The following is a 57,671-nucleotide window of genomic DNA, read 5'->3' on the forward strand; positions in this document are numbered from 1 at the left end:
TATCTACTAATGTAGCTACGTCGCCTGCCCAAGTCAAGGTCCGGCGGGGCACGCAATGCGGTGACATTGGGTTGGGCCAACCGGGATCTTCGCCGTCACGCCTTCGGTCGGGACGCGGCCGAACAAGACTCGAATGAGCGGCGCCGTTGGTCGCTAGCGCCACTTGCCGAAATTAACAATGGACTTCAATTCGTTGGTCCCTGGTTTTAATCCAGTACGCTACCAACAAAAATAAGGGTCAGCCGGCAAGTGCCTGCTACCCCTTTTTTTTCTTTTCTCAGGCGCCTTCGAACGGCACAGGTTCTTGATGCCGACTAAATTCGGAAAAGATTGAGACCCGATTGCGTTCAAGGTTCGACATGCCGTCCATCTCCAACATCAAATCCATCTCCTATCTGAAAAGCCGCGCCGCACAAGTTTCCGAGGACCTGGAGATGAACGGCGCACCCTTCTTCATCACCCAAGAATGGCGAGGTCAGGATGGTGATCGAAAGCGTCAAGCAATTTCAGGAAAAAGAAGCGCTGATACTTAAACACGCGATCGCGAACTCTGCCTAGACGGGATTGCGCCTGCCGCCGTGGCCGATTCAACCGTATGCCTGATCACCAGTGCACAGTTCGAGCGCTGTTGCCAAGGACCATTGGTCCCGAGCGATGAAGAAAGCCGAGGCTGCGGTGCATTGCGCCCGCAGGATGGAGCCCACGCGCTGGCTTACTGGCCCGTTGCGCCCGCTCGCGGCGTCCGCGGGCCCGGGAGAAACTGAGGCGTAGCCAAGCGGGGCCGTGCGCACCTGACGTTCGGCATGCCGAACATCGGGGCGCATGCGCCTTCGCCAGCGACTTGGGCGCCATTTCTTCCTGCGGGGGTGACCCGTTCGATGCGCGTCGACAACGCGCTGACCGGCGCTGCCGTGGCTTGATCGGCATGCGGTTGGCCTCTTCGTCTGCCCGGGCCAGGTGCAAGCCGCGGACTTTGTCCAAGATGGCCAGGGGGCGCATCTGCGATGAATCGCTTCGCGCTTCTCACCGACGACTTGCGCACCGACCGCGCCTTTGCCCTTTCCCCCGGAGCCTTGGCCAAGTCGCGGGCGAGCGCGACGGCTTCTTCGCGCGTGTCCGGAATGAACACGGACCTGATCACGTCGTTCACTCTGGTTTGCCAACCGCGACCGCCGGACTTCAGCGCGTCCAGAAGATCGGCATCGAACGGATCGTGGTCGATACCTTCGGTGTCTCCTTGACAGTGCCAACCGGCCGACCGCGCATTCGTGCCACGATCTGCTCGGCCGTGTGCACGGCGGCGTGTTCGCCGCGCTTCATCTCTCCGATGGAGTGGAGCAGATCCTTTTCGAATCGCGCCATTTCCTTGTCAATCTTTGGCATCAAGGGACTCCTTCAGTTTCACCAGGGTGGCGGCCGGTATGTTGCGAACTTAGCCTTCGCGTAGACCAGCAACAGCACCAGATCGCTCTGTTCGTTGCGGTTGAAATAGATCACTCGGACCCCGCCCCGCTTGCCCATACCGGCGCGAGCCCAACGAACCTTGCGCAGGCGCTGGCGCCCTTGATCACATCGCCGGCTTAGGTGTTCGCGGCGATCCAGGACACGAATTCCAAGCGCTCCTCTTCGAACCAGTTTCGGTCGCAAGGCGCTGGAAGGTTGGCGTTTCGATCACCGTGAACATTTCTGTTTGTTGTAGCAACGATAAATCTATCGTGCGAGATTGATTCGTCTCTACTAGAAATGACCGCCGCCTTCTGGAAAAACTAGGCGACGGCCGACCCACGCAGCAGCGCCGCCAGCGCCTTGCTGCCTGCGGCCGGCAGCCAAACAGCCGCGCATGCGGTTCAGTGGCAGCCCGAGGTCTTCGACTGCGGCGCCGTCGGCATGCCGCATCACGCCGCGCGTGCGGCACCCCTGCACACGACTTGAGTAGCCGCCGGGCAGAACGCGTGCCCCACTACCGTTGGGAGCTTGCTGCTATTCGAGACATCCGAAGAAAGAATCCGCCGAAGTGAATCAAGGAGGAAGTGCGCCCAGCGTTTGCGCGACAGCACGGATGTCGCAAGCCTACGGGCCGTCGTATGGCTCGCCGAGCGTGGCGCACGCCGTCCTGAAAGTTCGGCATGCCGAACAATGAAGGCGTGCGCGGACGCATGCACTGCGACCATGAGCGAGGGGAAGAGGAAGAGAGTAGGGGGAGGCAAGAGATGCGTAGATACAGGGAGCAAAGTCCTTGTGCGGCTATGAGGGCAGGATAGACTGACGTCAGACATTGTTTACTGCAACGGGGTTGCAATGACCAAGACCTCTCGATCGAGCCGCGTGATCGGCGCTCGTGTGTCGTCCGACACAAAGGCGCGCTTCGCCGCACTGGCGGCGCGGCATCATCTCAGTGCGTCGACTCTGCTCGCGAAGATGGTCGACGAGGTGCTCAAGACCAACGGCGAAACCTCGCTGGACTCGGGTGTCCAACGGTCCCTGCGCGAAACCGGAAGCGGCATTGGTGTGGAGGATCGCATCACGCTGCGGCTTCGCGAGGGCGATCGAGCGCTTGCGGCCGAACGAGCCCGTTCGCGTGGAATGAAGACATGCAGCTACCTGGCCCTGCTGATTCACAACCATGTGCGTGACGCCGCAGCGCTGCCCCCGAACGAACTGGATCAAATCAAAGTGACCAACGCCCAGCTGGCTGCGCTGGGACGGCAGCTTCGAACGTTCGGCATGCCGAACACGGACCTGGACGAAACCATCGCGTCGGTCCGGCAAGAAGTCGAGGAGGCGCGCAAAGCCACGGCAGCCGTCGTGCGCCGCGACCTCGTCAGCTGGGAGACCAGCGAAGGGAACCGCCATGCCTAAGCAGATGGTGCGCGTAGACAGAAGCGGCCGCGGCTCGGCCGGAGGGGCGCGCGACATGGCGCTGGACATCGTGAGCTACGGTCGGCGAGGGCCGGGTGGCACGCTGCGCCTCGGCGCCGACCAGATCGCGCAGATCCAGCGCACGGTGGGGCGCACGCCCGAGGTGATGGTGAAGGTCTCGGGCGGCGGACGGGACGTTGGCGGCGTCGAGGCCCATCTGCGCTACATCGGCCGGCACGGCAAGCTGCCGATCGAAACCGACGAGGGGCTGACGCAGCAGGGGCGAGGCGCTCCCAAGGAGATTACGGCCGACTGGCAGCTTGAGCTTTGCAGAAGCCAGTACAAGCCGAGACCCGATCCGGGGCAGAAAGACACGCGTGCGAAGTTGGTCCACAACATCGTCCTGTCCATGCCCGCCGGCACACCACCGGAAAAAGTACTGGCTGCGGCGCGCGTCTTCGCACGCGAGAACTTTGCCCTGCAATATCGCTATGCCATGGTGCTGCACACCGATCAGCCGCATCCGCATGTGCATCTGGTGGTCAAGTGCGAGCACGAGTTCGAGCCTGGCAAGCGCCTCTACATCCGCAAGGACACGCTGCGCCAGTGGCGCGAGCAATTCGCAGCGTTGATGCGCGAGCAGGGCGTGGCGGCCAATGCCACACCGCGCCAAGTGCGAGGGCAGACCCGCAAGCCGTACAGGGATGCGATCCATCATCGGCTCCGGGCGCTTCGGACATTCGGGCAACTGCCGCCCAGCGCTCGGGCCAAGCACCGGCCGCCGAAGACCTCGACCTTCATGCGCGCCAAGCTGGAGAGCGTGCTCAAGGCCTTACAGACAAAGCCAGGCACCCTGGAAGCCGGCAAAGAGACCATGCAGCACACGCGAAATGGGGTAGTGGCGGGCTGGCACGCAGTTACGGATGCGCTTCGAAGTCAGGGCCAGGCCGAGTTGGCCGAACGGGTGGAGCGTTTCCTCGCGCGCATGCCGGCTGTACAGACTGATGCGCAGCGAATCGCGGATCGATGGCGGGAGACAGAGAGAAGTCGAGCGCCGGAGCACGTGGATGCCAGGTCGTCTGGGCCACGTGTCCGATGATGGTGGAGTCCTCGAGGCATCGCGGGCGTGACCCAAGGCTCGAAGTAAAGGGAGAGAGAGGGCGACACCGCTGCTCGCTATCAACCGGATTCAAGGAGAATTCCATGCGTTCCATTGCGAAAATCACGAGCCAGCTTTTCAAGGTTCCCCTCGCTGAAGTCTTGACGGACGCCAAACACGGCGCGCACACCCACTTCGAACTGGTCACCGCAACGGTGGCGCTTGCCGATGGCAGCGAAGGCACGGGCTACACCTACACCGGCGGGAAGGGTGGCCATGCCATCAAGGCCATGATCGACCATGACCTGGTGCCCGCCCTGATCGGCATGGACGGCACGAATGTCGAAGCCATCCACGAGTTCAGCGAATGGCATGTGCACTATGTCGGGCGCGGCGGTATCGCCGCGTTCGCGATCTCGGCGATCGACATCGCGCTTTGGGACCTCCGCGGCAGGGCGGCCGGGGAACCGCTCTGGAAACTTGCCGGCGGCGTCGCGAACACCTGCAACGCGTACTGCGGCGGCATCGACCTGGCGTTCCCGCTCGACAAGCTGCTGGACAACGTGCGCGGCTATCTCGCCCGTGGCTTTGGCGGCGTCAAGATCAAGATCGGGCGCGAGAACCTCGAGGAGGACATCGAGCGTATCCGCGCAGTGCGGCAGCTGATCGGTGAGGGAATCACCTTGATGGTGGATGCCAACTATGCAATGAGCGTGGACCAAGCCATTGCCGCGGCCAAGCGCTTCAAGCCCTTCGATGTCTTCTGGTTCGAGGAGCCGACCATCCCGGACGACTACCAGGGCTATGCGCGCATTGCCGAGGCCACGGGCGTGCCGCTAGCGATGGGCGAAAACCTCCACACCATTCATGAGTTCGACCATGCGTTCGAGCAGGCGCGGCTGTCCTTCATCCAGCCGGACGCTTCCAACTGCGGCGGCATCACCGGCTGGCTGAAGGTGGCCGAGCGCTCGCGCCGCCACGGCATCCCGGTGTGCTCGCATGGCATGCAGGAGCTGCACGTGAGCCTGATGGCGGCGCAGCCGAACGCAGGCTGGCTGGAGGTCCACAGCTTCCCCATCGACGAATACACGGCGCGCCCCTTGGTCGTGAAAAATCGGCGCGCAGTGGCACCCGAGGAGCCTGGGACCGGAGTGAGTTTCGACTGGGCGAAACTCGCGCCATATCGGGTCTAGGCGCGAAGCTTCGATAGGTTAGCGGTACTTTCGGGACTGGAGGGCGCCACGGTCGAGCAGTTCATCAAAAAGTTGATTCCTACACGCGCTGGTACAACGAGAAGCGGACCAGGATTTTCCTTGGCGCTCTCAGCCCTATCGAACACCGACAAAGTCTCGGACTTGCGACATAAAACAGCCAAGTTTTTATCCGCACGGCTCCGCGGTCCCACGGCCCTGGGCGCAGGCCGGCCCGAGAATCCCCTGTGCTGCCTTCCGCAAGGCGGCAGGCCCATAGGTGATTTCAGCGCGCCTCGGGGGGCGCGCGAGATCGGTTTCAGTTCGCACTTTCAACAGTTATTCGGGAGGAAACACATCGTGCCATTCGTCTATACATCGTTCACCGACCACCTGGCGGCGCTGCCGGCTGACCACGCGCGCCATGGCGACGCGTTGCGCGCCCTCCTCGAACTGCAGGTGCGCAGGCCGTCCAACGCCGACCTCTCGGCATTCCTCTTTCTGCCCGACCAGGCGGACCATCCCGACCATGAGGACGCGGCCCAAGTGTTCGCGCAGGCCGTCGAGCAGATGTACGGCCTTAAGCCCTGGGTCGGCAACGAGATCCCGTTGCTGTTCGTCGGATACCACGCCATGAATCGGCTCAGCGGTCGACGCACGGCCCAAGGCCTGCTGCTGACCGACCAGGCGCTCTACGTGCAGGACGACTTCACCGTGTTGTCTGCCTCGCCGCCTCTGGCCCAGGGCCACGCCCTGCCCATGCGTGCCGATGATGCCGGCGCCTTCGTGTCGATGCTGCTGGGCCGATACAAGGCGTGGAAGGATTGGGCGGCTGTGGCAGACCGTCCGGAGTCCGCCCTGTCGAATCGACTCAACGTGTTGCTCGATACGATGGTGACGACCGTGCTGGATTACCACGCGCAACACGCCAGCCAGCGCCAGGCGCCTCAACGCACGTGGACCTTGACCGGCCTGATCGCCGACCATGCTGCAAGCGACAACCTGCTTGATCCGGCGAATCCCAAACTCGCCAAGAAGCTTGGCAAGATGATCGGAAAATTCCAGATTCCCCCCGACGAGCCATTGCAGTTCGCACTGGTCGACTTCCCGTTGTTTGGCGGGCCATACGGGCTCGCACTCACGGCGAAGGCGCTCTACAGCAAGGACCTGATGGAAGAGCCGGTTCGCGTCGCCCTGGAGAGGCTCGATGCGCTCTCGCTGCGGCTGGCGGAGAAGGGGGACGAGGTGCTGAACGACCAGGGCATTCCCCTGCAGTTGCCGAAGTACGCGAGCGCCGAGCTCAAAGTGTCTTTTATCGAGCTCCTCAAACAGGAAGTGCTGCGCCTGCAGGCCTCGCTCTGAGCGGCGCAGGCTCGAGCCGAGGTTCGAAGCTGACGCAAGGAGAAAAGCGCGAGGTGCCTGGTCACATGAGTCCTTTGGCAACGACTCAGCCTGTGACCGATCCGGCCGGCTGGTGACGGCGTCGACCTGTCTTACGTCGACGAGACGCTGCAACATGTGCGCGATGCGGGCGACGCCGAAGACCTCGACATGGTGATGCGCGCACCCTGCATGCGTGGCACAGCCAGTCGGACGTCAGCCGATTGGAAAAGCGTGACCGGGCCGCAACATTGCAAGAAGAAGTAAGGTGCAATCGCTGGCGAGACGACGCAAAATCCGCCGCGACCCGGCAATGCATCTGGCCGCACAAGCCGTGCGATCACCGGGAGGAGGCGCCATGAAATCAAGTAGACCCAAAGTAGCAACCTGGGCAGCTTCGCCGACAAAGGCAAGCCTCTCGTATCGCACGACGCGCAACGCGACGCGCCATCGCCAAACCTGATGCGTCTTCCGCAGTTGTCCCGCGCGCCGTGCGCGAGCTGGCCGGATCGCCGCCGGGGTGCGCCTGACGCTGCAGCCTGGCCCGAGCTGATCTCATCCATTTTTCGTCGCCCCGACAGCGGGCGCTCGTTCATCACTTCGCACAGAGGACCCCGCCCATGAATCGCACGTACAAGTCACTTTGGAACGCCGCAACCGGCGCATGGGTGGCGGTTTCGGAGAACGCCAGTGCCCGCGGAAAACGCAGCCGCTCCCGTGTGCATGCAGGCCATGCGGTCGCCGCGTTGCTGGCCGTGGGCGTCTTCGGCATGAGCGGCTCTGCGCAGGCGAACTGCGTCACGACGGGCGCCGTCATCGACTGCGGTGGCGTCTCGCCGACTCCGGTGTACATGGACAAAAATTCGGTGCTCAACAACACCGGCACGCTCGGACAGTCGACATTGGGAACGACCGGTGTCACCACGAATGCCACCATCTCCAGCACGATCAACAACACCGGCACCATCCTCGGCGAAGACGGGATCCTCCTGAACGGCGCCAGCGTCCTCAACAACGCGGGCGGCCACATCACGGCGTTGCGCACGGGCATCAACGGAGTCGGGGGCGCTGCGACACTGAGGAATACCGCGGGTGCAAGCATCGAGGGTACAAGCGGCTATGGCGTCGTGTTCTATGGTGGCGGTTCGGTGCTGAACGCGGGCAACAGTTCCATCGTCTCGAAAGCCGGCGCCGCAGTCGGATTCGATGCCACCGGCAAGGTCGTCAACGAAGCGGGCTCGACCATCACTGGCGTCGGCTTCGCGGTCTACTTCAGCGCGGGCGACGCGACGCTGAGCAACGCCGGCCAGATGAACGGCTCCGTCGACATGCAGGGTGCGGTGAACGATGTGACGTTGTCCACGGGCGGCCAGATCGACGGCTATCTGCAGATCGGTAAAGCAGGCAACGGCGCCTCCACACTGACACTGACGGGTGCCGGCGCTCAGCTCCACTCGCAGGCGGTGACCGGCGGCACGTTCTTCGGCGGCAAGCTCGTCAAGGACGGCCTCGGGACTTGGACACTGGACCGCGCCATCGGTGCGAACAGCGTTGCCATCCAGGCAGGCACGCTGGCCATGGGGTTGACCAATGTCTTCAACGCCAGCACGCCGGTGGGCGTCGGCACCGGCGCCACCCTTGACCTGAGGGGCTTCGACCAGACCTTCGGTTCGCTGGCGGGCTCCGGCAACGTCGCGCTTGGCAGTGCCGCGCTCTCGGTCGGCGGCCCCGGCGTGGACACGGTGTTCTCAGGTACCGTTTCGGGCAAGGGCAGTCTGGCCGTCACGGGCGGCACGCTCGCCTTGACGGGCAACAACACCTTCGAAGGCGGACTGACGGTGAGCAGAAGCACACTGCTCGCCGGCAGCGACGTCAATCTTGGCGCGGCAGGCAGCAAGGTCAGCCTGAACGATGGCACGCTGCGTGCCACCGGTGCGTTCACGGTGGCCCGCGATGTGTTCATAGGCGGCATCGCGACGATCGACACCAACGGCTTCGATCTCACGCTGACCGGTGCGCTGCGCTATCAGGGTGTCTATGGTCAGTTCGAAAAGGACGGCCTGGGCACGCTGACGCTGGAGAGCGCGGGCAGCGACTACGTGGACCCCACCATCGTCAACGCCGGAACGCTCGCGCTCAAGGGCGCGGGCATCGTCGGCCGGCAAGACGTTTCCGTGGCAGCCGGCGCGACGGTCGATATCTCGCAGACCACCAACGGCGCGTCGTTGAATTTCCTTCGTGGCGCCGGCACGGTGGCCATCGGCAGCAAGACCCTCACGACCAACAACATCTCGAGCACAACCCAGTTCGACGGTGTGATCCAGGACGGCGGCATCGGCGGCGGCAAGGGCGGGGCGTTGCATATCCGGAACGCCGGAAGCTGGACACTCACCCAGGCGCAGACTTACACCGGCGGTACCACCCTCGATACAGGGAATCTGTACCTCACGGGCAACGGCGCGCTCGCGGCGGGCACCGCCCTCACGCTGGGCAACGGCGCGTTGTTCGATGTGAGCGGTTCGAAGGCGGCAGCCCTCACGCTGGGCGACCTCAACGGCGGGACAAGCTCGATCGTGCTGGGCGACAAGGCCCTGACCCTGGGCACCGCCAACGACACGCTCTTTGCGGGCGGCATCGAGGGCGCAGGCGCCACGCTCGTCAAGCAGGGCACCGGCACGCTGGTGCTGGACGGCTTCAATACTTACACCGGACTCACGTCGGTGCAGGCCGGCAAGCTGGTGGTCGGCAGCGACAGTTCCACAGGCGCGCGCCTTAGCGGCGCGGTCGACGTTGCCTCGAGCGCGACATTGGGCGGCCACGGGCGCATAGGCGGCGACGTGGCCATTGCCTCGGGTGCGCACCTGGCGCCGGGCAACTCCATCGGCACCCTCACCATCGACGGCAGCCTGGACGTGGCTAAGGGCAGCGTGCTCGACTTCGAATTCGGCGCGCCGGGCGGCAGCTTCTCGGTGCCGGGGGCGGGCGACAGCGTTGCGGTCGGCGGCAATCTGACGCTCAGCGGTGCCACGCTCAATGTGACGGACACCGGCGGCATGGGGGCCGGTCTGTACCGGCTCTTCAGCTACGGCGGAACGCTCACCCAGAACAACGGCGGCATTGCACTGGGCAGCGTGCCGGCTGGCGGCGTTCTGTCGCTTCAGTACCTCGCGGCGAGCAAGCAGGTCAACCTGATCAACACGGCCGGCTTGACGCTGAACTACTGGAACGGCAACAGCCTGGCCAATGCGTCGCAGATGGGCGGCGGCGACGGCACCTGGAGCACCACGCAGCCAAACTGGACCGACGCGACCGGTTCCGTCACCTCGGTGATGCAACCTCAGCCTGCCTTCGCCATCTTCGGTGGCGCAGCCGGCAAGGTGGTGGTCGACAAGAGCGCTGGGGCCGTGTCGGCCACGGGCATGCAGTTCGCGAGCGACGGCTACCGGCTGTCCGGCGACACGATCACGCTGGTCGCCGACAAGGCCACGCCGGGCCCGGTCGAGGTCCGCGTCGGCGACGGCAGCGCGGGAAGCGCCGCCTGGAATGCGGCCATCACGAACGTCATCGCGGGCACCGACGGTGTCCTGAAAACCGGCGCCGGCACGCTGGCGCTCTCGGGCGCCAACACCTACACCGGCGGTACCACCGTGCGCGGGGGCGCGTTGCAGATCGGTGCCGACAACAACCTGGGCGCGGCCAGCGGCGGCCTCACGCTGGACGGCGGCACGCTGCGCGTCGCGGGTGCGGCGGGCCCCGTGGCCATCGACTCCAAACGCGAGATCACGCTCGGCGCGGCCGGCGGCACGCTGGACCTCGTGGGCGGCTCGTTCGGGGCGGCCGGCGGCATCACCGGTGGCGGCGGACTCACGGTCCAGGGCAACGGCGGCATCCTGAGCCTGACCACCGCCAACAGCTACGCCGGCAGCACTACGCTGCAGGGCGGCGCGAGCATCTTCGTCTATGGCGGCGCCACCCTCGGTCAGGGCCCGGTGCAGCAGCAAGGCAACGGCACCCAGCTTGCGTTCGGCGATGGCGCTGACGCCGGCACCAACAGCTACCGGGTCGGCCGCACCGGCAGCGGCGACAGCGGCAATGTGCTGTCGTTCGACGGCACTGCCACGGCCTCCACCGCCAAGCTCTCGCTCTACGGTGGCGGCTGGCAGACGCCGGGCGCGAACACGCTGGTCTTCGCCGGTGCCAGCACCGCGGCCAGCGCCACCATCACCAACCTGGGCGGCACGGTCGACTTCACGCAGACTGGCAACGCAGGCAGAGCCACCATCTTCAACGGCGACAAGAGCTTGGTGCGCTTTGTGAACGCCGCATCGGCAGGAAGCGCGAACATCGGCAACCTCGACGGCGGTACCGTGTACTTCGCGGACACCGCTTTGGCCGCGAACGCGCAAATCACAAACGCCAAGGGCGGAACCGTTGACGTGTCGGGCGTCACGTCCAAGACCGGCATCGCGATCGGCGCGCTCTCGGGCGCGGGCGGCGTGGTGCTGGGGGCCGCCCGACTTACGGTCGGCGGCCTCAACACCAGCGACGTCATCGCTGGCGTGATCAGCGACAAGGGCAGCCAGTTCGCGCAGCCGGGCACGGGCACGGGTGGCTCCGTCGTCAAGGTCGGCAGTGGCACGCTCACGCTCTCGGGCGCCAACACCTACACGGGCGGCACGGCGCTGCGCCAGGGCCGGTTGAATGTCGGCCACAGCCAGGCGCTGGGCACCGGCGCGCTGACAATGGACGACGACACCACGCTGGGCTTCGGTGCGAACAACCTGACGATCGCCAACGCGATCCGGCTCACGGGGCAGAACGATCCCATCATCGACACCGGCGTCTTCGACGGCACCCTGGGCGGTGCGATCAGCGGGGGCGGCTTCATCACCAAGCAAGGCACGGGCACACTGACGCTGTCGGGGGCCAACAGCTACACCGGCGCGACGAACGTGGCGCAGGGCTCACTGAAGGCGGGGGCGGCGAACACCTTCAGCGCGGCCTCGGCGCATAGCGTGGCGACAGGTGCGACGCTCGACCTCGCCGGCTTCAGCCAGACGGTGGCCTCGCTGGCCAACAGCGGCACCGTCTCGCTCGCCGGTGCAGTCGCGGGTACCACGCTCATGGTCAACGGCAACTACGTGGGCACCAACGGCGTGCTCAAGATCGGCACCGCGCTGAACGGCACTGGCCCGTCGGACCGGCTGGTGATCAACGGCGGCACCGCCACCGGCAAGACCAGGGTGCAGGTCACCAACCTCGGCGGCCTGGGCGCGTTCACCACGGGCAGCGGCATCGAGGTGATCACCGCGCAGAACGGCGCGACCACCACCGCGCAGACGACCAAGGACGCTTTCATGCTCGCGGGCGGCCATGTGGATGCCGGCGCCTACGAGTACCGTCTGAACGCGGGCGATGCCGCCGGGGCCGGCGAAAACTGGTACCTGCGTTCGGACCGGCCTGCGGTTACGCCGCCGTCGATGCCTGGCACACCCGTGCTTCCCGTGGTCACATACCGCGCCGAAGCCTCTCTTTACGCGGCCCTGCCTAGCCAACTGCGCCAGGGCAACCTCGCGATGCTGGGCGACCTGCGTAAGCGCGTGGGTGACGACGACGTGAAGGGCACCGCGGCCACGCCCGGCGGCGAAAACCGCCGCGTCTGGGCGCGGGTGCTCTCGACCGATATCGACATACGGCAAGGCGGTACGGTTTCGCCGACGAGCAAGGGCCGTCTCACGGGCTTCCAGGCTGGCACTGACTTGCTGACGACGCCGAACTGGCGCGCCGGTCTCTATGTCGGCCAGCTTGACGGCGATGCGCGAGTGAACGGCTTTGCCAGCGGCATCCAGAACCTGGGCGTGGGCCGCAACGACCTGCGCAGCCAGTACGTGGGCATCTACGGTACCTATACCGACGGCGGCTTCTATGCCGATGCGGTGGTGCAGTCGGGCCGCCACCGCTACACGGTGCAACCGAACGCCATGCTCGGCACCGAAGGCAAGGGCAACAGCCTGCTGGGTTCGATCGAGCTGGGCCAGGCCCTCGCGCTGGGCGGCAGCGGCTGGAGCATCGAGCCGCAGATGCAGCTGATCCATCAGCACATGGACCTGAACAACTCGGCCATCGCCGGCGCCATCGCCACGACGCAGGCCGACAGCGGCTGGATCGCGCGCGCCGGGGTGCGGGTCAAGGGCGAGATCGACACGGGTGCAGGCACGCTGCAGCCGTACGGCCGCTTCAACGTCTACAAGACGTCGAGCGGCGCGGACGTGGCGAGCTTCCTGAACGGCGCGACCTTGACCGACATCTCGGCGCCGACAGGCGGCAGGAGCACTGAGCTGGCCGGCGGCTTCACGCTGGCCCTGGGGCAGACAACCAGCCTGTATGGCGAGATCGGCAAGCTCTGGGCCAGCGGCGGCAATACCAAAGTGAAGAGTTCGGTGAATGGAACGCTGGGAGTGCGGGTGAAGTGGTAAACGATGGCTGAGTTTTTGTGCAAGTCGCCGGTGTGAGGCGGAGGGCGTCACGCGCCGCCGACCGCAGCTTGCGTGGGAAGACGCGCAGCTTCGGCGAGGCGCCGCGCCACTGCGTTCAATATGCGCCGGGAAAGCCACCAGGCGCGCGCTGGTCGCAACCCGAGTCCGCGCGCTTCAAGCCACATTGCACTTGGCATTGATCAGCGAATTCACCAAGGCGACATCCTCGCTGCATGCCAAATGCCTGGCTCTCCCGACCAGGCGGTAGGCCGAGACCCAGACAGCGAGGTTCGCGCCGTACACATGTCGATGCGATTCGATTTCGAAATAGGTCACCGTCATCCCGAGGAGACCTGCGATTCGACGACCCAGCAGACGGGACAGGTCACATCGGTTTCGGCGGCTTCGAGTGGATGCGCGAGGGCAACGGCGTGTGGCACGGTAAAGAGCTGTCCTGCGGGACGACTGCAAAAGCATAGGGATTTCAGCTCTGGATTGCGTTGCGTCCAGACCTTGAGCAAGAGGCCGTAGACAGCCTGTACGTTGAAGCCGAGCATGTGCCGACTGTTGGACCCGCGCACGTGATTCTCGGCAGCTACGAAAGCCGCGGCCCCATCCGGCGGGACGGGAAGGGCATTCATGTGCCTCCAGATTTTGGGAGCGAATGCGATTGCTCGAACCGGTAGAGCAAATACAAACGAATATTTCGCTCGGCCGGAAATCAAGAGGTCGGCTTTCTTTGCGGGTAATGATGCTGGCGTCGATGGCGAATCCCTCGCCTTGAACTAACCCTTCGGTCATATAGCGGTGAAGCATCGTCTCGAAGACGAATCGAAATGCATCGCTCTGACGGGATCCATCCTGGCCGCCGGAAGAACTCCCGAGGATTTTCAATTGGACTGACACGCGCCGCTGCGACCATGGACGCTGTGAATGTCCTTGATGTCTTGTCCTGGGAGTGGAAGATGGCCGCACGTTCAGCTCGTTGTCGCGCAGGTCGCCGCTTTTCTGGGCATCGCGGCTTCACTCTTATCGAACTGATGGTCGTGCTCGTCATCATCGGCGTGCTCGCCGCATTGATCGTGCCCAGCCTCATGGACCGCCCCGACCAGGCGCGCGCCACCGCGGCGCGGCAGGACGTGGCCGCGATCATGCAGGGGCTGAAGCTCTACCGGCTGGACAACGGCGCCTACCCCAGCTCGACGCAGGGCCTGCGCTCGTTGGTGGAAAAGCCGACTGCCGGCAAGGTGCCGACCAACTGGCGCACCTACCTAGAGCGCCTGCCACAGGACCCCTGGGGCAATGCCTACCAGTACCTGAACCCCGGCACGCACGGCGAGATCGATGTGTTCTCGCTGGGCGCTGACGGCGAGCCCGGCGGAGAAAAAGCCAACGCAGACGTCGGCTCCTGGTAGCGCACGGACCACGACCGTGCACGCACCGATGGGAATCAGGGCGGGCCAGCCCGTCCGCGCCACTCCTTCCATTCACGACATTCGTGCGCGCCAGCAGCGCGGCATGGCCGTGGTCAGCGCGCTCTTGATCGTTGCCGTCATCGCCGCGCTGGCCGCTGGCCTGCTGGGCCGCCAGTCGGCCTTCATCCGCACCACGCAGGGCGACCAGTCGCGCGTGCAGGCGCGCTGGTTGCTGCGCGGCGAGATCGGTGAGGCGCAGCGCGTGCTGCACGCCGAAGCGCTGCGCGATCCGACCACGCGGCTCGACGGCCTGTGGAGCCGCCCCTTCGCGCGGCCGGCCGCGGGCCAGATGGCCGCGGAGGGCGGGCGCCTCGTGAGCGAAATCACCGACGAGCAGGCCAAGTTCAACCTGCGCAACCTCGTGGGACCGACGGGCGTCGATCCCGCCGAGGCCGAGGTGTTCATGCGGCTGTGCGCGGCGGTGGGCGTGTCGCCGCCGCAGGCGCAGTCGCTCATGCGCCGCGTTGTCCTGAGCCTGGGCGATGCGCTGACGCAGGCGCGGGGCGCCGTGCCGGACGACGTCCGCGCCGAGAGCGCCAAGGCCGCCGCCCGGCTGGGCCTGCCGGCGGAGCTGCCGCCCGTGCCGCAGGCGCCGAGGCCGCGCGCGCTGGAAGACCTGATGGCCGTTCCCGGCGTGGATGGCGCCGTACTCGCGCGGCTCGCGCCTTTCGTGACCGTGCTGCCGCAGCGCACCTGGATCAACGCGAACACGGCGGGCGCGGAGCTCATCGCCGCCGGCGTGCCGGGCCTCTCGCTCGACCGCGCCCGCGCCTTGCTGGCCGCGCGCGACCGCGGGCAGTGGTTCGTCAACCGCGGCGACTTCACGAACCGCCTGCAGATGCCGGCGCTGAATGCGGACGAACTGCGCATGGGCATCACCAGCAACTGGTTCCGCGTGGCGAGCGTGCTCGACACTGCGCGGACGAAGTTCGTGCAGGTAGCCCTGCTGCACGACGACAAGTCCTCCATGCCGCAGGTGATGTGGTTGCGGGAGGGCGTATGAAGGTCGATCTGCTGCGCCTGCGTCTCGCGGCTCGGCGAATCGATGGCGCGCCCGATGCGGTGGCCTGCGGCTGGCGTGATCCCGATGGGACGTGGCGCGACGGCGGCACGCTGGCGCTGGACGAAATCGCCGCGCGCTTCCGCGCGAAGCGCATCGAGGCGTGCCTTCATCCCGGCGACGTGCCGACGGCCAGTTTTGCGCTGCCGCCGCTGTCCGGCCGGCGCATGCGTGCGGCGATGATGGGCGCCATCGAGCCTTGTGCGCTTCGCCCGCTCGAAACGCTCGTGACGGGCTTCGGCGTTCGCGCATCGGATGGCACCGTGCCCGCTGCATGGGTCGGGCGCGATGTGGTGGACGGCTGGTCGGCACTGCTGCGCCGACATGGCCTCGCGGTGCGCGAGCTGCATCTGCCAGCGGCCTTCCTGCCGCTTCCGAACGCTGGCTGGACGGCGTGCCAGATCGATCGATGGCTAGTCGTCCGCACCGGACGGGAGCAGGGCTTCACGCATTGGCTCCCGGAAGGCATGGACCGCGAAGCGGGCATCGCGGCGCATGCCAGCGGCGATGCGGGGCTGCCGGCCGTGCGATGGACCGAGCGCGACGGCGACGAAGCGGCGGCGCAATGGACCGGCGAAGGCTGGCGCTGGTCATTGCCGGTCGGCAGCACGGAAGCCGCCAGCAGCGGCATCGCCGCGTTGGCCGCGCCCGCCGTTGCATGGGGCGCCATCGCCGCAGCCGTGTGGCTGGTCGGGCTGAACGTCTACGCCAACCAGCTGGCCACGCAAGGCCATACGCTGAAGCGGCAGATGGCCGCGCGGGTCAAGGCTGCGTTTCCCGATGTGCCGGTAGTTGTCAACGCTGTGCAGCAGGCGCGACAGCAGAAAGAGGCGCTCGCGGCCGGCGCACCGCAAGCGGCCAAGGACGACTACGCGGGCCTCTCGCGCGCGGCAACACGCCTGCTCGCGCAGGCACCGGCCGGACAGGTGCAGGGCCTGCGCTATGCCGAGGGCGCACTGCACATCCGCTGGCGCGAAGGCGCGGCACCGGATGCCGAGGCGCTGCGCACGCTGCAGGTCCAGGCGCGCGAACAGGGCCTCGCCGTCGAAGGCGATGCAGCCGCGCTGCACATGAAGATCGCCAGCGACGCGCCGGCCACTGAAGGCACCGCGCAAAAAGGCCCGCCATGAACGCCGCAGAGCGCCTGCGGCCGCTGGCTCGCCTCTTGAACCCGATACGTCAACCGATGCGCGAAGGCACGACGCGCTGGCGCGCACTGCCCGCGCGCGACCGCTTCGCCGTGGGCGTCGCCGCGCTCGTGATGGCGCTCGCATTCCTGTGGCTTGCGCTGACCCGCCCCGCGCTGGACACCATCGCCCAGTGGCGCCGCGACCTGCCGAAGCTGCAGGCCCAGTCGGCCGAGCTCGACGGCATCCTCGCCGGCCTGCCCGCCGCGAACGGGCGGCTCGCAGCAGAGGCCGAGCCCTTGCACGCGGGGCTGGACCGCGCCGGCCTGCAGGGGTTCTACAAAGTCCACGACGTGGTGGCCGACGAACCGGCCGCCGCGGGCAGCAAGCCCTTGCCCGCGAAAGCGTGGCGCATCGAATTCACCGGACCTGCGCCCGCGGCCCGGGTCTTTTCATGGCTGCTGGCGGTGTCCGCCCGCAGCGACATCGAAGTCGTGCGCGCCGACCTGGTGCGGGCGGACGGCAAGGCCGAGGCCCAAGGCCCGGTGCGCGGCGCAGTGGACCTGCAGTCCGCGCAAATCAACAAGGATGGCCCGTGATACGAGAGCTGAAGGGCGCAGCAATGCGCCGATGGACCGTGGCCTGCTGCCTGGCGCTGGCTGGCAGTGCGAGCCTCGCGGCCGGTGCGGCGGCCCCAAGCGCGCCGCCCGGCCGCTCCGAGGCCGCAAGGAGCGGCAGGGACGAGAAGGTGGTGCTCAACTTCGTCGATGCCGACATCACCTCGGTGGTCTCGGCGCTGGCGCGATTTCTGGGGCGCAACTTTCTCTTCGATCCGCGCGTGAAGGGGCAGATCACTCTCGTCTCCGAAGGCGAGGTGCCCGCGGCTACGGCCTACGGCATGCTCTCGACGGCACTGCGCATGCGGGGTTTCGCGATCGTCGACGTGGGCGACGTGAGCCGCGTCGTGCCGGTGGCCGATGCCAAGTTGCAGGGCGGCGCGGTCAACACGCGCAACCCCGGCGGCGGCCTCGCCACCCGCACCTTTCGCCTGAACTACGAGAACGCCGAGGCGATGGTGCCGGTGCTCAAGCCGCTCATCGCGGCGGAGAACACCATCACCGCCTACCAGGCCAACAACACGCTGGTGGTGACCGACTACATCGACAACCTCGAGCGCCTGGCCCGCATCATCGAGAGCATCGACACGCCCACCTCGCTCGATGCCGAAGTGGTGAAGCTGCGCAACGGCATCGCGGTGGACATCGCGGGCCTGGCGAGCGAGCTGCTGGAGAACACCGGCGACAAGGGCAAGCGCGACATCGTCGTGCTGGCCGATCCACGCTCCAACAGCGTCATCATCCGTTCGAGCAGCCCGGGGCGGACCGCGCTCGCGCGCGAACTCATCGCCAAGCTCGAGAGCGCGCAGAGCGATCCCGGTAACCTGTACGTGGTGTACCTGCGCAATGCGCAGTCGGTGCCGCTGGCCCATGTGCTGCGCGGCCTGTTGACGGGGGAGTCGCAGGATGCATCGGCGACGGGCAACACTTCTGTTCGCGCGGCGCTCGGGGCAGGCGGCATGCTCGGCGGTGCGAGCGGAGCAGGCGCCATGGGCGCGAACGGCGGTACTGCTTCCACGACTGGCACGACGGGTACTTCGGGCACGACGAACCGCAGCACGACTGGCGGCATACAGCGCGGCGGCGCGGGCAGTTCCACGCCAGGCGCAGCGGGCGGCAACACCTCCACCGCCTTCTCCGCCAACGGCGTCACCGTGCAGGCCGACGCCGCCACCAACACGCTGATCATCGCGGCGCCCGAGCCGATGTACCGGAGCCTGCGCCGCGTGATCGACATGCTCGACCAGCGGCGCGCGCAGGTGCTGGTCGAGAGTCTGATCGTCGAGGTGACCGAGCGCGACGCTTCCGAGCTGGGCATCCAGTGGATGGCCGGCGGGCGCAACGGCCAGGTGCGCGGCGGCACGAACTTCGGTGGCGCGCAGCTCAACACAGCCGCGACCAACACCATCGACGTGATTCCGCGCGGCCTGAACATCGGCGTGATCGACGGCACCGTCAAGCTGCCGGGTGTGGGCGAGATCCTCAACCTCAAGGTGCTGGCGCGCGCGCTGCAAACCAGGGACGGCGCCAACATCCTCTCGGCGCCCAACATCCTCACGCTGGACAACGAACAGGCCTCCATCATGGTGGGCAAGACCGTGCCGTTCGTGAGCGGGCAGTACATCACCAACGGCAACAGCAGCAGCAACCCGTTCCAGACGATCCAGCGCGAGGACATCGGTCTGAAGCTGAACATCCGCCCGCAGATTTCCGAGGGCGGAACGGTCAAGCTCGACATCTACCAGGAGGTGTCGAGCATCGACGAGCAGAGCTCGGGCGCGGCCGGCATCGTGACCAACAAGCGCGCGCTGGACACCAGCATCCTGGTGGACGACGGACAGATCATGGTGTTGGGCGGGCTGATGGAAGACAGCGTCACCAACGGCACAGAGGCCGTGCCGGGGCTGGGCGCGCTGCCGGTGGTGGGCAACCTCTTTCGCTACGACAAGCGCCAGCGCGTCAAGACCAACCTGATGGTGTTCCTCAGGCCCTATGTGATCCGCGATGCGAACGCGAGCCGCGGCCTCACGCTCGACCGCTACAACTTCATGCGCATGCAGCAGGGGCGCTCGCGGCCGATGCCGCATGCCCTGCTGCCCGACGGCGGCCCGGCGCTGCCGCCGTCCGATGTGCCGAGGGTGGGGCGCGCACCGCAGGTCGATCTGCGTCCGCAGAATTGGGAGCAGACGCGCGACAAGGCGCCGCCGCCGACCGCTGTGGCCAGCGAGGTGCGCCAGGCCCCCGAGGCCGCCGCGCCGCCCCCACCGGTGCTGCGCTCGCAGTTGCCCGTCGGCGTGACGGTGGACTCCGACCCCGCTGTACTCTATGGCGGCGCCAACGACAAGCGCACCGTCGTGCAGATCGCCGACGTGAACGCCGAGCAGGACGCGGTGCGCATCGTCAAGCGGGTACGCATCAGCGGCATCGGCGCGTACATCGTGAGCGGACCGGGCGGAGAGGGGAACCTCGTGCGGGCGGACGTGCCGCGCGACCCGCAGGCGGTAGACAACACCATCGCGGTGCTGCGCGAGCTGGGCTATCGGCCGGAGCTGGTGGTGACGCCATGAGCGTTGCGGCCGCGCTGCCGCATGCGTGGGCACGCAGCCAGCGCATCGTCGTGCGCGAGGAGGTCGATGCACGATGCCTCGTGGTGTGCCCGCGCACGCCAGGCTGGGCCATCGTCGAGGCGCGCCGCCTGCTCGGCGAACTGCCGCTCCAGCAGGTCAGCGAAACCGAGATGGACGGCCTCCTCGCAGGCAGCTACGCCGAGACCGGCGACGCCGCCTCGGTGGTCGGTGCAGTGGAGCAGCAGGTCGATCTCGCGCGGCTCATGCAGGACATTCCCGTCGTGACCGACCTGCTCGATGCGCAGGACGACGCACCCGTCATCCGTATGATCAATGCGCTGCTCACGCAGGCCGCGCGCGACGGCGCGAGCGACGTGCACCTCGAATCCTTCGAGACCCATTCGGTGGTGCGCTTTCGCGTGGATGGCACGCTGCGCGACGTGGTGGCGCCGCGGCGCGCACTTCATGCGGCGCTCATCTCGCGCATCAAGATCATGTCGCAGCTCGACATCGCCGAGAAGCGCTTGCCGCAGGATGGGCGCATCACCCTGCGCGTGGGCGGGCGGCCCATCGACGTGCGCGTGTCCACCGTGCCGACCGCACACGGCGAACGTGCGGTGCTGCGGCTGCTCGAGAAAGACGCCGGCCGCCTGCAGCTCGAACGCCTGGGCATGGCGCCCGACACGCTGGCCGAACTCACGCGCCTGGTGCGCCAGCCGCACGGCATCGTGCTCGTCACCGGCCCCACCGGCAGCGGCAAGACCACTACGCTCTATGCGGCGCTCGGCCAGCTCGACCTGAGCGCCAGCAACATCCTCACCGTGGAAGACCCGGTGGAGTACGACCTGCCCGGCATCGGCCAGATCCCGGTGCACAGCAAGATTGGCATGACCTTCGGCGCCGCGTTGCGCGCGGCGCTGCGGCAAGACCCGGACAACATCATGATCGGCGAAATCCGCGATCTGGAAACCGCACAGATCGCGGTGCAGTCCTCGCTCACCGGCCACGGCGTGTTGGCCTCGCTGCACACCAACGATGCGGTCTCCGCCGTCACGCGCATGAGCGACATGGGCATCGAGCCCTTCCTCTTGTCGTCGTCGCTGCTGGGCGTTCTCGCGCAGCGGCTGGTGCGCCGGTTGTGTCCCGCATGCAAGGCTCCGCGCGAGCAGCCAGACGGCAGCGTGGTCTATGTGCCGGTGGGGTGCCCCGCGTGCGGCAACTCCGGCTTCAAGGGGCGCACCGGCATCCATGAACTGTTCGTGGTGCACGACGACATCCGCCGCCTCATCCACGAAGGGGGCGACGAGCAGGCGATGCGCGCCGCCGCCGTGCGCCACGGCATGCGCTCCATGCGCGAGGACGGCCAGCGCTGGGTGCGCGAAGGCGTGACCACCGCCGAGGAAATCATGCGCGTCACGCGCGACGCATAGGAAGGAGGCACGGCATGGCCCGTTTCGAATACGAGGCCGCGAACGGCGCCGGTGAAATCCAGCGCGGCACCACCGAAGGCGAGTCCGCGCGATCGGTGCGCACGCAGCTGCGCGAACGCGGCCTGACGCCGCTCGACATCCGCGAGAAGGCCGCGGGCGGCGGCGCGCTGGCATGGCTGAACCCGAAGCTCAGCGCCAGCGACCTGTGCTGGGCCACGCGTGAACTCGCGAGCCTCCTGGGCGCGCGCCTCACGCTCGAAGCCGCGCTCGTCGCCACCATCGAGCAGGCCGAACGCAAGCACGTGGCCGATGCCTTGAGCGCGGTGTGCGACGGCGTGCGTGCCGGCATGCGGCTGGCCGATGCGCTGGGCGAACGGCCGCGCGACTTTCCCTCGATCTACCGCGCGCTCGTGAGCGCGGGCGAAGACTCGGGCGACCTGGCGCGCGTGATGGAGCGGCTGGCCGACTACCTGGAGAACCGCGACAACCTGCGCAGCAAGGTGCTCACCGCGTTCATCTACCCGGCCATCGTCGGCTTCGTGTCGCTGTGCATCGTGGTCTTTCTTCTGGGGTACGTGGTGCCGCAGGTCATCGGCGCGTTCGCGCAGGCGCGGCAGGAGTTGCCGGCGATCACGCGCGCGATGCTGGCGGCGAGCGCCTTCGTGCGCGAATGGGGCTGGCTCACCGCAGGCCTCTTCGTTGGCGCCTGGGTGCTCGCCCGCGCTTCGCTGCGCGATGCGGGCAGGCGTTTGCGCTGGCACGCGATGGTGCTGCGCATGCCGATGGTGGGCCGCTACGCGCTTGGCGTGGAAACGGCGCGCTTCGCTTCCACGCTGTCAATCCTGATGGACGCGGGCGTGCCGCTGCTGCGCGCACTGGAAGCCGCGCGGCAGACGCTCGGCAACGAATGGATCAAGCGCTGCGTGCTCGAAGCCACCGGCCGCGTGAAAGAGGGCACGCCGCTCGCGGCGGCGTTGAAAGCGCAAAGGATTTTTCCCTCGAACCTCGTGCACCTCGTCGCGAGCGGCGAGAAGACGGGCGCGCTCGCCGCCATGTTCGAGCGTGCGGCGCAGAACCTCTCCCGAGATCTGGAGCGCCGCGCGATGCGCCTGACCACCGTGCTCGAGCCTTTGATGATCGTCGGCATGGGAGGCGTGGTGATGGTGATCGTGCTCGCAGTGCTCATGCCGATCATGGAAATCAACCAGATGGTGCGCTGAGTGTTCGGGAGCATGCAGCGCGAAACCGGCTGCGAATTCGGGAGTTTTCGCAGCTGTGTTCCCGAGTTTCTTTCGGGCTCCTGTCACCTGCAAAAAGCAAGATCAAAACGTCGCCGAGAAGGGTGACAGAGGCAGAGAAAAGACAGGCGATCGAACGAACGAGCGTCGCGTCTTCGGTAGTTCATTTTTATTTTGGTCCATTCAAAGGAGTTTCCATGAATGCAAAGTTCAAGTCGGCCGCACTGTCGGCCGTGACGATGGCTTGCCTGCTGGCCGCAGGCGCTGCGTCGGCCCAGATCGTGCGCGGTGGCGGTGCGACGCTGCCCGAGTCGCTGTATGACGCCATCCTGCCGAGCGGCATCGGCCAAACCAACTTCAGCTACACCGGCACCGGCAGCGGCGCCGGCAAGTCGGGCTTCTTCAATAACAACGCCACCGCCTTCAAGAACGAATCCGTGGCCGGCACGCCCAACTGGACCGCAACCGAGTCCGTGCACTTCGCCGGCAGCGACTCCGCTGTCAGCGTGGCCGAGCGCGATGCCTACAACACCGCCCACGTGACAGGCGTGACAGGCGCGGCCGCATGGAGCCGCCTGATCCAGATCCCCGCGGTGGCCACCTCGGTGATGGTTCCCTACAAGCGCGCCGGCGTGACCGCGCTTGACCTGACGGACGCCAAGGTCTGCGCGATCTTCGGCAACCGCACCGGCGCAGGCCGCACCTGGGGCCAGGTGCTCGGCACCACCGACGCGACGCAGGTCGCCGTGGTCTATCGCGGCGAAAGCAGCGGCACCACCGAACTGCTGGCCAACTACCTCGTTGCAGCCTGCAACCCGCTGGGCTACAACTTCGCAGTGAGCTCCACCTTCACCACCGTCGTTGCCGGTGAAGTGGGCACCGTGCCTGCTCATTGGGTCAGCGTCACCGGCAACCCCGGCATGGCTGCTTCCTTCGGCGTGGATGGCCGCATCGGCTATATGAGCCCGGATCCGGCTTTCAACCCGTCCAACAACACGCAAGTGTCGAAGGTCAACGGCAACCTGCCGGTCGAGGCTTCGATCCGCGCCGCGCTCGCACCGATCTCGCTGCCTGTGGGCGGCGCTTCGCAAGCCAGCGACCCGCGCGCCTGGGTGCCGGCCTACGCCAAGCCGGCCACCGGCTACCCGATCTTCGGCACGACCAACCTGCTGGTGAACCAGTGCTACAAGGACGCCTCGGTGCAAGCCAAGGTCAAGGCCTTCCTGACGGGCCTGCTGGGCACCACCTATGACGCCCAGATCGCTGCCCATAACTTCGTCACGCTGCCGAACGGCGCGCCGAGCGGCAACAACTGGAAGACGCAGATCAGCAACGTCTTCCTGAACGCCAACCACCCGCTGGGTATCGGCAACGTCAACGTCTGCAACGGCATCGGCCGTCCGCTGACGAACTGATCGGCGACGCGCCCGCGCACCGGCAACCGGCGATGCCGCCGGTTGCCGCTCCATTGCCCCGGAAACGAAGGCTGCGCCACAAGCGCGGCCGGAGTTCCCGGGGCTTTGCCGCATGTTGTTCGCCTTGTCTTTCCCTCTGTCTGGCCGGACGAAAAAACGATGCCGATGCGCACATTTCCGATGTCATGCGAGCGTCACCGCGGCGGGCTAACGTGGTTCCGGTATGACAGTGAATTCGGCATCGGTCAGTGTTCTGGCACTGGTCGGGTGCCTCGCCGGTGCGGCGATGGGGTTTGCCACGGGCGCCTCGCATGCGCAGCAGCCGGGGGCCGTCACGTTCGCCGCATCCGCATCCGCCGCCGCATCCGTGACACGCATGGAGTTCGATATCGCGCCGCAGCGCCTGGGCGATGCCATCCACGCCTACAGCCGGGCAACGGGGCTGGACGTGTTGATCGATGGCCGGCATGCACTGCGTCCATCGGCCGGCGTGCGCGGCACGCTGACGCTGCAGGAGGGAATGGAGGCCATGTTGGCGGGCACCGGCCTGGAGGCGCGTTTCACCAACGCGACGTCGGTGGTGATCCAGGCGTCCCGGTCGTCCGGCATCGGGGCAGCGCCCGCGATGCCCGAGGCCGCGGGCATGGAGGAGTCGGGGTTCAAAGAAGGGGAAGTCTTGCATCAGTCCTATGCCGCCCAGGTCCAGCAGGCCCTGCGCGGTTCCTTGTGCGGTTCGGCCGAGACGCGCCCGGGCAACTATCGCCTGGCGCTGCAGCTGCGCCTGGACGCGCGCGGCGCGGTGGAGCGATTCCGCCTGCTGAGTTCGACCGGCGAACCCGCGCGCGATGCCGCCGTGCAGCGCAAGGTGCGCACGCTGTCTATCGGCAGTCCGCCGCCGCCGACGCTGCCGCAGCCGCTGGTCGTGCTGCTGCTGCCGGAGGGGCCGGGCGCACAGGCCGATTGCGGGCTGGCGGCCTCCCGCACCGATGCGTCCGTGCCATGAGCGAGAGCGTCTCGTCCACGTTGCGGGCGCGCATGGTCGCGCGCTACGTCGAGCTGCGCGGCAAGCTCGAGCGCATCGTCGGTTCGCGCGACGACGCGGCCGATGCGATGCAGGAAACCTGGCTGCGCCTGGCCACGATGGGTGACACCGCCACCGTCAACAACGCCGATGCCTACCTGCTGCGCATGGCCGCCAACATTGCCACCGACCGCTACCGCCAGGACCGTGTGCTGCTGGTGCGCGGCGAGATCGACGCACTGGTGCATGTGGTGGACGAAGCCAACGACCCCGAGCGCATCGCCAGTGCGCGCAGCGATGTGCAGGCGCTCAGCCAGGTGCTCGCCCGCATGCCCGCGCGGCGCCGCGACATCCTCGTGGCGGCGCGGGTCGAGGGGCAGCTCAACAGCGAGATCGCCGAGCGCATGGGCCTGTCGGTGAGCACGGTCGAGAAGGAGCTGCGCGCGGCCCTCGAATATTGCAAGAAACGTCTGCCGGATGTGGAGGCTGCCCAGCGCGGCCACTTTGCCGGACCGAGAAAATACTGATGAGCGCCATGTCTTCCTCCGATCCCGAATCCCTGCTGCAACGCCAGGCCGAAGCCTGGTGGGTGCGCCTGCATTCGGGCCGGGCCACCCGTGCCGACGCCGATGCGTTCCGGCAATGGACGAGCCTGAGCGCCGCGCATGCACAGGCCTGGCGCGAGGTCATGCGCGTGTGGTCCGCACTCGATCCGCTGCTGGCCGAAGAGGCTGCGCGCCAGGTTTCGCGGGCCAGGCCCTTCTCGTGGCCGGCCCTGTCGGAGGCCTTGCGCTCGCCGGGGCGCCGGGCGTTCCTGGGCGGTGCGGTCGCGGCCTCGGTGGCCGCGGGCGTGCTGGCCATCGATCCGCCGCTGGGCCTGTGGCCCTCGGTCGGCGAACTGACGGCGGATTACCGCACCGCCACCGGCGAGCAGCGCCAGGTGGCGCTGGGCGAGGACGTCAGCCTGCGCATGAACACGCAGACGCTGGTCAACCGCATCGGCACCGGCGCAAACCTTCGCGGCGTGGAACTCCTGGCCGGCGAAGCGGAGATCGCGACGGCGGGCAACGCCGACTTCTTCGTGGAGACGGGCGGCGGCCGGCTGCAGGCGCGCGGCGCGCGCTTCAACATCCGCCACACCGGCCCGCAGGTCTGCGTGACCTGCCTGGACGGCCGGGTGCTGGTCTCGGTGGGCGGACAGCAGCGTTCGGTCGAAGCCGGGCGGCAGGTGGTGTTCGACCGCGCCGGCATCCAGGACGTGGTGCGGGCGGATGTGGACAACGTCAGCACCTGGCGCACCGGCGTGCTCTCTTTCGACAGCACGCCGCTCGCCGAAGTGATCGAGGAGATCAACCGCTATCGCCCGGGCAAGGTGATCCTGCGCAACGAGGCGCTGGGCCGCACGCTGGTGCGCATGCAGTTGTCGCTGCGCAGCATCGACAACGCGCTGGTGATGATCCGCGAGCTGTATGGGGCCAAGGTGCGCAGCCTGCCGGGCGGCATCGTGCTGCTGAGCTGAGGCGGTTTTTTCGCGGCGTCCCGAAAATAATTTACGGGTCGTCGCGCGCAGGCTCGTCATGGGGTATGCAACCGACGCCTCATGACGAACGGCCACGCAACGCCCGCGGCAAGGATGCCTGCCTCGGCGAAGCGTTGGACTGGATCGTGCGCCTGAACCGCCTTCGCGCAAGCGACAAGGAAGTCCGCGCGCTGGCGATCTGGTGCGCACGCAGCGCGGCGCATGCAGAGGCCTGGCGCGAGGCGATGGCGTTGTGGGGGCTGCTGCTGCCCGCCGCACGCGGCACCGTGCCGTCGCAAACACAAACGCAACAGACGCAGTCCCAATCACGGTCCGCGCGCCGCCCGGGCGCGGCGCACCAGCGGCAGATCGCCCGCACGCCGCGCGACATCCGCATCACCGATCGCAGCGCCGCATCCGGCGCTGCTTCTTCCGACACACCGTCCCCGCACTTTCGCTCCAGGCAATCATGGTCTTGAATCCGCACAGCACCCGTTCGCACCGGTCTTCCGTGGGGGAGCGCAGTTCTTCCGGCGAGGGCGAGTTTCGTTTGACGCCGCTCGCGCGCGCCATGGCGATGGCGCTCGCCGCGGCCGGTGCACTGGGTGCGGCGCATGCGGCACACGCGGGCCAGGCCTTCAGCCCCGCGTGGTTCGCGAGCAAAGGCGCCGCGCAGGCCGCGGCCGCGCAGACCGGTCGGCTGCCGAACGGCATGCCGGCATCGACCCTCACGAACCCCGCACAGCAGCAGCAACAGGCCGATGCGCAGCTGCAGCGTTCGATCGGCAACCTGAACCTGGCCGCGCAGTCCATCGCTGCACAGCAGGCCGCGCAGGCGGCGGCGCGCGAGGCGGCATTGCGCGATCCGTCGTCCGTTCCCGATGGCCTGGCCGACGGCGGCCTCCGGGTCGACACCCGCAGCCTCACCGCGGGCTGGCACAACGCGCAGGCGCCGGTGCAGTCGCAGCAGCCCGACGGCCGCACGAACGTGGCGATCCAGCAGACCGGCGACCGCGCCATCCTGAACTGGGAGACTTTCAACGTCGGGCGCAACACCACGGTGGAGTTCAGGCAGCAGGCCGACTGGGCGGCGCTCAACCGGGTGAACGACCCTCAGGCGCGGCCCTCGCAGATTCAGGGGCAGATCAAGGCCAACGGCACGGTGCTCATCGCCAACCGCAACGGCATCGTGTTCAGCGGCAGCAGCCAGACCGACACGCGCAACCTGGTCGCCGCCGCCGCGCGCATCAGCGACGAGCAGTTCAAGGCCAACGGGATCCACAGCGCGAAGACCGGCGACAGCTACGCGCCGAGCTTCACCGACGCGGGCGGCGCCGTGCGGGTGGAGGCGGGTGCGCGGATCACGACCAGCACGCCGGCCTCGGTCAAGCAGGGCGGCGGCTACGTGCTGCTGATGGGCCAGGAGGTGAGCAACGCCGGCACCATCACCACGCCGCGCGGGCAGGCGCAACTGGCCGCGGGCGACTTCTTCATCGTGCGGCCCGGCCAGGGCACGGCCGCCAACCAGGCGTCGACCACGCGCGGCAACGAGGTGTCGCCGCAGTTCAATGCCGACAGCATGGCCGGGCACGTGGTCAACACCGGCATGCTGCTGGCGCCCGAGGGCGACATCACGCTGGCCGGCCGCAAGGTGGTGCAGGACGGCGTGGCGCTCGCCACCACCACGGTGGATGCGCGCGGCACCATCCACCTGCTCAACTCGGCGGGCGACAAGCAGGGCAGCGTCACGGTCACGCAGCGTGCATTGAATGCAGTGCTGCTGGACGACAAGAACGGCCGCACTGCGCTCGACAGCCAGCGCGAGGCCGCGATCACGGAGTCGGCCAAGCAGAACATGCTGCGCGGCACGGCGGCCCAGGGCGCGTTCGACAACCTCTCGCTGCTGGACGACCGGCAGGACCTCTCGCGTATCGAGATCGTCTCGGGCGGCAGCGTGCTGTTCGAAGGCGGTTCGACCACGCTCGCGACCGGCGGTCAGCTCGCCGTGAGCGCGGGCAAGGTCGGTGGCCGCAGCACCGTGGCCGATGGCGCGCGGCTCGACGTGTCGGGCGCGGTGGGCGTGCAGGTGGCGATGTCCTCCAACAACGTGCAGATCAACATCCAGGGCAACGAGCAGCGAGATGCGCCGCTGAACCGCGACACCACGAAGCTGAACAACGCCAACGTGTGGATCGACCGGCGCAGGCTCTCCTACGTGGCCGCGGGCGTGGGCGGCAACGAGGGCGAGCGCTGGTACACCCCGGGCGGCCTGCTGGAAGTCGGCGGCTACCTGGGCCTGCAGGGCCACTCGATCGGCGAGTGGGCCGCGCAGGGCGGCAGCGTCGCCTTCTCGGGCGGCGAGGTCGTCACGCAGGCAGGCTCCAGCATCAACCTCTCGGGCGGCACGCTCGACGTGCAGACCGGCGTGATGCGCCAGAGTTGGCTCAAGGGGCCGGGAGGGCGGCTCTACGAGGTGTCGAACGCACCGGCCGACATCGCATATTCCGGCCTCTACAAGGGCTACGAAGACGAGCACAAGCGCTGGGGCGAGAAGACCACCGGCTACTACTACAACCCGCTCATCGGCCCGCAGAGCCGCCTGGAGAATGGCTACACCGTGGGACGCGACGCGGGCCGGCTGGTGGTAGCCACGGGCGCCGCGGTGCTCGAAGGCGACATCACTGCCACCGCCTACCAGGGGCCGCGCCAGGGCGAGAAGGGCAGTGCCGCGCTTGATGGCTATGCCCAGCCGCACAACGCGGCGGCGCAGGCCGCGCAACTGATCCTGGGCAGCTACACCACCGGCTACAACGGCGATGCCGAAGCCGGCCCGGTCGGCGCCTTCCACAAGCTCGCGCCGACGGTCCGGCGCATCGTGTTCGATGCCCCGGCCGGCGACGGCGTCCGCATCGGTGCGGCCGACGCCTTGCCGCAGGAACGCCTGGACACGCTGCACCTGGACAGCAACCTGCTCAACAGCTTCGGCCTCGGCGCGATCACCGCCGTGGCCGGCGACCAGGTGACGGTGGAGGCGCCGCTCGCCGTGGCCATGGGCGGCAGCATCGCCCTGCATGCGACGCAGGTCGCGGTCAATGCCGATCTCGGGGCGCGCGGCGGCAGCATCGCGCTCGGCAACGCGGCAACGCCGGCAATGCGTGGCGGCGAAGCGGTGACGCTCCAGCTCCCGGTCGATGCAAAGAATCCCGGCGGCGTGGTCGTCGCCAGAGATGTGACGCTCGATGCGCGCGGACTGTGGAGCAACCTGCAGCTGGACCCGGGCAACGCGGGCGGACTGGCCTACCTGAACGGCGGCACGGTGGACATCCGCAGCGCCGGCGCGGTAACGCTCGCGGCCGGCTCGCTGGTCGATGTGTCGTCGGGCGGCGCCGTGCTGGCCAACGGCAAGACGCGCGGCGGCCGCGGCGGCGACGTGACGCTGTGGGCGGATGCGCAGGCGGCGGGTGCGTCGACCTACGATCTCCTCGCCGTCGATGGCGACATCCGCGGCTACGGCGTCAACGGCGGCGGCACGCTGCGGATGGCCTCGGGCTCGGGCATCGCGATCGGCGGCAAGGTGCCGGGCGCGGGCGACCTGCTGGGCGCCGGCGAAGCGGCACCCCTGGACTTCATCCTGCTGCAGGACTACCGGGTCCAGGCCGGCGACATCCTGCCGACCGACTACAGCTACCAACGCTCGCGCGCGCTGCCGGGCGAAGCCGTGGGAACGGAGCCGCTCTTCGGTGCCGGCGAGCTTGCCGTCACGCTGGCGGCCGATTGGACGCCGCCCTATGCCACCGGGGTGGGCGGGCTGTACACGTTCTTCGGAACGCTGAACGGCGTGCAGACGAACTACGGCGTGGGCTCGTTCGGCGCGCGGCCGACGGTGCCGGCCGGCACTGTCATCTTCTCCATCAACACGGGGCAGAACCGTGGCTTCCCCAGCGACTACATCCTGCCGGCCGAGGTCTTTCCGACCGGCATCCCCATCGTCCCCGAAACCCGGACGGTGGCCGCCGGCAGCGCCGCCCCGTTCGACTTCACTATCGCAAGCGGCACCCGCGTTTCGGCCGGCGCGGTGTTCAAGCAGCCCGTGGCAGCGAGGCCCGGCATCTCCATCGATGCGGCGGTCCTGCAGTCGGGCTTCGCGCGCTACGAGATCAACGGCCACCTGGGCGTCGTCGTTGCCGACAACGCGCGGCTGGACGTGAAGATGCCCGTCTACCGGTTCTCCGACACCGCCAGGACCGTGGCCACCGGCAGCGATCCCGCGAGCGCGCTGGAAGCCTGGACGCCGCCGGTCTGGATGGAAGACGCCGTGGGCGGCGTGCTCACGCAACGCGGCGGCGCCAGCCTGGCGCTGCAATCGACCATCGGCTCGGGCGCCGCATCGGCGTCCAGCGGCCCGGTCGAGGTGCGGCCGGGCGCGACCGTCACCGTCGATCCGGGCCAGACGATCGGGCTGCAGGGCCGCAACGTCAGGGTCGACGGCACGCTCAGCGCGCCGGGCGGTGCGATCACGGTCGATGGCAGCGGCGTTCTCGGTCTGCCTGGCGTGATCTGGATCGGCGAGCGCGCGGTGCTCGACGTCGCGGCGCGCGCGGCCACGGCGCAGGATGTATTCGGCCGCACGTATGGCCGCGTGGCCGACGGCGGCGCGATCCGCATCGGCGGCACGCTCGACTGGGAGCAGACCGGCGCGGCCAACGCGCCCGAGTCCTTTGTCGTCGTGCGCCCCGGCGCCGTGCTCGATGCATCGGGAACCCAGGCGGTGCTCGAACCTGCGGGCCAGGCGCCGGTGACGGTGGCGAGCAACGGCGGCTCGATCGTCATCAAGTCCACGCAAGGCCTGTACCTGGACGGCACGCTGCGCGCGGCGGCCGGCGGTGCGGGTGCCGCGGGCGGCACGCTCGCGCTGGCGCTGGAGTCGATGGCCTACCCGACGGTGACCACGAGCGGCGAGGTGCTGCGGCATCGCGAACTGATGCTCGCAGAGGTGCAGGGCGACAGCCCGCTCGCGGCGGCGCAGACCCTCTCCGATGCGAAGGCGCTGCTGCGGACCGGCACGGCGCGCATCGGCGTCGACCGCATCGAGGCCGGCGGCTTCGACAGCCTCTCGTTGCTCGTCAACGGCCCGCTCGCCTTCGACGGCAACGTGGCGCTGCACATGGGCCAGAGCCTGCGCCTGTACGCGGGCACCTTCGCGCATGGCGAGCATGCCGCGCCCGAGGCGGCCGTGTCGCTGTCCGCGCCCTACGTGCGCCTGGCCGGCGCAACGCGCATCAGCCCGCCCAACGATTCCATGCTGCCGTCTGCCAGGTGGCGCGACGGGCCGTCGCGCCAGCAGAACGGCGGCACTTTCTCGGTGCTGGCGGACCTGATCGACCTGCGCGACGAGATCGGGTTCGGCACCCATGCGGAGGTCAACCTGCGCACCTCGCGTTACACGGTGGACCGGCGCGGCTTCGATGCCACCGAACTCACCAGCCGCGGCGACATCCGCCTGCTCGGCGGCGCCTTCGCGACCCCGGGCAACCTGGCGCTGACCGCCGAGCAGATCTATCCGGCGACGGGGGCGATCGCCTCGGTGCGCGCCGGCTATCGCATCGGCACCGAGGAGCCGAACGTCGGCGTGGTCGACTACCTGCCGGGCAGCGTGCTGACCATCCGCCGCCAGGGCGATGGCGATGTCGCCATGCCGTACTCGGCCTTCGGCAGCCTCAGCCTAGAGGCCGAAACCATCGAGCAGGGCGGCATCGTGCGCGCGCCGCTGGGCCGGTTGACGCTGGGAACCGGGGAGGGCAATCGCGCGGTGACCGAGCGCCTGACCCTGCTGCCGGGCAGCATCACCTCGGTGAGCGGCGCGGGCCTCGCGATGCCCTACGGCGGCACGGTCGACGGCCTGGGCTACTCGTACAACGGCCAGGCGGTGACGCCGGACAGCATCGGCGAACTGACGCGCGGCATCTCGCTCCTCGGCCGGCACGTGGACGCGCAGGGCAGCGCAGTGCTCGACCTGTCGGGCGGCGGCACGCTCGCGGGCGCCGGCTTCGTCAGCGGACGGGGCGGCTCGGTCGACATCCTGGCCACGCCGCTCGCGAATGCGAACCCGGCCAATCGCTTCAGCAGCGCCGGCAACGCGGTGTATGCGATCGTGCCCGGCAGCGCCGCGCGCTATGCGCCGGTGGCGCCCGAGGCGGGCTTCGGCACGCCGGGCATCGGCCAGCAGATCACCGTGCCGGCGGGCGTTCCGGGCCTCGCCGCGGGCACCTACACGCTGATGCCGTCGAACTATGCGTTGCTGCCAGGCGCGTTCCGGGTGGAAATCGGCGCGGCCGATCGCACAGCGCTCACTGGACCGGCCAGCGTCACCGGCACGGGCACCGGCTCCTATGTGACGGCAGGCTACCTGGGCGTGAGCGACACCGCGATCCGCAAGGCGCTGCCCAACCAGATCGTCGTCACCCCGGGCGCCGCGGTGCGCACGCACTCGGCCTACAACGAGACCGGCTACAACGCCTTCGTGGTGGCGGACGCCGCGCGGCGCGGCTTCCAGCGCGGCATGCTCACCTCGGATGCGAAGGCGCTGGACGTCTTCCTGAACACGCCGAGGGAAGACGATGCGGAACGCACGGGCCTCACCTTCACCGGCGAGCTGCGCCTGAACGCCGAGGCGGGTACCGAGGGCTTCGGCGGAACCGCGAGTGTCCGCAACGTTCGCGAGATCCTCGGTGCCGGCCAGACGGCGGCCACCGGGCTGGACGGCGCCTCCGTTCGCGATGAGGCCTTGAGCAGGCTCGACGCGCCGCGCCTCGTGGTCAACGGCCGCATCGAAACGGTTTACGGACAAGGCGGCCGCACCGCCGCGATCAACGGCGACGGCAGCCTCGTCGTGCGTAGCGGCGCCAGTCTGTCGGGCGCCGACATCATCCTGGCCAGCAGCCCGCCGCCCAGCGGCGAACAGGCCATCACGATCGAGGAGGGCGCCTCGATCAGCACTGTGGGCCGCAAGGCCACCAGCTACGACTCGAACGACGGCTACGTGTTCTCCGGCAACGGCGTGCTGGCGCTGTCCAACGGCTGGTTCAACATGTTGCTGGCACCGCCGCAGAGCGGGATGAACGGCACGGTCGCGGTCAACGTCGGCAGCTGCGTGAGCGCGGCCTGCAACGGCGCGACCCGGCTGGTGTCCGAAGGCACGATCGCGGTGGCCACCGACGGCGCCCTGACCCTGGCCGACAACGTCTCCTACGGCACGCGCAACCTCGTGCTGGCGCTCGCCGCGGTGAACCTGGGCGACGGCGCGCGCATTGCCGCCGCGAACGCCAACGGCCAATTGCCGCGCGGCCTGGTGCTCAACCAGGCACGGCTCGACCAGCTGCTGGCCGGCAACACGGCCACCGGCGCCCCGGCGCTGGAGGCGCTGGTGCTCAATGCGCGCGATGCGGTGAACATCTACGGCGCGGCGAGCTTCGATGCCTCGAGCCTGCAGCGGCTGGTGCTCGGCACGCCCGCCATCTACGGCTATGGCGCGGCGGGCGACGTGGCATCGATCCGCGCGGGCGAATTCATCTGGACCGGTTCCGAAAACGAACCCGGCGCGGCGATCCCGGGCCTGTTGGGCGACGGCACGCTCGACATCGCCGCCAGGTCGATCGTGCTGGGCCGCGGCCCCTATGCGCAACCGACCAACACGGCGACGGATGCGCGGTTCGCGCTGGGCTTTGCCGACGTGAAGCTCACCGCGGCCGAGCGCTTCACTTCGGACGGCAAGAGTTCGCTGTCGGTGTATCACCGGCAGGGCGACTACGTGCCCGGCGAGGGGCATGCGAACGAGGGCGGCAATCTCACGATCACGTCGCCGGTCGTCACCGGGCAGGCCGCCTCGACGACGCGAGTCACCGCAGGGGGCGCCATCCACATCGCCTCGCCCGCAAGCGGCGGCAATGTCGCGCAAGCGCAGGCCGATGCGCTGGGCGCCACGCTGGAACTGAGAGGGAAGAGCGTCGACCTGGAGGGCAGCATCGTGCTGCCCTCCGGGAGGCTGGTGCTCGCGGCGAGCGGCGATGTCGTGCTCGGCGCCGGCTCGCGCATTGACCTGGCCGGCCGCAAGACCGCGCTGTTCGATGTCGACAAGTACAGCTGGGGCGGTGACCTCGTGCTCGCCAGCGACGCGGGCAACATCGCGCAGGCGGCGGGCTCCGTCATCGACGTGTCGGCGCGCAACAACCGCGGCGGCACGGTCGAGGTCACCGCGCTCGGCGCCGGTGACGGCGTCGGCCGCATCGGCTTGGCGGGCACCATCCTGGGCAGCAGCAGCGGCACCTACGACGCGGGCGGCACGGTCGTGCCTTACGACGCGGCCGAACTCACGGTGCGCGCGCAGACGCTGGACGACTTCGCGGGCCTGAACCACCGCCTGAACGCGGGCGGCGTGTTCGGCGCGCGCCGCTTCCAGATCAAGCAGGGCGACCTCGCCGTGGGCGACGAGGTGAAGGCGCGCGAAGTGTCGATCGCGCTGGACGGCGGCAGCCTGCGCGTGGACGGCCGCATCGACGCAAGCGGCTACCAGGTCGGCTCGATCCATCTGACGGCCAGGGGCGACCTCACTGTCAACGGCCCGCTCGATGCGCACGGCACGGGCCTGCGCGTGGACAGCCGCGGCAAGATCATCGACAGCCCCAACCGGGCCATCGTCGACCTCACCAGCACCGAAGGCACGCTCACGCTGGGCAGCGGCGCACGCATCGACCTGCGCGCAGGCACCGAGGTGGCGGCAGGCACCGCGGCCGGCCAGAACGACGGCCGCGCGCGCGGCACGCTCGACCTCAATGCGCCGCGCGTGGGTGCGGACGACGTGGCGGTCACCGTCCACGGCACACCCACCATCCAGGGCGCGAAGACCGTCGCCGTCAACGCCTTCCGAAGCTACGACGACGCACCGCTGGCCGGCCAGCCGGACGTGTCAGGCTACCGGCCGCAGCTCATCACGCAGGGCTATCTCGACCGCATCGACGCGGACAGCCAGGCCTTCATCGATGCCGCGCTGGGCAACGGCGCGCTCGGCGGCCGCCTCGTGGGCTTGGGCAACTACCACCTGCGCCCTGGCGTGGAGATCGTCAGCGACCGCACGAACAACCCCCATGGCGACCTCACGGTGGACGGCGACCTGGACTTCTCGGGCTACCGCTACGGCCCCAACGCCAACCGCGGCGATCCGGCCCTGCGCGGCTTCGGCGAGCCGGGGCGGCTGGTGATCCGTGCAGCCGGCGGCCTGAACATCCACGGCAGCATCAACGACGGCTTTGCGCCGCCCGCGGCCACGCCCGACGACAGCGGCTGGGTGCTGACCGAGGCGCGCGGCGGCAGCAACAGCGCCGCCACGCCGTTCGGCGGCGACATCGTCGTGCCGATCGACGGCGTGGTGCTCGACACCGGCACGCGCTTCCCGGCCGGCGCAACCCTCAACTACAACGTGGCCGTCGCCGCGATGGCGCTGCCTGCGGGCACCGTGCTGCCGGTGGATGCGGTGCTCACGCGCGTGCTGACCTTGTCGGCGGGCACGGTGGTCGGCGCGAACATCTACAACCCCGACGGTTCCATCGCTTATGCGGCCGGCGCGGTGCTGCCGGGCGCGGTGACGCTGGATGCCGGCATGCGGCTGGGCGCCGGCACCGCGCTGCGCAGCGCGGCGGGAGTGGGCGCGCTCACCTGGCCCAAGGGCGTGGCGCTGCCGGTGGAGATGACCACCACCGGCCCGCTCAACCTCGCGCGCGGCTCGCTGATTCCCTCGATGACCTGGGTGGAGCTGCCCGGCGACCAGCCCGTCAACCTGCGGCCCACGGCCAACGGTGCGCAGGGCCGCAACTGGGCCGTCGCACCGATGCTCGGTGAGGGCGCCACCTCGTGGGACTTCCAGCTGGTGGCCGGTGCCGACCTCGGCTCGGCCGACCGGCGCGCGCTCAATCCGTCGTCGAAGGCTTCCATCAAGCTGGGCGACACGCACTATGTGATGGCCTACACCATAGGCCGGGCCAAGGCCTGGGCCGAAGGCAACTTCATGGGCTATCCAGCGGGCACGCCGGTGTCGGCCGACGAGCTGTTCTGGTGCGACATCGACCCGACCCAATGCTCGGACGATGGCCCGCCCTCCATCACCGGCAGTCAGCCCGCGTCGCCGGCCTTCAGCGTGGTGCGCACCGGCACCGGCGACCTGGACCTCGCGGCAGCCGGCGACATCCGCATGGGTTCGCTCTACGGCATCTACACCGCCGGCTCGACCACGGCCGCGGGCGCCGCCTTCGACCTCGCGCGCGGCAAGGGGAGCGACGGCACGGTGATCGGCGTGCAGTCCGAGTTGCTCGACTACGCCGGCAGCCTGGCGGCCTATCGCGCCTGGTATCCCGACCAGGGCGGCAACGTGCGCATTTCGGCGGGCGGCAATCTGGTGGGCGACATTACCGGCGCGGCCACGACCAGCGTGGTGCCGGGCAACTGGCTCTGGCGCCAGGGTTCGGGCACGGCAGCCGTCGACACGCCGATCGCGACCGCCTGGTGGATCAACTTCGGCACCTATGCGCGCAATGCCACCCCCGGCGCGGCGCCGAACCTGGTGGGCTTCACCGGCATCGGCACGCTCGGCGGCGGTGACGTGGACATCCGCGTGGGCGGCGAGGCCGGCACGATCGGCCTGCGCGGAGACCAAGCCGCGCAGGCGAGCGACTTCAAGCGCAGCGAAGGACTCGTGGTCGCGGTGGGCGGCACGGGCCGCGTCGGCGCGGATGGCACGCTCGCGCTCACGGGCGGCGGCGACATCGACATGCGCATCGCCGGCGCACTCAATCCGCTTCGCAACCTCAGCAAGGGCTCGGAGAAACTCGCGCTCACCGGCGTCATTGCCAACCTGCGCGGCGCGACCGAGGTCAGCGCTGCCTACATCGGCAGCGTGGGCCTGCAGTACCTGGCGCGCCGCATGCAGGACCCGACCGATCCGCGCGGCATCGATCCCTTCACCTCGACCTATGCCGATGCGCGCGGCGGCATCAACCTGGTGCCGGGCGACACGACCATCCAGCTGCAGACGAAGGGCGACCTCGTGCTCGGCGGCGTGGCCGACCCGGGCCGCAGCGACACGCCGGCAAATTCCGCCTTCTCGTCCGGCGGGCTGGCGTACCTGGGCGGTGGACAGAGCGCGTTCTCGCTCTGGTCCGGGCGCAGCGCGATCGATCTCGTGTCGGCCGGCGGCAACCTCACGCCGATCATGGCGACGGGCGACAAGGCCGAGCCGGTACAGACCACCTCGCGCGATGCCTGGATCGTCTATCCCTCCATCTTTCGGGCGGCGGCGCTGACGGGTAATCTCTATTACGGCTATGCGGCGCTCCCGCACACCGTGGGCAAACCCGAGACCTTGTCCTATGGCCTGGTGCTCGCGCCTTCGGCCACCGGTGCGCTGGAAATGCTGGCGGGGGGATCGATCTACGCGGGCCAGTATTCGGTCGGCATGTCCGGCGCGGGCACTGCGTTGCCCACGCCGTTCAACCCCGCATTCGTGGGCCAGAAGACGGACGACACCGGCGAGGTCGTGGTCACCAACCTCTCGGCAGACAGCCCGGCTTTTTCCACCAGCGGCTTCACGCCCACCACACTCTTCTCCTTCGGTGGGAACACGGCCGCAGCGAAGCTGGGTCGCGCCGCGGATGCGCCGCCCATCAGGTTCTACGCCGCCGACGGCGACATCATCGGGTTGAAGACGGGCGAAGTCGTGATGAAGAGCGGTGGCGCGACGACCTGGTACAACGCCGCCGCACCGGTGCGGGTCCAGGCGGGCCGCGACATCGTCAACACCGGCACCGCACCAGGCAGCACCACCGGCGGGTCTTCGGAACTCGACGCGGCCAGGCTGCGCGGCAACCTGATCGTTCACGAGAGCGCCAGCGATGTTTCCGTTGTCTCGGCCGGCCGCGACATCCTCTACGCGAACTTCGACGTCGCCGGCCCCGGCACGCTGGAAGTCACGGCGGGCCGCAACCTGCTGCAGGAAGACCGCGGCGGTATCGCATCCATCGGCCCGATCGTGCCGGGCGACACGCGCCCAGGCGCATCGATCGCGATGGCGGCGGGCGTGGGCAGGGCGGCCGGTATCTCGGGCCTGGACATGTCGGCGATCCGCACGCGCTACCTCGATCCGTCGAATCGCGCCGATGCGGCCACGTCCCTCGCGAGCCAGCCGGGCAAGGCCGTGAAGACCTACGAGGCGGAACTCGCCGCGTGGCTGAGCATGCGCTACGGCTTCAGCGGCGACACCGCACAGGCTCTCGTGTACTTCGACGGATTGGCGCCGGAGCAGCAGCGCGTCTTTTTGCGCGAGGTGTATTACGCCGAGCTGCGTGCAGGCGGCCGCGAGTACAACGATCCGCAGAGCAGCCGCTCGGGCTCGTACCTGCGCGGCCGCGAGATGATTTCGACGCTGTTCCCCGAGAAGGACGCGGCAGGCAACCCGGTCGCACGCGGCGGCGACATCACGATGTTCGGCGGCTCGGGCGTGCGCACCAATTTCGGCGGCGATATCGAGATGCTCGCGCCGGGCGGCCAGGTCATCCTGGGCGTGCAGGGCGCGGTGCCGCCGGCCACCTCCGGCGTGATGACGCAGGGCGAGGGCGACATCCGCCTCTTCAGCGACGGCAGCTTGCTCCTGGGTCTCTCGCGCATCATGACCACCTTTGGCGGCGACATCTTCGCGTGGTCGGCCAAGGGCGACATCAACGCGGGCCGCGGCTCCAAGACCACCGTGCTCTACACGCCGCCCAAGCGCGTGTACGACGCCGTGGGCAACGTGGAGGTTTCCCCGCAGGCGCCGAGCTCGGGCGCCGGCATCGCCACGCTGGCGCCGATTGCCGAAGTGCCGCCAGGCGATGTCGACCTGATCGCGCCGCTGGGCACCATCGATGCGGGCGAGGCCGGCATCCGCGTGTCGGGCAACGTCAACGTCGCGGCGCTGCAGGTGGTGAACGCAGCCAACATTCAGGTGAAGGGCGAGTCCTCCGGCCTGCCGGCGATCGCCTCGGTGAACGTGGGTGCCTTGACCAATGCCAGCGCGGCAGCCTCGCAGGCCAGCATGGCCGCGCAGGACGTGATGCAGCGCGAGCGCGCCGCGGCGCGGCAGGCCTTGCCCTCGGTGTTCACCGTGCGCGTGCTGGGCTTCGGCAACGAGCCGGCCGGCGGCGACAGCGGCAGCAACGGCGGCAACAAAGACAACGACGGCGCGCCCGCCGGCAAGGCATCGACGCCTGTGAGCTACAACCCGCGCAGCGTGATCCGCGTGCTGGGTGGCGGCGGCAACTTGCCGCCCGCGGCGAGCCGGCAACTGACGGACGAGGAGCGCGCCAACCTGCAACGTTGACCTGCGCCAGGCGCCCGCTTCGTCGGGCGCATTCGTTCTTCCTTGGTTTCAAGGCTTGGCCTTTCCCTCGGCCGGAGATCCCGGCCGGCGGCAAGCGCCCGGCGTTCAGCGGACACCCCACATGACTCCAGACTTCCAGGCCTTCGGCCATGCAGCGGACCGGTTCTCCTCGCTACCGCCTTCGTTCTGGCGCCTGCTCGACGAACACGTCGAGGCGCCCGTGCCCGAAGTGCGCGCGCCGAAACCCGTGGCACCCGCGGCGCCTGCGATGGTGGATCTGCAGGCTCATCTCACAGCCAACTACGGCCCACTGCACCGCCGCCTGGAGCGGCACCTGGGTTGCGCCGATTTCGCGAGGGAATGCCTGCACGACGCGTGGCTTCGCCTGGCCGAGCGCCCGCCGCAGGAGGCGCCCGCGAACCCCGATGCCTACGTGTACCGCGTGGCGTGCAACCTCGCGATGGACAGCCTGCGCGCACGCAAGCGCTGGCCCGCATCGAACGACGCGGGCGGGGACCTGGACGTCGTCGCCGACCTGCAGCCCGGCCCTGAGCTCGTCGCCGAGGCGCGCTCGGAAGTGGCCGCGGTGGACCGCGCAATGCAGCGCCTGCCGCGGCGCCACCAGTCGGTGCTGCTCGCGCTGCGCTGGCACGAGATGTCGCGCCAGGAGGTGGCACGGCGCCACGGCGTCTCGGTGCGCAAGGTGGACACCGCGCTCAGGCAGGCGCTTGGCGCGCTGCGCTGAAGCGGCAAACGGAAATGGCGCGGGACGCGAACCGGATGCGCCGCTTGTCCTCCCGTGCCACCGTCACGCATCCTGTTGCATAGTCGTTCGGGGAATGAAGGGAACAGAAGATGAAGTGGACGTCGCCCATGCGGGTCACCATGCAGGAGCTGGATGCCAAGCTGTCGAAGATCGTCGAGCGCGCGCGCGAAGGGCCGGTCGCGGTCAACCGCTACGGCTCGCCCTGGGTCTGGATCGTGAGCCACCAGGCCTGGGTGCAGGCCGACAACCTGCGCGCGCTGGTGCCGCAGGGCCACCCGCTGGTGGCGTTGCATGACCTGGTGGAAGACGCGCTGCGCTACGAGCGCACGCTCCTGGTCGACCTGCAGCGTCAGCATGCGTTCGGCATCGAGGCGGAGACGCTTTTCAAGTGCCTGATCCTGCAGATCATCTACTCGCTGGAGGACGGCGAGAAGGTGCACGAGAGCCTCACCTACAACATGCTCTTTCGCTGGTTCGCGGGCTTCGAGAAGTTTGCCGACGAGCTGCCCGGCCGCGGCGATTTCACGCGCGAACTGCAGGTGCTGGGCGCCGATCCGCGCGCGGTGCGCGTGGTGACGCGCTGCCTTTCGAATACGTACCTTCCGGAATCCGGCGAGGGCGACTTCCGCGTCAACCGCGGGCTGCTGCATGCGCTGTCGACCTGGGCCTCGGTGAGCTCCGCGCCAGACGCGAGGCCCCAAGACGCGCTGCGCTAGCGGGTTGTGCCGGTGATGGACGCCGCGCGCACGATGCCGGGGCTTGCGGGCTGCGGCAGCACGGGCGCCGCGATGCGCTCGGACACGCCGGCCTTATCGATCACCACCGCGCCGGACTCGATGGCCAAGAGCGTGACCGAGCGCGTCAACGCCTCGCCCACGCGGTACGGCCTGGGCGCGGCACCGTTGACGGCCAGCACGGCAACGCCGTGGTCCGCGCCCTTGATCAAACCCTTGACCGCGATGTTCGCGCGGACCTCGCCGGGGCCGAACCATGCGGCCTGCGCATCGGCGGTCGGGTCGGGCGCGGCCGCCTCTGCTTGCGTGGCATGCGGGGTCGGCGAGGGCTGCGACAGCAGATGGCTCCACGTTGCGATCCCCGCGACCACCAGCAGCAGGCCTGCTGCATGGACGATGTACCGGGCGGGTGGTTTGACGGGGTCGGTCATCGTGGCTTTCGTGATGCGGTTGCTTGCGGCCTGCATGTCTATCACAGGGTCGTTGGGGTTTCGTGTCACACGGCGCACCTAGCATGGGCGACCACGGCTTCGACAACCCACCCACCGACAACCAACCGGATGTGCGCGAGATGAAGGTGTGCCTGCCACCGCGAACCACCGCCACCGCCGCGCACGCGCGCGGCTTCTCGCTGATCGAACTGATGATCGTGATGGTCATCATCGGCATCGCGACAGCGGCGATCAGCCTGGCCATCGCACCCGACCCCGCGCATGAGCTGCGCCGCGATGCGAACGAACTGGTGCGCCGCTTCGTCATTGCGCAGAACGAGGTGCGCGCCGACGGCCGCGTCATCGCATGGCAGGCCGACGGCGACGGCTACCGCTTTTCGCGCGGCACCTGGCAGCCGGTGCCGGGCAGCGCGATACCGGTGGTGTCGACGCTCGGCGTGCTCGACACCTTCGCGCGCGACGACATGCTCGGTCCCACCGCGTGGCGCACAAGGCCGGTGGAGGTGACGCCCGCCGGGCCGGTGCTGCTCACGTCCGAGGCGATCGGCACGCGCTGGCAACTGGTGCTGCGCCATGGCGGCGCGACGGTGACCGTGCTGCGCGATGCGGCGGGCGGCTACGAGGTTCGATAGGCCATGCGCGCGCGCAAAATCAATGCCGCAGGCTTCACGCTGATCGAGGTGCTGATGGCGCTCACCATCGTCAGCATCGCGCTCGCGGCGATCTTGCGCGCCTCGAGCCTCACCATCACGAACCTCGGCCTGCTGGAGCAGCAGTCGCTCGCGATGCTGTCCGCGGAGAACAGCCTGGCGGAACTGCGCATCGGCCGGGGACCGACGGGGCCGGGCGTGGTGCGCGGCCCCTGTCCTCAAGGCGGCGTGCGGCTGGTATGCCGCCTCGAAGCCGGCGCCGCCGTCGATGGCCTGCGGCTGGTGACGGTGGATGTCTATCTTGCGGACGATGGCGACCGGCGCCTCGCGTCGCTGCAGACGCGCGTGCTGGAGGCCGCCAGATGAGGCGGGCGACGCGCCGGGTGCAGGCGGGCTTCACGCTGGTCGAGGTGATGATTGCCATCGCGCTCATGGCCGTGCTGAGCGTGATGGCGTGGCGCGGCCTGGACAGCGTGACCCGTGCCAACAGCATGCTCGAGGAGCGCACCGAAGGCATCGCCTTGCTGCTGCGCGCGCTCGATCAGCTGGACCGCGACCTCGCCTTGCGCGCCACCACCGAACTCTCGTCGCGCGAGATCGACTCCTTGCAGGCGGCGGCCGATGCGGGAACGAATGCGGCGGACGCGAAAGCCGCGGCGCCACCGCCGACCGCCGAACTGCTGCCGCCCGCGGTGCAGGTGCGTCGCCAGAACGGCCTGCCGTTCTTCATGGAAATCATCCGTGCCGCGCCGGCCGCACCCGGCCATTGGCAGCGGGTGCAATGGTGGCAGCGCGGCAACGTGCTGTATCGCGCGGCAGGCGCGGCGTCGGCGTCGTATCCCTTGCCCGCGCCGGACGAGGCTGCGCGCGTCGCGGTGCTGAACGATGTGGCCGCATCGCGGGTGCGTGCATGGGAGCCGGGGCAGGGATGGCGCAGCCTGCCGACGGGTGCATCCGCGCGCGCGAATGCGACAGGGCTGGAGTTGGCGTTCGATGTCCGGGCGGCCGGCAGCGGAAGCATCCAGACGTTCCGCCGCGTCATTCCCTTGGATTGAGACCGCTCGAATCCGTGGACATCAGCGCCCGTTGATCAGCGGCGAAGCCGGCGCCACCGGCGGCGGGCGCTGCGGGTAGACCGAGGTGCCGAAGGTGTTGCCCATGCGGTGCCCGGTCGCCGCGCGGTTGAAGAGGCCGAGCTGGTTCGACGGCCGCTGCGTGATCGCCTCCGACGCCATGCCGGGCTGCGCATCGTCGGGTCCGCGCGGCGCGGCCTTGGGCTGCAGCTTCTGCGTGAGGCAGTCGTAGGAGGGCGTGCGCTCGCCGTTGACGGTGACTTCCACGCAGCTGTCCGCGCCGGCGTCTTTCACGCTTGCCGCATCCGTTCCCTGTGCCTGCGCTGCGGCTTCACCGCAGAGGATGCACACCAACGCAGCGGCAATGCCGTACAGGAATTTCATGCGGATGCGCGCCTCTCGTCGATCGCTTGGAGGGCGGCAGTTTATGGCGCGTGCAAGTCAACGGGAAGACGAGAAGACGGGAGGTCGCGTGGCGTGAAAACCAAACGTCACATGTCGGTCATCGGCGCCGGATAGTCTCGCCGCTGTACTCGCCGGCCCGCATGGCGGGTGGCCGCACTTCCCAGGACTTTCTCTCTCTCGCTGTTGATCTCCGCCACATGACACGTACTTCCGCATCGGGCGGTGCCCTGACACTGTCCTGGTGTTTCGTCGTGGCGTTGATGATGGCCGCACGCATGGCCGCCGCACAGGCCGCGGCCGATGGCGAACCCCTTCGATTCGACCTGCCGGCCCAGCCGCTGGAAATTTCCCTCTCTGTCTTCGGCCGCCTCACCGGGCACTCGGTGCTGGTGGCCAGCAACCTCACGGCCGGACGCGAAGCGGCGGCCGTGCAGGGCGACTTCGCACCGCGCGAAGCGCTGCAGCGCATGCTCGCGGGCAGCGGCCTCGCGGCCCGCTACATCGGCGCCGATGCCTTCACGCTCGTGCCCGTTCCTTCAGTACCGCCGTCTGCGCACGAGAGGGTCGGCGAGAACGTGCCAAAGGCCGATGCCGCCACCGGCCAGGCCGGATATGCCGGCGTGTTGCAGGCGTCGATCACGCGCGTGCTCTGCATCGCCCAGCCCGATGCCTTCGGCCGCTACCGCCTCGGCCTGCAACTCTGGATCGATGCCGCCGGGCTGGTGAACGAGGCGCGCCTGATCGAAGGCAGCGGCCTAGCGCAGCGCGATGCGCTCGTGCTCGCCACCCTGGGTTCGCTGCGGATGGATGCGCCGCCCCCGCCGGGCGTGGCGCAGCCCGTGACCATTCTCCTGACCCCGCGTGCCGACCCCGCGCGAGACTGCCGGCCCTGGCGCGCCGCGCGTGCCGGCTGAGCAGGGAACGACAACCGCCATGTCCGATTCGATCAAGGCCTCGCTGCGCGCGCTGTTCCTCGCGCGCTACGCCCAGTTCAGGAAGCACCTGCAGATTCGCCTGGGCTCGGAAGACCTGGCCAACGACGCGCTGCAGGAAGCGTATCTGCGCGTGGAGAGCGCCAACGTGCGCAGCGCGGTGCGCTTTCCTTCGGCGTACCTTTTTCGCATCGCGCTCAACGTCGCCGAAGACCAGCGCAAGAGCAATTCGCGGCTGCTGAGCGTCGGCGAGGTCGAGGCGCTCTACGACATGGCCGACGAGATGGCAGACCCGGCGCGCGGCGCCGAGGCCCGCAGCGAGCTGGAGGCGCTGGAGCGCGCGCTGGCCGAGCTGCCGCGCCGCCGCCGCGCCATCGTACTGGCCGCGCGCGTCGACGAGATGCCGCACAAGGACATTGCCGCGCGCTACGGCGTTTCGGCGCGCACGGTCGAGAAGGAATTGCGCGCGGGCCTGGAGCATTGCTGCGACAGATTGGGAAGAGATTTCATCCAGCGCTTCGGTCCCGGCGCCGGAAAACAGTCTGAGCGTGATGACAGCTGAGAAATCCGATCAACCTGCGGACGGCGAAGCCATGAAGACCCTGCAACGCGAGGCCGGGGCCTGGGTCGTGCGGCTTGGTTCGCACCAGGCGACCGAAGACGATGCACAGGCGTTCAAGCGTTGGTGCGCGCAGAGCCGCGCCCATGCGGATGCCTTCGTTCGGGCGCGCGAGGTGTGGCAGGCAATGGCGCCCGCCGCGCTGCGTGTGCGGCAGGACGAGCGACGGCACAGTGAGCAAAAGAGGGATGCGCGCCCGTCGCTCGCGGGCCGCCGCGCGTTCCTGGGCGGTGCGGTGGCCGCGTCGGTCGCCTACCTCGCGGTGCGGCCGCCGCTGCAGCTGTGGCCCTCCGTCACCGAGTGGGGCGCGGACTACCGCACCGCCACCGGCGAGCAGCGCGAGGTCGCCATGGCCGATGGCGTGGTGCTGCAGATGAACACACAGACCCGCATCAACGTGCTGCCTGGCTCCGACAGCGGCGAAGGCATCGAACTCCTGGCTGGCGAGGCCGAGATCGCGGCGCAGTCCTCTGTCTCGGCGCGCGTCACTGTCTCGGCGGCCGATGGCGTGGTGTCGGCGGTGCGCGCGCGCTTCAACATCCGGCACACCGACGGCGAGGTCTGCGTCACCTGCCTGGCCGGCGAGGTCGAAGTGGCCCGCGGTGCGCAGCGCGTGGCGCTCGACGAGGGCCGGCAGCTGCGCTACGGCGCGGCGGGCATGGGCACCGCGGTGCCGGTCGACACCGGCCCAGTCACGGCCTGGCGCCGGCGGCTGCTGGTGTTCGAGCAGGTGCCGCTTGCCGAGGTGGTGGCCGAGGTCAACCGCTACCGGCATGGCCGGCTCATCCTCACCAGCGAGGCGCTGGGCCGCAGCCTTGTGCAGGCGAGCTTTTCCATCGACCGGCTCGACGACGTGGCTTCGCTCGTGCGCGAGGCCTACGGCGCGGAGGTCACGCAACTGCCCGGCGGCATCGTGCTGCTCGGGCGGGCGAAGGCCTGAGCACCGGGCTTTCGTGAAGATTTTGTGACATGGTGCAGTCGCCCCGCACCCCGGCTGTCATAGCTCGGTAGACCACGGGCCGCCCGACTTCCGGGCGCGCTCCGCGGCATCGACTCGAGCAATGACACACGAACCCATGGAAGTCCGCATGCAACGCAGCAGCAGCACGGTGGCCCGGCGCAACACGAACTCTTCTTCCTTCTTTCCGAAGGCCCGGCTCACGCCGCTGGTGCATGCCATCGTGGCGATGCTGGCCGCCGCCGCGACGGCGCAGGGCGCGCATGCGCAAAGAGCCTTCAGCAGCGCGTGGATGGCGCAGAAGAACATGGTGCAGAACACCGCCGTCGCCACCGGCCGGCTGCCCAACGGCATGCCGGCCTCGGCGCTCACCAGCCCGCAGGCCCAGCAGCAGCGCGCGAGCGAGCAACTGCAGCGCTCCATCGGCAACCTGAATCTCGCCGCGCGCGGTATCGCGGCGCAGCAGGCCGCGCAGGAAGCCGCACGGCGCGCGGCGCTTGCGAACGGCACGGACGTGCCCGACGGCCTCGCCGAAGGCGGGCTGCGCGTGGACACCGCCAGCCTCTCGGCCGGCTGGGCCAACGCCAACGCGCCGGTGCAGACGCAGGAAGGCGGTCGCACGCAGGTGAGCGTCACGCAGACCGGCGAGCGCGCGATCCTGAACTGGGAGACCTTCAACGTCGGCCGCAACACCACGCTGAAATTCGAGCAGCAGCCCGGCTGGGCGGTGCTCAACCGCGTGAACGATCCGCTCGCGCGCCCCTCGCAGATCCAGGGCCGCATCCAGGCCGACGGCACGGTGATGGTGGTCAACCGCAACGGCATCGTGTTCAGCGGCAGCAGCCAAGTCGACACGCGCAACCTGCTCGCGGCGGCCGCGAACATTTCCGATGCGCAGTTCAACACGCACGGCATCTACAGCAACGGAACCACCGCGAGCTTCACCGGCGCGGGCGGGCGGGTGGAGGTCCAGGCGGGCGCGCGCATCGCCACGCGCGCGCCCGGCGCCTCCACCGAAGGCGGCGGCTATGTGCTGCTGCTGGGCAAGGAGGTGCACAACGCGGGCGACATCGCCACGCCCAAGGGCCAGGCCGCACTCGCGGCCGGCGACAGCTTCATCATCAGGAAGGGCGTGGGCACCGGCGGCAACCAGGGCTCCACCACCCGCGGCAACGAAGTCACGCCGCAGTTCGACACCGACAGCCTCGCGGGCAAGGTCGTCAACACCGGGCTGATCGTCGCGCGCGAAGGCGATGTGACGATGGCCGGGCGCGACGTGCAGCAGCGCGGCGTGGCGCTCGCCACCACCACGGTCAACGTGCGCGGCACCGTGCACCTCGATGCAGTGGACGCCGAGGGCCGGGCGGTCCTGGGGCAGGGCGCGACCACCGCCGTGGTGATCGACGCGGACGACCGGAGCACCGCACTGGACAGCCAGCGCGACGGCCTGCGCAGCTCGCCGACGGCCACCGCCGAGCAGACGCTCGTCGCGGTGCCCGACCGCCGCGACCAGTCGCGCATCGAGATACGAAGCGGCGGCACGGTCGACTTCGAAGGCGAGTCGCTCACGCTCGCGACCGGCGGCCAGATCGCCGTGGACGCGGCCCGGCGCAGCCTCGTGCGCGATGGCGCCCGGCTCGACGTCTCGGGTGCCGTGGGCGTGCGCATCGCGATGGAATCGAACAACGTCAAGATCAACGTCCAGGGCAACGAGCAGCGCGACGCGCCCGTCAACCGCGACGGCAAGGGCCTGAACAACAACGACCTGTGGATCGACCGGCGCAGCCTGGTCTTCGTGCCCAAGGGCACCAACGGCTACGCGAGCGACCGGTGGTACACGGCCGGCGGCCTGCTGGAGGTCGGCGGCTACCTCGGTACCGAGGGCCACACGGCCGGCGAATGGATGGCCCAGGGCGGCACGCTGCGCTTCGGCGGCGAGGACGTCGTGACCCAGGCCGGCTCCAGCATCAATCTCTCGGGCGGCACGCTGGACGTGCAGACCGGCTTCATCCGCCAGACCTGGCTCAAGGGCGCGGACGGCCGCCTGTACGAAGCCTCCAAAGCGCCGGGCGACCAGCGCTACGACGGCATCTACAGGGGCTTCGAGGACGCGCACCAACGCTGGGGCGAAAAAACCAAGGGGTACTTCTACAACCCGCTGATCGGGCCGCAGCGGCGCCTGGAGAGCGGCTACACAGTCGGGCGCGACGCCGGCAAGCTGGTCGTTGCCACCCGCGCCGCGGTGCTCGAGGGCGACATCGTGAGCGAAGCCTTCCAGGGCCCGCGCCAGACACAGGCACCGCAGGCCGCGCTGGACGGCTACAACCAGTCGCACGACGCGGTGGCCCAGCGCGGCCAGCTCGTCGTCGGCGATTACATGCCGACGCTCGACCGGCGCACGGGCGCCCTCTACCACGTGCTGAGCGCGGTGACGGACCAAGTGGCGCTCAAGGAGACGGACGAACGCATCGCGGCATCGCTGGACCTGGACACGGCCTTGCCCGCCGAGCGGACCGGCCGCGTCGTGCTCGACACGGCGCAGCTCAATGGCTTTGCGCTCGGCGGCGTGCGCGTCGCCGCGCTGAAGGGCATCGAGGTCGAGGGCGACCTGCGGGTGGCCTCGGGCGGCAACATCACGCTCTATGGCGACGACGTCGCGGTGCGCGCCAACCTCACCGCGCATGCCGGCAGCATCGCGCTGGGCAACGTGCTCGCGCAGACGGCCAGCACCGGCGTGGGCGACACCGTGGTGAACCCGAAGGACGCCGTGGGCAAGGTGACGCTGGCCGAAGGCGTGACGCTGGACGCGAGCGGCCTCTGGAGCAACCTGGAGCGCGATGCGACGGCGGACAACCTCGCGCATGCGAACGGCGGCAGCGTGTCCATCCGCGGCACCGGCGATGTGACCTTGCACCGTGGCAGCCTCATCGACGTCTCGTCGGGCGCGGTGCTGCAGCGCAACGGCAAGACCCTCGGCGGCCGGGGCGGCAAGGTGACGCTGGCGACCACGCAGAGCAAGGGCGAACTCCGTCTGGACCCGGGTGCGCAGCTGCGCGGTCATGGCGTGGCGGGCGGCGGCACGCTGGCGCTGCAGGCTGGCAGGGTGCTGGTTTCCGATCGACCGACGGACACCGAAACCGGCAGCGGTGCGCTCGTGCTTGGCGGCAATTTCTTCGACAAGGGCTTCTCCGCGTACGAGGTCACCGGCAGCCAGGGCTTGTTGGTGGCCGACGGCACGCAGGTCGAGGTGACGATGCCGGTCTACCGCTTCAGGGACAACGCGCGCGATGTGGCGACCGGCGGCGCCCCGGTGCAGGCGCTCGAACTGTGGACGCCACCTCTCTACCAGGAAGACGCGGTGAATGCCGTGCTCCTGCAACGCAAGGGCGCAAGCCTGAGCCTGCAGGCCGGCCGCAGCCTGGCCGCCGAAGTGGACCCGCAGGCGAGCCCGCTGGTCATCGGGCGCGGCGCGCGCATCGAGGTCGATCCGGGGCAGGCGATCGCGCTGCGCGGCGCAGGGCAGATCACCATCGACGGCATGCTGCTCGCGCACGGCGGCAGCATCGACGTGCGCCAGCAGCAGTACGGTTCGCTCGACGTGGCCGAGGTCACGCCGGTGGCGGACGGCAAGGTGCACGAGCGCTCGATCTGGATCGGCGACACCGCGGTGCTCGACGTGTCGGGCACCGCGCACACAGCCACCGACCTGCACGGGCGCAGCTACGGGCGTGTGGACCGCGGCGGCAGCATCGTGCTGGGCGGCGCGATCGACCACGACCGCGCGACGGCCACCTCGGCCGATGCCTACGTGATCGTGCGTCCGGGCGCGAAGCTCGACGCCTCGGGCGCGCAGGCCGTGCTGCACGTGCCGGGCCAGGGCGCCACCACCGTCGCCACCGACGGCGGGCGCATCTCGCTGAGTTCGTACCTCGGCCTGCACATCGACGGCTCGCTGCGCGCGGCGGCCGGCGGCGCGGGCGCCGCGGGCGGTTCGCTGGACATCGCGCTGGAGTCTCCGATGTACGACAGCACCGGCCTGGACCGGGCGCAGGACGCGGCGCTCGCGCCGCGCGAAATCACGGTGTCGCAACACCATGAAGCGACGCTGCCCGACGACCTGGCGCCCGGCCAGGCGAGCGAGGGCCTGCGCTACGGCAAGACCCGCCTTTCGGCCGACCGCCTCGGCGCCGGCGGCTTCGACAACCTCGCGCTGCTGGCGAACGGACAGCTCTCGTTCGACGGCGACGTGGCGCTGCGCATGGGGCAGAGCCTCAAGCTCATCGCGACTTCGCTGTCGCTCGCCGAAGGCTCGTCCGCATCGGCGCATGTGCAGCTGGCGGCGCCCTACGTCACACTCTCGGGCACCGGCAAGTACTACGAGACCAACGGCATGCTGCGGCCCCGCGCGCTGCACGGCATCACCACGCTGGACTCCGAGGCCGTGCTCTCGGTGCATGCCGGGCGGCTGCTCGACCTGGGCAACAGCCTCTCGATCGGCACCAAGGGCGCCTATGCCGAGCGCACCGAGTTCGCGCCGGTGCACGTCGAGCGCCGCGGCTTCCAGAAGGTCGAGCTGGCGAGCGATGGGGACATGCGCTTCTTGCTGCCCACCGACAACGAGCCGCGCTCGCGTTTCTGGACGCCGGGCGACCTCACGCTGGCGGCCGCGCAGCTTTATCCGGAAACCGGCGCCACCGCGCAGATCAACGCGGGCTACCGCACCGACGCGGAGTCGGGCCGCTCGGTGTTCGACCCCGAGCGCGTGCTGCGCATCGAACGCCGAGGCGACACGCCTGCGGGCGTTCCGTACTCGGCCTTCGGCACGCTGGAGATCGGCGCCGCCGTGATCGAGCAGGGCGGCGTGCTCCGCGCGCCGCTGGGCAGCCTCAAGATCGGCAGCGGCGGGCTGCAGGGCACCTCGCGGCTGGACCTGCTGCCGGGCAGCATCACCTCGGTGAGCGGGGCCGGCCTCGTGATGCCCTACGGCGGAACGACCGACGGCATCGACTACCGGTACGACGGTCGCACCGTCTCGCTGGTGGGCGCTGGCGGCATGAACACCAACGGCTATATGGTCGCGGGCATCGACCTCGCGTCGCAGCGGGTCGACGTGCAATCCGGCGCGGTGCTCGATCTTTCGGGCGGCGGCGAACTCGCCGGCGCGGGCTTCGTCTCGGGCCGCGGCGGCTCGACCGATGCGCGCTTCCATCCGCTCATGCAGGTGGGCGCCGACGGCCGCTTCTCGCTGCCCTCGCTGTCCACCAACGCGGTGTACGCCATCGTGCCCGGCGCGCAGCCGCTGGCCGCGCCGGCGGGCGGACCGGCCGGCGCGTCGCAGGCGGCGGCCGGCCGGCAGATCACCATCGGCGCCGGTGTGCCGGGGCTGCCCGCGGGCACCTACACGCTGCTGCCCTCGACCTACGCGCTGCTGCCGGGCGCCTTCCGCGTCGAGCTCAACGGCGCGCCCGGCAGCGGCTCGGGCATCGCGGGGGCGCAGGCGATGCGCAACGGCTCGTGGTCGGGCGCGGGCGTGCTGTCGGTGGCCGGCACGGGCCAGCGCGAGAGCCTCGCGAGCCAAGTGATCGTGACGCCGGCCGACGTGCTGCGCACCTACGCGCAATACAACGAAACGAGCTACGCCGATTTCGTGCGTGCCGACGCGGCGCGCCTGGGCGTGCCGCGCGCGATGCTGCCGGCGGACGCACGTTCGCTGGCCTTCAGCCTCGTGGCCGGCCGCGACGAGGTGGGCCTGAACTTCGAGGGCCTGGCCCGCTTCCAGGCCGCCGCCGGCGGCCTGGGCGGCACGGCCATGGTGCTGGGCGGCGACATCGAGGTGCTGGGCGCGGGGCAGGCGCATACGGCCGGCCACGAAGGCGTTTCGGTCCGCTCGGACACGCTCAACGCGCTGGGCGCCGACCGGCTGGTGCTCGGCGCGGTGCCCACCGTGGTCTACGGGCAGCAGGGCCGCTATGTCAGCTTCAGCACGCCGGCCCGGCGCGTCGCCTTGCGCGCGGGCGCGTCGCTGCAGGCGCCCGAGGTCTTCCTCGCGGGCCGCGACCTCGCCGTCGAAGCCGGCGCCGGCATCTCCACGCTGGGCCGTGGCGCGGCGATCTACGACTCGTCCGCCGGCTACGTCTATCAGCCCGGCGAAGCCAGCCTGCTGGCCGTCTCGAACGGCCGGCTCGACGTGCTGGCGCCCGCGGCCGCGGGCGAGGGCTCCATCCTGCTGGGCGTGTGCACGGCGTCGCTGTGCCAGGGCAGCAGCACCTTCTATTCGGAAGGCACGCTCACGGCGGCCACCAACGGCGCGTTCGAGCTGAACGAAGCGGCGCGCTACGGCACGCGCCACCTCGCTCTCGCGGTGGGCGGCGTGAACGCGGGCTCGGCCGCATCGCTCGCCGACGCAAAGGCGCGCGGCGTGCTCGCGAGCGGCCTCACGCTCACGCAGGACGTGCTGCAGCGCCTTTTGAACGGCGACACCAGCACCGGCGCGCCGGCGCTCGAATCGCTCACGCTCACGGCGCGCGACGCCATCAACTTCTACGGCAGCGTCACGCTCGACACCATCGATCCGGCCACGGGAAAATCGAAGCTCGACACGCTGGTGCTCGGCACGCCCGCGATCTACGGCCACGGTGCGGCCGGCGACGTGGCGACCATCCGGACCCGCAACCTGCTCTGGAGCGGCGCGACCCAGGCGCCCGGCGCGGTGATCACCGGCGGCGCGGGCACCGGCAGCGGCACGCTGGACATCCAGGCCGCGCGCATCGAGCTGGGCGACGCGCCCCACACCATCAGCAACGGGCAGGACGACGATGCGCGCCTTGCGCTCGGCTTCGCCACCGTGAAGCTGGGCGCGAGCGAGCGCCTCACGGCCAGCCGCAGGGGCAGCCTCGCGGTCCACCAGAGCCAGGGCGCGTACGAGGACGGCAAGGGCTACGCCTACAGCGGCGGCAACCTGGAGATTTCGACGCCGCTCATCACCGGGGATGCCGGCGCGATCGCCCGCATCGTCGCCGGCGGCACCTTGCGCATCTGCGCGCCCGAGGGCCGCCGCTACGACGCGTCGGCCGCCCAGGGCCTCCAGGCCCTGGGCGCGGACCTGTCGTTCAGCGCCGGCAGCATCGTGCTGGACACGGCCGTCGTGCTGCCCAGCGGCAAGCTCACGATGACCGCGCAGGACGACATCGCACTGGCCGACGGCGCCTTCGTCGACGTCGGCGGCCGCAAGCTCGCCTTCAACGATGTCGACAAGTTCAGCTGGGGCGGCGACATCGGCCTGGAGAGCCACGCGGGCAGCATCCGCCAGGCGGCCGGCGCGACCATCGACCTCGCGGCCGAGGGCAACCGCGCGGGGACGCTCAAGGCGGTGGCGCTCGGCGCGTCGGCCGGCGTGGTCGACCTGCAGGGCCGCATCCTCGGCGCGAGCAGCGGCCGCTACGACGCGGGCGGCACGCTGGTGCCGTTCAAGGCGGGCAGCGTGGACATCCGCGCGCAGCGCCTGGGCGAGAGAGGCACACCGAGCGAGCAGTTCGCCGCGCTCAACCAGCGCCTGAACGAAGGCGCGGTGTTCGGCGCGCGCAGTTTCCAGCTCAAGCAGGGCGACCTCACCATCGGCGACGGCCTGAAGGCCGGAGAGATCAGCGTGTCGGTGGACCACGGCAGCCTCACGGTGCAAGGCACCATCGACGCGAGCGGCGAGCGCGTGGGCAGCATCCGCCTAGCAGGCCGGAACGGCCTGACCATCGGCGGCAATGCGCTGCTGGATGCGCACGGCACGGTGCTGCGCGTGGACAGCCACGGCCGGATCATCGATGCGCCCAACCGCGCGATCGTCGAACTGAACGGCGGCGACGGCGTGCTCACTCTCGCGGGCGGCGCACGCATCGACCTGCGCCACGGCACCGCTGCCACTGTCGGCAACCAGCCGGGGCAGCACGACGGCCAGAAGCGCGGCACGCTCGACCTGTACGCGGCACGCACCGGCGAGACCAGCGGCGACATCCGCATCGACGCCAGCGGCAGCCTGACCATCGACGGCGCGCGCACCATCGCGCTCAACGCCGTCTGGCGCTACGACGACACCGACCCGCTGGCCATCGTCCGGGACGGGCTGGATTCGGTGAGCGGCCGCCCGTACCGCGAGATCAACCAGGCCTACATGGACGCCAAGCACGCGCAGAGCGTGAAGTTCATCGACGCCGCGCTCGCCAACGGCGCGCTGCTCAACGGCAAGCTGGCCGGCCTGAACAACGCCGCCTATGCCGATGCATTGCACCTGCGCCCGGGCGTGGAGATCGCGACCGACAAGGACCTGGTGGTGCAGGGCGACGTCGATCTGTCGGGCTACCGCTATGCCAGTCTGAACGCGCGCACGCAGAAGACGGGGGTGTACGGCTCCGGCGAAGCGGGCAGCCTGGTGCTGCGTGCCGCGGGCAACATGGACGTCTACGGCAGCATCAACGACGGCTTCGCACCGCCGCCGCTCACGCCCGAGGAAGACGGCTGGGCGCTGGTGCCGGGCGTGCAGCCCTACAACGGCGACCTGGTATTGCCGATCGGCGGCGTTCGCGTGGCCGAGGGCACCGCGTTCCCGTCGGGCGCGACGCTCAACTACGACCTGCCGATGCAGGCGCTGACGCTGGGCGAGGCGGTGCGCCTGCCGGCCGCCGCCACGCTGGCGCAGCCTCTCACCCTGGCCGCGGGCACCGTGCTGGCAGCCGACGTGCGCGACGCCTCGGGCGCGCTGCTGCATGCGCGCGGCACCTTGCTCAAGGAGGCGGTCGTGCTGGCCGCGGGCACGCAACTGGGCGCGGGCACGCCGCTGCCCAAGGGCGCCGCGCTGCAGGCCATGGTCTGGCCCAAGGGCGTGCCGCTGCCGGTGGCCTTCGAGAACGATGTCCTGCGCAGGACCGTGCTGCTCGGCGGCGCGCTCGACCTGCAGCGCGGCGCGCTCATTCCCTCAACCACCAAGGTCGTGCTCGAGAAAGGCGTGGGCTTCATCGAACTGCGCCCGGCCAGCGACGGCACGCGCGGCCGCAACTGGGCGCTGGCGCCGATGCTGCCAGCGGGAAGCGAGTCGTGGTCGGTACGCCTGGTGGCCGGTGCCGACCTGGACGCGGCCGACACCCGCATCGCGATGGCTGGTGCCGGCAACCTGCGCTTCGCCGACACCCACTATGGCGCAACCGTCACCAAGGGCGGCGGCACGCTGGTCTGGGCGGAGAACAACAACTGGGGCATGCCCGCGGGACAGCCGGTGACCCCCGAGGAGGAGGCGCTGTGCCCGCTCATCGACCCGAGCGACTGCGTGAGCAAGACGGGCGTGGTGTGGGCGCCTGACAACGTGTTCGGCGAGCCCGCGGGAGCCCCGGTCCCCGACGAGTACCTGGTGCTCTGCGAGATCATTTCCGGGTCGTGCATCGACTACGGCTCCGCGATCAATGTGCTCACCGCGCACGGCCAGTCGCTGAGCGTGGTGCGCACCGGCACCGGCGACTTGGACCTCATCGCCTCGGGCGACGTGGACGTGCGCTCGCTCTACGGCATCTACACCGCCGGCACGCAGTCGGCGGGCGTCGATCCGCGCTTCGACCAGGCGCGCGGCACCGCGCCGGGTGCGACCAGCGTGCTCGGCAAGGGCGGCACCGGCTACGAATCGCTGGTGGCGGGCGACGGCCGCTCCTACCACGCGTGGTTCCCCGAGGCCGGCGGCAACCTCACGGTGCGCGCGGGCGGCGACATCACGGGCGACATGCTCGCGTCCACGAACAACGACCCGGTGCAGCAGTCCAGCGTGCTGGTGGGCAACTGGCTCTGGCGCCAGGGCGACGGCAGCGCGCAGTTGCCGACCGCGTGGTGGATCAACTTCGGCAGCTACGCGGTGAACCCGGCGGGCGTGCTGGGGGCCGACGTCAAGCCCTCGCTGGTGGGCTTCACCGGCTTCGGCACGCTCGGCGGCGGCAACGTGCGGCTGGAGGCGGGCGGCAACGCCGGCATGCTGGCGCGCAAGGGCACGGCGCGCAGCCAGGGGCTGGTGGTGGCGGTCGGCAGCACCGGCCGCGTGGCCAGCGACGGCAGCCTCGTGCTCACCGGCGGCGGCGACATCGACGTGCGCATCGGCGGCGGCATCAACAGCTCGCAGCAGGCGCGCGGCAACGCCAACAGCAGGGACATTCCGAACCACGACCTGCAAGGCGCGCTGGTGAACCTGCGCGGTGCCACGCAATTGAGCGCGGCGTCCGTGGGCGGCATGATCCTGGGCGGGCGCGACCTGAAGGACCCGCGCGCCTTCGACCCCTTCGCCTCGAACCGCGCCGAATCGACCGGCGGCCTCGTGCTGGTTCCCGGCGACTCGACCATCCGCATCGACACGCTGGGCGACCTGGTGCTGGGCGGCGCGGCCGACCCGGGCCGCGTGCCGATGCTCAACAGCTCGCCCTTCGGTGCGCAGAGCGGCGGCGGATTGAGCTGGTTCTCGCTGTGGACCGGACGCACCGCCATCGACCTGTTCTCGGCCGGCGGCAGCCTCACGCCGAGCACCCAGATGAGCGAGGGCACGCAGAACAGCCTGGTCAACGGCACCAACGTCGCGCCCACCGACTTCCGCTTCGTCTACCCGTCGATCCTGCGTGTGGTGGCCGCGGGCGGCAGCATCTACAGCGGTGCCGCGGCCAATGCGGCGAGCGACAGCACCAACGAGTACACGTCGCGCACCTCGCTGCTGCTGGCGCCGTCCCGCAGCGGCCAGCTCGAACTGCTCGCGGGCGATTCGATGTACATGGGCGGCTACGCCATCAACCAGTCAGGCGCCGATCCCGCGCAGATGCCCGGGCCGCTGAACCCGGCGTTCGCCGGCTTCGAGGGCAACACGCGCGTGGCCAGCAACCTGGGCACCAGCGGCCTGGAGATGAACGCGCGCACCGATCCGTTCCGCCTGTTCGCCTTCGTGCCAGAGACCTATGCGGGCGCGCCGGGCGGCGCGCCGCGCACGCCCGCGCGCTTCTATGCAATGGCCGGCGACATCGTTGGCCTGCGCAGCGGGGAGATCCTGGCGCGCCGCGATGGCGCCACCTGGTACGAGGCGGCTGCGCCGGCCTGGGTGATGGCCGGGCGCGACATCGTGAGTGCGGGCACGGCGCTCGGCGTGCCGACCCCCGTGAGCCTGGGCATCGGCTCGAACAACGAGGCGACATCCACCGGCAACCTGG

Annotated in this window: 34 protein-coding genes and 1 pseudogene (1 of these 35 cut by a window edge); 29 read left to right on the forward strand and 6 right to left on the reverse strand. The window is 69.4% G+C overall.

The genetic code is table 11. The features are described 5' to 3' along the window. Positions 1-359: 359 nt before the first annotated feature. Complete coding sequence (locus QFZ83_RS11955; protein WP_307506474.1) at positions 360-533, forward strand: hypothetical protein; 174 nt, start codon at positions 360-362, stop codon at positions 531-533. Between the two features lie 179 nt (positions 534-712). Here QFZ83_RS11955 and QFZ83_RS11960 read toward each other — a convergent pair whose 3' ends face one another. Beyond that, positions 713-1,222, reverse strand: coding sequence for a BrnA antitoxin family protein (locus QFZ83_RS11960; protein WP_307512696.1), 510 nt, complete (start codon positions 1,220-1,222; stop codon positions 713-715). Then, positions 1,180-1,383, reverse strand: coding sequence for a hypothetical protein (locus tag QFZ83_RS11965; protein WP_307506477.1), 204 nt, complete (start codon positions 1,381-1,383; stop codon positions 1,180-1,182). Before QFZ83_RS11965 ends, QFZ83_RS11960 begins: the two co-directional genes overlap by 43 nt. A gap of 915 nt (positions 1,384-2,298) precedes the next feature. Between QFZ83_RS11965 and QFZ83_RS11970 the strand changes: the two genes are divergently transcribed. The 6 genes and pseudogenes from QFZ83_RS11970 to QFZ83_RS11995 all read left to right on the forward strand — a co-directional run bounded on the left by QFZ83_RS11970 (position 2,299) and on the right by QFZ83_RS11995 (position 13,004). Continuing rightward, positions 2,299-2,859 (forward strand): hypothetical protein, encoded by a 561-nt coding sequence (locus QFZ83_RS11970; RefSeq protein ID WP_307506479.1) that lies wholly within the window; start codon positions 2,299-2,301, stop codon positions 2,857-2,859. After that, positions 2,852-3,958 carry a relaxase/mobilization nuclease domain-containing protein gene (locus QFZ83_RS11975; protein WP_307506482.1) on the forward strand — a complete coding sequence of 369 codons (1,107 nt, stop codon included), beginning with the start codon at positions 2,852-2,854 and terminating at the stop codon, positions 3,956-3,958. Before QFZ83_RS11970 ends, QFZ83_RS11975 begins: the two co-directional genes overlap by 8 nt. 104 nt (positions 3,959-4,062) lie before the next feature. After that, positions 4,063-5,151 (forward strand): mandelate racemase/muconate lactonizing enzyme family protein, encoded by a 1,089-nt coding sequence (locus QFZ83_RS11980; protein WP_307506485.1) that lies wholly within the window; start codon positions 4,063-4,065, stop codon positions 5,149-5,151. A gap of 25 nt (positions 5,152-5,176) precedes the next feature. After that, positions 5,177-5,324, forward strand: a pseudogene (locus QFZ83_RS11985) (IS3 family transposase); the annotation flags it as partial. A gap of 184 nt (positions 5,325-5,508) precedes the next feature. Then, on the forward strand, positions 5,509-6,510 hold the full coding sequence (locus QFZ83_RS11990) for a hypothetical protein (protein WP_307506487.1): 1,002 nt from the start codon (positions 5,509-5,511) through the stop codon (positions 6,508-6,510). Positions 6,511-7,148: 638 nt separating this feature from the next. Continuing rightward, on the forward strand, positions 7,149-13,004 hold the full coding sequence (locus tag QFZ83_RS11995; RefSeq protein ID WP_307506489.1) for an autotransporter outer membrane beta-barrel domain-containing protein: 5,856 nt from the start codon (positions 7,149-7,151) through the stop codon (positions 13,002-13,004). 174 nt (positions 13,005-13,178) lie between these two features. On the opposite strand, the gene QFZ83_RS12000 is transcribed toward QFZ83_RS11995, so the two are convergent. After that, on the reverse strand, positions 13,179-13,346 hold the full coding sequence (locus QFZ83_RS12000; RefSeq protein ID WP_307512866.1) for a hypothetical protein: 168 nt from the start codon (positions 13,344-13,346) through the stop codon (positions 13,179-13,181). Continuing rightward, positions 13,343-13,645, reverse strand: coding sequence for a hypothetical protein (locus QFZ83_RS12005; RefSeq protein ID WP_307512868.1), 303 nt, complete (start codon positions 13,643-13,645; stop codon positions 13,343-13,345). The genes QFZ83_RS12000 and QFZ83_RS12005 overlap by 4 nt, the downstream gene beginning before the upstream one ends. 324 nt (positions 13,646-13,969) lie before the next feature. Between QFZ83_RS12005 and gspG the strand changes: the two genes are divergently transcribed. The 15 genes from gspG to QFZ83_RS12085 all read left to right on the forward strand — a co-directional run bounded on the left by gspG (position 13,970) and on the right by QFZ83_RS12085 (position 41,354). Next, complete coding sequence (gene gspG / locus QFZ83_RS12015) at positions 13,970-14,419, forward strand: type II secretion system major pseudopilin GspG (protein WP_307506492.1); 450 nt, start codon at positions 13,970-13,972, stop codon at positions 14,417-14,419. Between the two features lie 103 nt (positions 14,420-14,522). Then, a complete protein-coding gene (gene gspK / locus QFZ83_RS12020; RefSeq protein WP_307506495.1) occupies positions 14,523-15,482 on the forward strand; it encodes a type II secretion system minor pseudopilin GspK in 960 nt (319 codons plus the stop codon). After that, a complete protein-coding gene (gene gspL, locus QFZ83_RS12025) occupies positions 15,479-16,669 on the forward strand; it encodes a type II secretion system protein GspL (RefSeq protein ID WP_307506498.1) in 1,191 nt (396 codons plus the stop codon). Before gspK ends, gspL begins: the two co-directional genes overlap by 4 nt. Then, a complete protein-coding gene (gene gspM / locus QFZ83_RS12030) occupies positions 16,666-17,265 on the forward strand; it encodes a type II secretion system protein GspM (RefSeq protein ID WP_307506501.1) in 600 nt (199 codons plus the stop codon). Before gspL ends, gspM begins: the two co-directional genes overlap by 4 nt. Before the next feature lie 23 nt (positions 17,266-17,288). Continuing rightward, complete coding sequence (gene gspD, locus QFZ83_RS12035) at positions 17,289-19,850, forward strand: type II secretion system secretin GspD (RefSeq protein ID WP_307506504.1); 2,562 nt, start codon at positions 17,289-17,291, stop codon at positions 19,848-19,850. Further along, on the forward strand, positions 19,847-21,280 hold the full coding sequence (gene gspE, locus QFZ83_RS12040) for a type II secretion system ATPase GspE (protein WP_307506506.1): 1,434 nt from the start codon (positions 19,847-19,849) through the stop codon (positions 21,278-21,280). The genes gspD and gspE overlap by 4 nt, the downstream gene beginning before the upstream one ends. 14 nt (positions 21,281-21,294) lie before the next feature. Then, positions 21,295-22,500 carry a type II secretion system inner membrane protein GspF gene (gspF, locus tag QFZ83_RS12045; protein ID WP_307506509.1) on the forward strand — a complete coding sequence of 402 codons (1,206 nt, stop codon included), beginning with the start codon at positions 21,295-21,297 and terminating at the stop codon, positions 22,498-22,500. Positions 22,501-22,715: 215 nt separating this feature from the next. Further along, positions 22,716-23,933, forward strand: coding sequence for a substrate-binding domain-containing protein (locus QFZ83_RS12050; protein ID WP_307506512.1), 1,218 nt, complete (start codon positions 22,716-22,718; stop codon positions 23,931-23,933). Positions 23,934-24,156: 223 nt separating this feature from the next. Beyond that, positions 24,157-24,936: an STN domain-containing protein gene (locus QFZ83_RS12055; RefSeq protein ID WP_307506514.1), complete on the forward strand. Its 780-nt coding sequence runs from the start codon at positions 24,157-24,159 to the stop codon at positions 24,934-24,936. Further along, positions 24,933-25,481 carry an RNA polymerase sigma factor gene (locus QFZ83_RS12060; RefSeq protein WP_307506517.1) on the forward strand — a complete coding sequence of 183 codons (549 nt, stop codon included), beginning with the start codon at positions 24,933-24,935 and terminating at the stop codon, positions 25,479-25,481. The genes QFZ83_RS12055 and QFZ83_RS12060 overlap by 4 nt, the downstream gene beginning before the upstream one ends. 8 nt (positions 25,482-25,489) lie before the next feature. Next, positions 25,490-26,473 carry a FecR domain-containing protein gene (locus QFZ83_RS12065; protein ID WP_307506520.1) on the forward strand — a complete coding sequence of 328 codons (984 nt, stop codon included), beginning with the start codon at positions 25,490-25,492 and terminating at the stop codon, positions 26,471-26,473. 65 nt (positions 26,474-26,538) lie between these two features. Beyond that, positions 26,539-26,952, forward strand: a complete 414-nt coding sequence (locus tag QFZ83_RS12070) for a DUF4880 domain-containing protein (RefSeq protein WP_307506523.1) — start codon at positions 26,539-26,541, stop codon at positions 26,950-26,952. Further along, complete coding sequence (locus tag QFZ83_RS12075; RefSeq protein WP_307506525.1) at positions 26,949-39,872, forward strand: filamentous hemagglutinin family protein; 12,924 nt, start codon at positions 26,949-26,951, stop codon at positions 39,870-39,872. The genes QFZ83_RS12070 and QFZ83_RS12075 overlap by 4 nt, the downstream gene beginning before the upstream one ends. 121 nt (positions 39,873-39,993) lie before the next feature. Further along, positions 39,994-40,617 carry an RNA polymerase sigma factor gene (locus QFZ83_RS12080; protein WP_307506530.1) on the forward strand — a complete coding sequence of 208 codons (624 nt, stop codon included), beginning with the start codon at positions 39,994-39,996 and terminating at the stop codon, positions 40,615-40,617. A gap of 110 nt (positions 40,618-40,727) precedes the next feature. After that, positions 40,728-41,354: a transposase gene (locus QFZ83_RS12085; protein WP_307506531.1), complete on the forward strand. Its 627-nt coding sequence runs from the start codon at positions 40,728-40,730 to the stop codon at positions 41,352-41,354. Here QFZ83_RS12085 and QFZ83_RS12090 read toward each other — a convergent pair. Continuing rightward, positions 41,351-41,839 carry a type II secretion system protein N gene (locus tag QFZ83_RS12090; RefSeq protein ID WP_307506534.1) on the reverse strand — a complete coding sequence of 163 codons (489 nt, stop codon included), beginning with the start codon at positions 41,837-41,839 and terminating at the stop codon, positions 41,351-41,353. The genes QFZ83_RS12085 and QFZ83_RS12090 overlap by 4 nt on opposite strands. A gap of 47 nt (positions 41,840-41,886) precedes the next feature. Here QFZ83_RS12090 and QFZ83_RS12095 point away from each other — a divergent pair, with 47 nt between their 5' ends. The 3 genes from QFZ83_RS12095 to QFZ83_RS12105 are packed head-to-tail and all read left to right on the forward strand — an operon-like array spanning position 41,887 to position 43,529. After that, the gene (locus QFZ83_RS12095) at positions 41,887-42,456 is read left to right on the forward strand and encodes a prepilin-type N-terminal cleavage/methylation domain-containing protein (protein WP_307506537.1); all 570 of its coding nucleotides are present in this window, start codon (positions 41,887-41,889) and stop codon (positions 42,454-42,456) included. Between the two features lie 3 nt (positions 42,457-42,459). Further along, positions 42,460-42,840 carry a type II secretion system minor pseudopilin GspI gene (gene gspI / locus QFZ83_RS12100; RefSeq protein ID WP_307506540.1) on the forward strand — a complete coding sequence of 127 codons (381 nt, stop codon included), beginning with the start codon at positions 42,460-42,462 and terminating at the stop codon, positions 42,838-42,840. Beyond that, complete coding sequence (locus QFZ83_RS12105) at positions 42,837-43,529, forward strand: type II secretion system protein J (protein ID WP_307506542.1); 693 nt, start codon at positions 42,837-42,839, stop codon at positions 43,527-43,529. The genes gspI and QFZ83_RS12105 overlap by 4 nt, the downstream gene beginning before the upstream one ends. A gap of 21 nt (positions 43,530-43,550) precedes the next feature. Here QFZ83_RS12105 and QFZ83_RS12110 read toward each other — a convergent pair whose 3' ends face one another. Next, on the reverse strand, positions 43,551-43,931 hold the full coding sequence (locus QFZ83_RS12110) for a hypothetical protein (RefSeq protein ID WP_307506545.1): 381 nt from the start codon (positions 43,929-43,931) through the stop codon (positions 43,551-43,553). 218 nt (positions 43,932-44,149) lie between these two features. Between QFZ83_RS12110 and QFZ83_RS12115 the strand changes: the two genes are divergently transcribed. From QFZ83_RS12115 to QFZ83_RS12130, 4 genes are all read left to right on the forward strand, one after another. Continuing rightward, positions 44,150-44,866, forward strand: coding sequence for a secretin and TonB N-terminal domain-containing protein (locus QFZ83_RS12115; RefSeq protein WP_307506547.1), 717 nt, complete (start codon positions 44,150-44,152; stop codon positions 44,864-44,866). Positions 44,867-44,885: 19 nt separating this feature from the next. Beyond that, positions 44,886-45,446 carry an RNA polymerase sigma factor gene (locus QFZ83_RS12120; RefSeq protein WP_307506550.1) on the forward strand — a complete coding sequence of 187 codons (561 nt, stop codon included), beginning with the start codon at positions 44,886-44,888 and terminating at the stop codon, positions 45,444-45,446. A 31-nt stretch (positions 45,447-45,477) separates the two neighbouring features. Next, a complete protein-coding gene (locus tag QFZ83_RS12125; protein ID WP_307506553.1) occupies positions 45,478-46,443 on the forward strand; it encodes a FecR domain-containing protein in 966 nt (321 codons plus the stop codon). Between the two features lie 148 nt (positions 46,444-46,591). Continuing rightward, on the forward strand, positions 46,592-57,671 hold the 5' portion of the coding sequence (locus QFZ83_RS12130; RefSeq protein WP_307506556.1) for a filamentous haemagglutinin family protein. 1,460 nt of this gene lie beyond the right edge of the window; 11,080 of the gene's 12,540 nt are visible here — the first part of the coding sequence; the start codon lies at positions 46,592-46,594; the stop codon falls past the right edge of the window.

This window comes from Variovorax sp. W1I1, assembly GCF_030815625.1.
Taxonomy (GTDB): domain Bacteria; phylum Pseudomonadota; class Gammaproteobacteria; order Burkholderiales; family Burkholderiaceae_C; genus Variovorax; species Variovorax paradoxus_C.

What these genes read in the sequence shown, in the direction of transcription:
- QFZ83_RS11955 (WP_307506474.1), top strand. Translation starts at nt 360, where the DNA reads ATGCCGTCCATCTCCAACATCAAATCCATCTCCTATCTGAAAAGCCGC.
- QFZ83_RS11965 (WP_307506477.1), bottom strand. Translation starts at nt 1,383, where the DNA reads ATGCCAAAGATTGACAAGGAAATGGCGCGATTCGAAAAGGATCTGCTC.
- QFZ83_RS11970 (WP_307506479.1), top strand. Translation starts at nt 2,299, where the DNA reads ATGACCAAGACCTCTCGATCGAGCCGCGTGATCGGCGCTCGTGTGTCG.
- QFZ83_RS11975 (WP_307506482.1), top strand. Translation starts at nt 2,852, where the DNA reads ATGCCTAAGCAGATGGTGCGCGTAGACAGAAGCGGCCGCGGCTCGGCC.
- QFZ83_RS11980 (WP_307506485.1), top strand. Translation starts at nt 4,063, where the DNA reads ATGCGTTCCATTGCGAAAATCACGAGCCAGCTTTTCAAGGTTCCCCTC.
- QFZ83_RS11995 (WP_307506489.1), top strand. Translation starts at nt 7,149, where the DNA reads ATGAATCGCACGTACAAGTCACTTTGGAACGCCGCAACCGGCGCATGG.
- QFZ83_RS12000 (WP_307512866.1), bottom strand. Translation starts at nt 13,346, where the DNA reads ATGACGGTGACCTATTTCGAAATCGAATCGCATCGACATGTGTACGGC.
- QFZ83_RS12005 (WP_307512868.1), bottom strand. Translation starts at nt 13,645, where the DNA reads ATGAATGCCCTTCCCGTCCCGCCGGATGGGGCCGCGGCTTTCGTAGCT.
- gspG (WP_307506492.1), top strand. Translation starts at nt 13,970, where the DNA reads ATGGCCGCACGTTCAGCTCGTTGTCGCGCAGGTCGCCGCTTTTCTGGG.
- gspK (WP_307506495.1), top strand. Translation starts at nt 14,523, where the DNA reads ATGGCCGTGGTCAGCGCGCTCTTGATCGTTGCCGTCATCGCCGCGCTG.
- gspL (WP_307506498.1), top strand. Translation starts at nt 15,479, where the DNA reads ATGAAGGTCGATCTGCTGCGCCTGCGTCTCGCGGCTCGGCGAATCGAT.
- gspM (WP_307506501.1), top strand. Translation starts at nt 16,666, where the DNA reads ATGAACGCCGCAGAGCGCCTGCGGCCGCTGGCTCGCCTCTTGAACCCG.
- gspD (WP_307506504.1), top strand. Translation starts at nt 17,289, where the DNA reads ATGCGCCGATGGACCGTGGCCTGCTGCCTGGCGCTGGCTGGCAGTGCG.
- gspE (WP_307506506.1), top strand. Translation starts at nt 19,847, where the DNA reads ATGAGCGTTGCGGCCGCGCTGCCGCATGCGTGGGCACGCAGCCAGCGC.
- gspF (WP_307506509.1), top strand. Translation starts at nt 21,295, where the DNA reads ATGGCCCGTTTCGAATACGAGGCCGCGAACGGCGCCGGTGAAATCCAG.
- QFZ83_RS12050 (WP_307506512.1), top strand. Translation starts at nt 22,716, where the DNA reads ATGAATGCAAAGTTCAAGTCGGCCGCACTGTCGGCCGTGACGATGGCT.
- QFZ83_RS12055 (WP_307506514.1), top strand. Translation starts at nt 24,157, where the DNA reads ATGACAGTGAATTCGGCATCGGTCAGTGTTCTGGCACTGGTCGGGTGC.
- QFZ83_RS12060 (WP_307506517.1), top strand. Translation starts at nt 24,933, where the DNA reads ATGAGCGAGAGCGTCTCGTCCACGTTGCGGGCGCGCATGGTCGCGCGC.
- QFZ83_RS12065 (WP_307506520.1), top strand. Translation starts at nt 25,490, where the DNA reads ATGTCTTCCTCCGATCCCGAATCCCTGCTGCAACGCCAGGCCGAAGCC.
- QFZ83_RS12070 (WP_307506523.1), top strand. Translation starts at nt 26,539, where the DNA reads ATGCAACCGACGCCTCATGACGAACGGCCACGCAACGCCCGCGGCAAG.
- QFZ83_RS12080 (WP_307506530.1), top strand. Translation starts at nt 39,994, where the DNA reads ATGACTCCAGACTTCCAGGCCTTCGGCCATGCAGCGGACCGGTTCTCC.
- QFZ83_RS12085 (WP_307506531.1), top strand. Translation starts at nt 40,728, where the DNA reads ATGAAGTGGACGTCGCCCATGCGGGTCACCATGCAGGAGCTGGATGCC.
- QFZ83_RS12090 (WP_307506534.1), bottom strand. Translation starts at nt 41,839, where the DNA reads ATGCAGGCCGCAAGCAACCGCATCACGAAAGCCACGATGACCGACCCC.
- QFZ83_RS12095 (WP_307506537.1), top strand. Translation starts at nt 41,887, where the DNA reads ATGGGCGACCACGGCTTCGACAACCCACCCACCGACAACCAACCGGAT.
- gspI (WP_307506540.1), top strand. Translation starts at nt 42,460, where the DNA reads ATGCGCGCGCGCAAAATCAATGCCGCAGGCTTCACGCTGATCGAGGTG.
- QFZ83_RS12105 (WP_307506542.1), top strand. Translation starts at nt 42,837, where the DNA reads ATGAGGCGGGCGACGCGCCGGGTGCAGGCGGGCTTCACGCTGGTCGAG.
- QFZ83_RS12110 (WP_307506545.1), bottom strand. Translation starts at nt 43,931, where the DNA reads ATGAAATTCCTGTACGGCATTGCCGCTGCGTTGGTGTGCATCCTCTGC.
- QFZ83_RS12115 (WP_307506547.1), top strand. Translation starts at nt 44,150, where the DNA reads ATGACACGTACTTCCGCATCGGGCGGTGCCCTGACACTGTCCTGGTGT.
- QFZ83_RS12120 (WP_307506550.1), top strand. Translation starts at nt 44,886, where the DNA reads ATGTCCGATTCGATCAAGGCCTCGCTGCGCGCGCTGTTCCTCGCGCGC.
- QFZ83_RS12125 (WP_307506553.1), top strand. Translation starts at nt 45,478, where the DNA reads ATGAAGACCCTGCAACGCGAGGCCGGGGCCTGGGTCGTGCGGCTTGGT.